This window comes from Streptomyces sp. NPDC047081, assembly GCF_040643775.1.
In the GTDB taxonomy this organism is placed as follows: domain Bacteria; phylum Actinomycetota; class Actinomycetes; order Streptomycetales; family Streptomycetaceae; genus Streptomyces.
In genome coordinates this window covers 456,095-512,525 of sequence record NZ_JBEYUY010000002.1, presented here as the reverse complement: position 1 = coordinate 512,525, position 56,431 = coordinate 456,095, and the positions used below count along the sequence as shown (strand labels likewise).

Below are 56,431 nucleotides of genomic sequence, written 5' to 3'. Positions count from 1 at the left end.
ATCGAGTTCTCGACACTCGCGCGCAGCGCCTCGGTGTTGGCGGTGATGCCGTCCACACAGCGCTCGGCCAGCGTCACGCACGCGGCCTGCAGATGCGTGATGGACTCCGACAGGGAGTGCAGGATGATCGGCTCGAAGGCGTTGAGCTGGAGCTGCCCCGCCTCGGCGGCCATGGTGATGGTGACGTCGTTCCCGATCACCTCGAAGGCGACCTGGTTCACGACCTCGGGGATCACCGGGTTGACCTTGCCGGGCATGATGCTCGAACCGGCCTGCACAGGAGGCAGGTTGATCTCGCCGAGGCCCGCGCGCGGCCCGGACGACAGCAGCCGCAGGTCGTTGCAGCTCTTGGACAGCTTGACGGCGATCCGCTTGAGCACGCCGGACATCTGGACGAACGCTCCGCAGTCCTGCGTGGCCTCGACGAGGTTGGCGGCGGTGACGAGCGGCAGCCCGGTGATCGCGGCGAGGTGACGGCGGACGGACTCGGCGTACCCGGCAGGAGCATTGAGCCCCGTACCGATGGCCGTGGCCCCCAGGTTGATCTCATGGACCAACTGGACGGCCTCGTCAAGACGGTTGCGATCCTCGTCAATCATGACGGCATACGCGGAGAACTCTTGACCGAGCGTCATCGGCACCGCGTCCTGCAACTGTGTACGGCCCATCTTGAGCACATTGCGGAACTCGACGGCCTTACGGGCGAACGAGTCCTGCAGTACAGCCATCGACCTGAGCAACCCACGCACCGCGAACACGGTCGCCACCTTGACGGCGGTGGGATAGACGTCATTGGTGGACTGCCCCAGATTGACGTCCTCATTGGGATGCAGGAACTGGTACTGCCCCTTCTCGTGCCCCATCAACTCCAACGCCCGGTTCGCGACGACCTCGTTGGCGTTCATGTTGGTCGAGGTACCGGCACCACCCTGGATGACGTCGACGACGAACTGGTCATGCAGCTTCCCGTCACGAATCTCACGGCAGGCCTCGACGATGGCGGCGGCCTTCGCGGGCTCCAGCAGCCCCAGCTCCTGGTTGGCCAGAGCAGCGGCCTCCTTGACGGCGGCCAGGGCGTCGATCAGATGCGGATAGGCGGAGATCGGAGTCCCGGTAATGGGAAAGTTCTCGGTGGCCCGCAGGGTGTGAACACCCCAGTAGGCGTCGACGGGAACATCCCGATCACCAAGCAGATCATGCTCACTACGGGTAACGGCAATGGTCATGAGGGTACGGATCCTCTTTCAAAAGGATGGACTGAAGCGCCCCTTCTCTTTTGGGGCGCGGGGCTGCATCAATATGCGGCTCCGCCGCGTGGGCGCGACCAGCCACAACGGACCGGCAGCCGCCGAACAATAAGTCGGCCCGCCCCACTAGGCGCAGGCCGAAACCACCACCGGCTCAAGCGAGCGAACGGGCCGCACACACCCAACCGCCCGCCCACCCCCGAGCAGCGCCTCCCCGGCGAACTCGGTGAGCAGCTCGGGATCAACCCCGGCCCGAGCCAACGCCGCCGCAGCCACAGGAATCCGCGCCCGATTGGCCCCGTCCGCGATCTTCACGGCAACGGCCCGCCCATCCGGCAGCGCAGCAACCTGAACACCCTCGAAGCCGTCCTTGGCCAGCAGCCCCGGCACAGCAGCCATCAGCGCGGCCACGTCCCGCCCCGCGCCGGAGGCCATCTCCGCGTGCGACCGCATCGCGTCGGCCACCCGCGCCTCCGGCGTACCGGGAACGGCGGCCGTGATCCGAGCACCCGCACGAGCGAGCCCGTGCAGCGAGACCGAGAACAGCGGCGCCCCGCATCCGTCGACGGTCACCTGGGCGATCCGCTGCCCGGTGAGGTCCTCGACGATCTCCGCGATGGCCTGCTGGAGCGGATGCCCCGGATCCAGATAGTCGTCCAGGGACCAGCCGTTGAGCACGCACGTGTACAGCATCGCCGCGTGCTTGCCGGAGCAGTTCTGGGCGAGCCGCGAGGGCGCACGCCCCTCCCGCACCCACGCGTCCCGCACGAGCGGGTCGAACGGCATGTCGGTCACGTTGCGCAGATGGTCCTCGCTCAGCCCGGCGAGTTCGAGGATCCGCCGGGTGCCGGCGAGGTGCCGTTCCTCGCCGGAGTGGCTCGCCGCGGTGAGCGAGAGCAGCTCGCCGTCGAGCGGCAGCCCCGCCCGGACCATGGCGACGGCCTGCACGGGCTTGAGGGCGGACCGGGGGTAGAAGGCCGCCTCGATGTCGCCGAGCTGGAACTGGACGCGTCCGTCGGGGCCGAGCACGACGACGGAGCCGTAGTGGATGCCCTCGACGACCCCGCCGCGTATCAGGTGGGCGACGGGGGCGTGGAGGGGCTCGCGGATCAGGGGTGCGTCCGCGACGGAACTGCTGAACATCACTGCCTCTTGTCTGGGAGCGGTGCGAGGGTCACGCGCCCGCTCCGGTGGTGGGTTCGTTCTCGGTGGACCGGCGGGCGACGCGGCCGCGGATGCCGAACCATCCGCCGACCAGCGCTCCGACGATCAGCGGCAGGCACAGCACGGTGGTGCGGCCGGCGCCTCCGTCGGCGTACATGAGGACCAGGACGGAGGCGAGGAAGGCCAGCGTCACGAGTTCGGTCCAGGGGGAGCCGGGCAGCCGGTAGCCCGGGCGGGTCAGCTCGCCCTGCTGGGTCTTCTGCCAGAAGAGGAGGTGACAGATCATGATCATGCCCCAGGTGGAGAGGATGCCGATCGCCGCGAAGTTCAGGACGATCTCGAAGGCGTCCGCCGGGACCACGAAGTTGAGGCCGACGCCCAGGACACAGATACCGCTGGTGAGCAGGATGCCGCCGTACGGGACCTGGCTGCGGCTCATCACCGAGGTGAACCTGGGGGCGGAACCGGACATCGCCATGGAGCGCAGGATGCGGCCGGTGGAGTACAGGCCGGAGTTGAGCGAGGACATGGCCGCGGTGAGGACGACGAGGTTCATCACGCCGCCGGCCGCCGGGATGCCGATGTTGGACAGCACGGTCACGAAGGGGCTCTCGCCGGAGCTGTACTTGTTCCAGGGCAGCAGCATCGAGAGCAGGACGACCGAGCCGACGTAGAAGATGCCGACGCGCCACATGATCGAGTTGATCGCCTTCGGCATGATCTTCTCGGGGTTCTCGGTCTCGCCCGCCGTGACGCCGACCAGCTCGACGGAGGCGTAGGCGAAGACGACGCCCTGGATGATCAGCAGCATGGGCAGCAGGCCGTTGGGGAAGATGCCGCCGTTGTCGGTGATCAGGGACGGGCCGGGGGCGGCACCGTCGACGGGGTGCTGGGTGACCAGCAGGAAGATGCCGATGCACATGAAGATCACCAGCGCGCTGACCTTGACGATCGCGAACCAGAACTCCAGCTCACCGAAGATCTTGACGGAGATCAGGTTGACGGTCAGCACGACCGCGAGGGCGATCAATGCGATCACCCATTGAGGGATGTCCGAGAACATGCCCCAGTAGTGGGTGTACGTGGCCACCGCGGTGATGTCGGCGATGCCGGTGGTCGCCCAGTTCAGGAAGTACATCCAGCCCGCGGTGTACGCGCCCTTCTCGCCGAGGAACTCGCGGGCGTACGACACGAAGGCGCCCGAGGAGGGCCGGTACAGCACGAGTTCGCCGAGGGCGCGTACGACGAGGAAGGCGAAGACGCCGCAGACCGCGTAGGCGACGAACAGGGAGGGGCCGGCGTCGGCGAGCCGGCCGCCCGCGCCGAGAAAGAGGCCGGTGCCGATGGCGCCGCCGATGGCGATCATGTTGACGTGCCGGGACTTCAGGGACTTGCTGTAGCCCGCGTCTCCGGCGTCGACATGGCCGGAACGTTTCTGCACGCCTTCGTGCAGGGACTGCTCGCTCACGCCTCGGGTCCGCCTTCCGTTGGGGTGTCCGTGCGCCCGGGGCGCACGATGTTGGTGAGGGTGGTCTCGACGCGGTCGAGGTGGTGCGCCATGGCGTCGGTCGCGTCGAGTTCGGAACCGTCCATCAGCGCCTCGACGATCGCCCGGTGCTCGCGGTTGGACTGCTCGCGGCGTCCGCCCAGCTCGTTGAGGAAGGCCGACTGACGCGCCAGTGCGTCCCGGATCTCCTCGATGACCCGGCGGAAGACCGGGTTCTGGGCGGCCTGGGCGACAGCGAGGTGGAACAGCGTGTCGAGGGCGACCCAGGAGGTGGTGTCGGTCTCCCGCTCCATGCGCTCCAGCAGGTGCGCCAGGTGGTCCAGGTCCTCGGACGTGCGGCGCACGGCCGCGTAACCCGCCACCGGGATCTCCACATGGCGGCGCACCTCCAGCAGGTCGCTGGCCGCGTAGTCGCCGAAGGTGGGGTCCTCGACGGCGTTCGCGACCACGAAGGTGCCCTTGCCGGTCTTGGAGACGGTCAGGCCCATCGTCTGCAGTGCCCTGAGGGCCTCGCGCAGCACGGGCCGGCTGACCTCCAGGGAGCGGCAGAGCTCCGCCTCGGAGGGCAGCTTGTCCCCCACCGCGTACTCGCCGTTCTCGATGGCGGCACGCAGATGCGCCAGGACCGCTTCCATCGCGCTGATGCGCCGCGGACCCTGACTGGCTGTCTTGCTGTCTGACAGGTTCACGGGAGCGATACTGCGGGTGACGGGCGGACACTGTCAAGGGGGTCCCCCGGCCGCCCGGGGGAGACTTGTGGGAAAGGCTGGGTAGACGGCTTCTTGGCCAGGACGTCCCGAGACACGGAGGCCGCTATGGACTGGGGTCGGTTCGCGCAGCAGATGGCGGCGATGGCCCGCGATCTCCTCGCCCAGGAGTCGGTCGATGCCACCCTGGAACGGATCACCCACTCGGCGACCGAGCTGGTGGAGGGCTGTGACGCGGCCGGCATTCTGATGCTGAGCGGCGAGAAGGTACGGACGCTGGCGCCCACCGAGAAGCTCGTCGTCGACAGTGACGAACTGCAGGGGCGGCTGGGCGAGGGGCCGTGCTTCGAGGCCGCCCGCACCGTGGACGGCGAGCGGGTCTTCCGTATCGCGGACTTCACCCGGGAGCAGCCGCGCTGGCCCGACTACGCCCCGCAGGCGCACGCCCTGGGGGTGGGCAGCATGATGGGCTTCCTGCTCTACACCGAGGACCAGGAGTTCGGGGCGCTGAACCTCTACTCCCGCAAGCCGGGCGCCTTCACCGAGGCCAGTGAGCTGGCCGGCTGGCTGCTGGCCTCGCACGCGGCGGTCGCGTTCTCCAGCGCCCGCACCTACGCCCAGATGGAAGAGGCCGTCGCCACCCGGCACGCCATCGGCGAGGCCATGGGCATCCTCATGGGCGCGCACAACCTCACCGAGGAACAGGCGTTCGAGGCCCTGCGCCGCTTCTCGCAGCAGCACAACATCAAGCTCCGCGAGGTCGCCCGCCGGGTCTGCGAGCGCGGCGGCGTGGACTGAGTACACGGGCGGCTCCCCCGGCTCGTCGTCTGAACCGGAGGAGCCTGGCCGGGCCAGCCCCCCAGGGGAGCGTCGCTGCACCCGGCCTCAACGCCAAGTCCCCAGCCCGGCTCCCTTCACGCATCCACCGTCAGCTGTTCAGCGCCCCGCCCGCCAGCAGCCCGAGCAGCAGCACGCCCACGACGATCCGGTAGATGACGAAGGCGTTGAAGGAGTGCTTGGCGACGTACTTCAGCAGCCAGGCGATGGAGGCGTAGGCGACGACGAAGGAGACGAGCGTGCCCACGGCGAGCGGGGCGGCGCCCACGCCCGTGCCGAGCGCGTCCTTGAGCTCGTACAGGCCGGCGCCGGTCAGGGCCGGGATGCCGAGGAAGAAGGAGAGGCGGGTGGCGGCGACGCGGTCCAGGTCGAGGATGAGGGCCGTGGACATGGTGGCGCCGGAGCGGGAGAAGCCGGGGAAGAGCAGGGCGAGGATCTGCGAGCCGCCGACCAGCATCGCGTCCTTGAAGGTGGTGTCGTCCTCACCGCGCTTGTGCCGGCCCATCTGGTCCGCCGCCCACATCACGCCACTGCCGACGATCAGCGAGGCCGCGACCACCCACAGGGAGGCGAGCGGACCCTCGATGAGCGGCTTGGCGGCCAGGCCCACGATCACGATCGGGATGGTGGCGTAGATGACCCACCAGGCGAACTTGTAGTCGTGGTGGTACCGCTCCTCCTTGTTGACCAGCCCTCTTCCCCAGGCGGAGACGATCCGCACGATGTCCTTGAAGAAGTACAGGAGCACGGCCGCGATCGCCCCGACCTGGATGACGGCCGAGAAGCCGACGACGGCGTCGTCGTCGACGGGGATGTTCATGAGCCCCTCGGTGATCTTCAGATGGCCGGTGGAGGAGACGGGCAGGAACTCGGTCAGTCCCTCGACGACTCCGAGGACGGCGGCCTGGCCGACGTTGATGACGCTCATGGGATCCAGTTCTGAAGGAGTTGGTCGACAGTGCTGTAGACAGTCTTACTACGCGCGGGCGTGGTCCGGGTAATCAGGTCCACAGGGCCTGCGCGACCGACACCCCGACGAATGCCGCGCCGAGGCCCGCCGTCACGCTCCCCACGACGTTGGCGGCAGCGTAGAGCCCCGCCCCCGTCTCGGTCAGCCGCAGGGTCTCGTACGAGAAGGTCGAGTACGTCGTCAGGGCCCCGCACAGGCCGGTGCCGAGGAGCAGTTGCAGGTGGGAACCGGCCGCTCCCTGTGCCGCGGCGCCGGTCAGGAGGCCGAGGATCAGACAGCCCGTGACGTTCACCGCGAAGGTGCCCCAGGGGAAGACCGTGTCGTGCCGCGACTGCACCGCGCGGTCGGTGAGGTAGCGCAGCGGGGCTCCGACCATGGCGCCCGCGATCACCAACAGCCAGTTCACAACGACCTCTTACCCTTCACGTCCGCTTTGGCGGGGTTGCCCTCACGGCCGACGTACCTGATGACCTCGCAGTCGTCGAGGATGACGAGTCCCTCGCCGACGAGTTCGTCGAGCTGCGGCAGGAAGGCCCGTACCCGCTCCTCGGTGTCGACGATGACGATCGCGACGGGCAGGTCCTCGCTGAGGGAGAGCAGCCGGGTGGTGTGGATCAGGGAGGAGGCGCCGAAGCCCTCGATGCCGCGGAAGACGCTGGCGCCGGCGAGTCCGGCCGCGTGGGCGCGGTGCACGATCTCGGAGTAGAGCGGCTTGTGGTGCCAGGTGTCGTTCTCGCCGATGAAGACGGTCACGCGCAGGGCGTTGCCGGTCAGCCTCGTCATGGCTGCCTCCACTTCAGGACGCGGCGGCACGCGGCGACCGCGAGCCAGACCGCCGTGAGGGCCGCGAGCAGGGTCGCGGCGAGGTAGGCCAGCCCCGTGCGGGGGTGACCGGAGTCGACGAGCCGCTGGATGTCGACGGCGTAGGTGGAGAAGGTGGTGAAGCCGCCGAGCACGCCGGTGCCGAAGAAGGGGCGGACGAGGCGGTGGGCGGCCCATACGTCGGTGATGACGACCATGAACACGCCGATCACGGCACAGCCGACGACGTTGGTCCAGAACGTCGCCCACGGGAATCCGCCGGACTGGGTGGGCCACCACAGGGCGAGCGCGTAGCGGGCGGTGGCACCGATGGCCCCGCCGAGCGCGACCACCGCGACGACGGGCGCCTGGGCGCGCCAGTCGGGCCGTCGCGGGGCGCTCGGGCGGGTACGGAGGCTCTCGGCTTCCGGGGCTGTCATGGTCGTACGTCTCCTACTCGCCGGGGCCCGGGCATGCGGGCGCCGCTCCTTCGCAAGTAGGGACCGTTGGCGGCACCACTGCCGCGGTTCGGGTACGGCGGGCCCCACCGCCGCGCCGCGACGAGGTGCTCGCGGCCGGGCTACAGGGTAGCGCCCGGCCCGGACCGGGGTCATTTCGGGGCGGGCCGCTCACAGACCGCGATCCCACGCTCCCACAGGCTGCCCAGCACCAGGTGGCCGGCGGCCTCGCAGACGCTGGTGACCATGCGGAAGCCGGAGCGGCGGCGGGTGAGGTGGTGGACGACATCGCCCTGGTCGTCGACCGCGAGGACGCCGATGGTCCCGGCGGGGCGGTAGGGGGCGTGTACGGCGATACGGGCGGCGGCGGCGCGGACGGCGGGCGGGGTGCGGTGCAGCAGGTCGAGCGGCTGGACGCGCGGGGAGGCCAGGGAGACCCAGATCGGCCCGTCCGGCGAGCCGCGCCAGATGTTGTCGGGCATGCCGGGCAGGTTCTCGGCGAAGGGCTCGCCGTGTCCGGCCTTCGGACCGGTGAGCCAGTAGCGGGTGAGCCTGCGGGCGCCGGTCTCGGCGACGACCAGGAACGATTCGTCGGCGGCGAGCGCGAGACCGTTGGCGAACTGCAGCCCCTCAAGGAGTACTTCGGGCATCTCGCTGCCGGGTTCGAGGCGCAGCAGACGCCCGGTGCCGGTGTGCTCGACGATGTCGCCGATCCAGTGATCGAGCGGGTGCACACGGCTGGAGACGGTGAAGCAGACGCTGCCGTCGGCCAGGGCGACGACATTGCTGCAGAACCGCAGCCGCTCCCCCGCCACCGAGTCGGCGAGGATACGGACGATGCCCTCGCGCAGGTCGACGCGGAGCAGTCCGAGCTCGGCGTCGCACACCAACAGGACGTCGTCCGGCAGGAGTTCGAGGCCGAGCGGCCGGCCGCCGGTCTCGGCGAGCACTTCGACGCGGGCCGGCGCCTCGCCGGTCAGGCCGTCGACGCGCAGGATGCGGCCGTCCTCCACGCCGGTGAGCACACGGCCCCGGGCGTCGGCGACGACGTCCTCGGGGCCACGGCCGCCGATGGCGACGTACCGGAGCGGAACGAGAGCGGCGGGTCGGTCCATGGAAACCTCCTCGTCGAGGTCGGGACAGTTCATGCTGGCACGTAGCAGGAGGTCCGCCGGGCGCGGGGTCACTCGATCAGGTTTACCTCGGCACTTTCCCGGCCACTCAGGACATCGCCGATAAGGAGTGGTCCCATGTCACGGTCGGCCCGCTGGTGGCACCGGTCGGGACTCGGTGAGCTGCACCGGCGGGGCCGGGAGCTGGAACTGCTGCACCGGGCCCTGGGATTCGCGACGCTCGCGCTGGTCACGCTGGCGCCGCTGCTGATCGTGGTCGCGGCGGCGGATCCGCTGGGGCACGGCGGTTTCGCGCTGTGGCTGGTGGACGGGATGGACCTGTCCGGGCGCTCCGCGAAGGCCCTGTCGGACGTCTTCGGGCCGCCCAGCAAGGTGGTCGGCACCGCGAGCGCGTGGAGCGTGGCGCTGCTCGCGCTGTTCGGGCTGTCGTTCGCGGCGAGCGTGCAGAACGGCTACGAGCGGATCTGGAAGCCGTCCCCCGGGCCGTGGCACCGGATCTGGCGGCAGGCGGTCTGGCTGGTCGTGCTCATGGCGTACGTGTACGCGCAGGTGGAGACCCGGAACGTGCTGCACGGGACCGCCCGCATCCCGCTGAGCATGGCGGTCGGGATCCTGTTCTTCTGGTGGGGCCCGCACTTCCTCCTCAATCGCCAGGTGCGCTGGCGGCACCTGCTGCCCGGGGCGCTCGCCACGATGGCGGGGCTGGTGGGCCTGCGCTGGTTCTCGTATCTGGTGTTCACCCCGCTGCTGGTCACCAACGCGGTCAGCTACGGCCCGGTCGGCACCATCCTGGTCGTGGAGTCCTGGCTGGTCGGAGTGGGCTTCGTGGTCTACGGCGGTGCGCTGATCGGGCGGCTGCTGTGCGAGCGGTTCGGCTACACGGACGAGGAGGACGCCGCCGATGAGGAGGCCCCGCCCGTCCAGGCGCCCGAGGGCAAGGTCTAGCCCCTGGCCGCGTCTACCAGCCCTTCTCGAACATCCGCGCCACCTCGGCGATCCGGATCTCGTCGCGCCGGTAGTAGGTGCGCGTCCCGATCCTGCACGCCGTCAACAGGCCCATGTCCGCGAGCAGTCCGAGATGGGTGCCGGCGACCGCGCTGGACACACCGAGCTTCGCGGCGACGGCGTCAACGGTCACGCCTCTTTCGACGCCGCTCCCGTGCGACTGGGGTGGGAAGTGGGCGGCCGGCTCCTTCAGCCACTCCAGGATGTCCAGACGTGTCCCGCTGACGGAAGCCCTCAACATCGCGTCCCCCTTTCCGGACGGACCACCGCGAACCGCGTCCTCCCACTGTCCCGCAGGACCCACAGTCGTGTCCGTGACTCGGCGGCGCTTGTCCGGTACCGAGCGGCCCGGTCTGTCCAGGCGCATGGGGCACGGCCCCTGTACGGAAAGGGCGAGGGCCCGGCCGCTCCCCTGCGACCGGGCCCTCTCCTCATGGTTCAGCGATGGCTGAACCAGCTCATGGCGGAAGTGGCCTTGTCGGAGTAGTCGAACAGGGCCTGGTTCTCCCAGCCGTTGCCGGAGGTGGAGTCGGTCGGGTCCCAGCCGTTGCCGGTGACCGCGGTCCAGGTCGCCTCCCAGTAGAAGACGCCGAGTCCCTTGTTGCCGGGGACGGCCTCGACGATGTTCGCCACGGCGTTCATCCACGCCAGCTGGCCCGCCTGGGTGGCCGGGTAGCCGGTGACCAGTTCGCCGCTGGTGTCGATCTGGTTCTCCAGCGAGTCGTCCTGGGACAGCGTGAACGGGTAGGCCGTCTCGGCGACGAAGACGGGCTTGCCGTAGCGGGAGACCACGTCGTCCAGCGTGGTCTGCGCGGCGGCCAGCGAACCGTGCCAGTAGCCGTAGTACGACAGCCCGATCACGTCGTAGTTGATGCCGTAGGTCTTGGCGTTGTCGAACCACCAGCGGACCGTCGCGTCGTCGCCCGCGTTGGCCAGGTGCAGGGCGACCTGCGTGCCGGAGGAGACCGCCTTGACCGCGCTGTAGCCGGAGTTGATCAGACCGGCGAGCTGCGACCAGTTGTCGGTGGAGCCCTCGGACCACAGCATGCCGCCATTGATCTCATTGCCGACCTGGACCATGTCGGCGGTGGTGCCCTGGGCCTTCAACGCGTTCAACACGTCGTACGTGTGGTTGTACACGTCCGTCTTCAGTTGACTGTATGTATGCGAGGACCAGGCGGCGGGCTTGGTCTGCTTGCCCGGGTCGGCCCAGGTGTCCGAGTAGTGGAAGTCGACCAGCAGCTTCATGCCGGCGGCCTTGATGCGCTTGGCCATGGCCAGCACGCGCGTCTTGTTGTTGTAGCCGTCGGCCGGGTTGACCCAGACCTTCAGGCGCGCGTAGTTCATGCCGGCGTTCTTCAGGATGGTGACCGCGTCGCCGGTGGTGCCGGAGCTGGTCTTGTAGACGCCGCCGAGGGCCTCGCTCTTGGCGAGGGAGGAGATGTCGGCACCCTTGATCGACAGGCCGGTGGAGCCGGACGCGAAGGTCAGGTCGTCAACATTGATCCAGTTGCCCGCGTTCGCATCACTGTTGATGCTGATGGTGCACTGGTTGTTGGTCACATTGATCGACGTGACAATGCGGACCCAGCTGCTGGTGGAGACCGGCAGATCGGTCTTCTGCTCCGAACTGCCGCAGTTCTTCAGGGATATGTACGCGGAGTTCTGGCCGCCGCTGGAGCGGACCCAGGCGGTGAGCGTGTAGTTGCCGTTGGTCAGTCCCGACAGGTACTGGTACGTCTCCACCTTGTAGGCGGCGGACGAGTAGTGGGACAGGCGGTAACTGCCGCTGTGACCGCCGGACTCGGTGTACGAGGCCGCGTTCTGACCGGCCGCCGAATACGTCGACCAGCCGGTCGGCGTCGCGGTGCCGGTGCCGTCGGACTCGAATCCGCCGTTGGTGAGCGTGCTGGCGGCCTGCGCGCTGGGGGCGGGCAGAGCGACGAGGGCGAGCCCGGCCACGAGCGGCAGCAGCAGGGCCCTTAGTGTGCGTCTGGGATGGAACATCTTCGTCCGTCGTCCCTTCGACGTGATGGGGATGGGGTGTCCCCTCCAGTGGGGGTTTCCCCGATGGGGTTCCTTCCGGTGGCACCCGGAGGGAGAGCCCCTCCGCCCGCGGCTCTCGTGGCACGCGCGGGCGGAGGGGAGTCGGCTCAGCCGTCGAGTCGTACGACCCGGACGGCTCCCGCGGGCAGCGCGAGGCGGCCCGCCGCGCGTTCACCGGTCAGCAGCTCGGTGCCGTGCGCGTCCAGCGGCACCTTCGCGTCCGAGGCGGTGTGGTTGATCGCGAACAGATAGCTGCCCGACTCGCCGGTGCGGCGCACGACCTCGACGTCACGGGGCAGGTCGGCGCGCGGGGCGACCCGGGCGTCCTCCAGGGCCCAGCCCAGCAGGGCGTCCAGGCCCTCGGCACCGAGGCGGGTGGAGACGTACCAGGCGGTGCCCTCGCCGAGGTGGTGGCGGGTGACGGCCGGCCCGCCCGCGGTCAGACCGTCGGCGTACGTCCACACGGTCTCGGCGCCGCGCGGCACCACGAACTCGCTCCACACGTCGCCGGCCAGCTCGGAGCCGTCCGGACCGGTGATGCGCACCGACCGGCCCTGCAGCAGCGGCGAGAACTCCTCGACGGTCAGGCCGAGCACGTCCCTGAGCGCGCCCGGGTAGGCGCCCTCGTGGACGGCGTCGTGCTCGTCGACGATGCCGGAGAAGTACGAGACGACGAGGGTGCCGCCGTTCTCGACGTACTCCTTGAGGTTGTTCCCGGCCGCCTCCGTCATCAGGTAGAGGGCGGGCACGACGACAAGGGGATACCTCGACAAGTCGGCTTCCGGGTGGGCGAAGTCGACCGTGAGGTGGCGGTCGTACAGGGCCTCGTAGAAGGCGTCAGCGCGCTCGCGCGGGTCGTGGTCCTCGCTGGGGCGCCACTCCAGGTTCTGCGCCCACCAGGAGTGCCAGTCCCACAGCACGGCCACGTCGGCCTCGGTACGGGTGCCGCGGACGGTGCTCAACGAGTCGAGGGACGCGCCGAGTTCGACCACCTCACGCCACACGCGCGTGTCGGTGCCGCCGTGCGGGAGCATCGCCGAGTGGAACTTCTCGGCGCCGCGCCGGGACTGGCGCCACTGGAAGAACATCGCGCCGTCGGAGCCACGGGCCACGTGTGCCAGGGAGTTGCGGGCCATCTGCCCCGGGGCCTTGGCGGGGTTGCGCGGCTGCCAGTTCACACCCGAGGTGGAGTGCTCCAGGAGCAGCCACGGAGCGCCACCGGCGACGGAGCGGGTGAGGTCGGCGGCCATCGCGAGGTTGACGTGGGTGCGGCGGCCGTCGGTGATCAGGTAGTGGTCGTTGGTGACGAGGTCGACCTCGCGGCCCCAGGCCCAGTAGTCGACGGAGTCGCACTGGCTGAGGGCGGTCATGAAGTTGGTGGTGACCGGGACGCCGGGCGCGAGTCCGTGCAGGATGTCCCGCTCCCTGCAGAAGTTCTCGCGCATGGTGGCGTCGGCGAAGCGCTTGTAGTCGAGTGCCTGGGCCGGGTTGACGGCCGTCGGGGTGGCGCGCGGCGGGTTGATCTGGTCGAAGCCGGTGTAGCGCTGGCCCCAGAAGGCCGTGCCCCAGGCCTCGTTGACGGCTTCGACGGTCCCGTACGTCGCCTCGAGCCAACAACGGAAGTGGGCGGCGCAGGAGTCGCAGTAGCAGGCGGAGACGGGGACGCCGTACTCGTTGTGCACGTGCCACAGCGCGAGCGCCGGGTGGTCGGCGTAGCGCTCGGCGAGCTTGGTGGTGATGGTCGCGGCGGCAACCCGGTAGTCGGCGTTGCTGTGACAGATCGCGGCGCGGGAGCCGAACTCGTAGCGCACGCCCTCGCGGCTGACCGGCAGCGCCTCGGGGTGCGCGCGGTAGAACCAGGCGGGCGGGCAGACGGTGGGCGTGCCCAGGTCGACGCGGATGCCGTTCTCGTGCAACAGGTCGACGATCCGGTCGAGCCAGCCGAAGTCGTACACCCCTGGTGAGGGCTCGAGGAGCGCCCAGGAGAAGATTCCGAGGCTCACCATCGTGACGCCGGCCTCGCGCATCAGCCGGACGTCCTCGTGCCAGACGCTTTCCGGCCACTGCTCGGGGTTGTAGTCCCCACCGAAGGCGAGCCTGGTGAGGCCCCTGGGGCTGGTCTCCGGCATGGATCTCTCCCGTTTTATCGATCATTTGGGAACGTGCACACACAGCGGCGGCGGTGCGAGCCCAACATAACCGCACAGCAACAACCATTGACAAGTGTCCGGGATGTTTCTCTACTGTGAACGCTCACAGAGCAGCATGACAGGTCCTCGCGACGGGCGGGGGCCCGGCTCATGTGATTCGCATGGCAGGTTCCCGCAGCAGGCGGGGGCCCAGGTCAGGGGAGAGATCCATGCCCAACACGAAGCGCAGTCGCCTCGTGGCTTGCACCATCGCCGTCGCCCTCGGCGCCACCGCACTCGCCGCGTGCGGTTCGTCCGACTCGGACAGCAAGGCCGAGTCCGGTCCGGTCTCGCTGACGTACTGGACCTGGACGCCCGGCATGGACAAGGTCGTGGACCTGTGGAACAAGGGTCCGGGCAAGAAGGACCAGATCACGGTCACGGTGAAGAAGCAGGCGTCCGGCGACACGCTGGTCACCAAGATCCTCACCGCGCACAAGGCGAAGACGGCCCCGGACCTGGTGCAGGCCGAGTACCAGGCGTTGCCGACGCTGGTCAGCAATGACGCGCTCGCCGACATATCGAAGGAGGTCGGCGACGCCAAGAGCAAGTTCGCCGACGGTGTCTGGCAGCAGACCACGCTGGGCACGGACGCGGTGTACGCGGTGCCGCAGGACATCGGGCCGATGATGTTCTACTACCGCGCGGACCTCTTCAAGAAGTACGGCCTGACGGTCCCGACGACCTGGGACGAGTTCGCCGAGACCGCCCGTGCGCTGAAGAAGAAGGCCCCGGACAAGGACCTCACCACCTTCTCCGCCAACGACTCCGGCCTCTTCGCGGGCCTCGCCCAGCAGGCCGGCGCCAAGTGGTGGACGACCTCCGGCGACAAGTGGAAGGTCGGCATCAACGACACGGCCACCAAGAAGGTCGCCGACTTCTGGGGCGGCCTGGTCAAGGAGGGCGCCATCGACAACCAGCCGATGTACACGCCGTCCTGGAACAAGGCGCTGAACACCGGCAAGCAGATCGCCTGGGTGTCCGCCGTGTGGGCGCCGGGCACGCTGACCACGGCCGCGCCGGACACCAAGGGCAAGTGGGCCATGGCCCCGCTCCCCCAGTGGTCCGCCGGTGAGAACGTCACGGGCAGCTGGGGCGGCTCCTCGACCGCCGTTACCTCGGACTCGTCGCACAAGGAGGCCGCCGCCAAGTTCGCCGCGTGGCTGAACACGGACGGCACGGCCCTGCAGGCACTCGCCAAGGAGAGCGGCATCTACCCGGCCGCCACCAACGCCCAGACCAGCGGCGCCTTCACCACTCCCCCGGCGTACTTCTCGAACCAGTCGGACTTCTACGCCAAGGCCGCCGAGATCGCGAAGACCACGGCGCCCTCGGCCTGGGGCCCGAACGTGAACGTCGCCTACACCACGTTCAACGACGCGTTCGGCGCCGCCGCGAAGAACAAGTCGGACTTCACCGCCGCCCTGGACAAGATGCAGGACGCCACGGTCGCCGACCTGAAGAAGCAGGGCTTCGAGGTCGCTCAGTGAGCAGCACCACCCGCCGGAGGTCGTACGGGGTCAAGGGGGCCCCGTACGCCCACCCGTCTCCCACCACCACCCTCAAACGAGCGCGAAGCGCCCCCTACTTTTTCCTCGTCCCCGCCACTGTCCTCTTCGCACTGTTCTTCGCGCTGCCCATCGGCTACGCGGCCTACCTGAGCTTCCGCAAGGTGCACGTCTCCGGGCTGGGCCTGGGTTCGGGTGCCCGCAAGGAGGTCTGGGCCGGCCTGGAGAACTACACCGACGCCCTCACCGACAGCGAACTGCTGCACGGGGCGCTGCGCGTGCTGGGCTACGGCTGCATCGTCGTCCCGGTGATGCTCGGCCTCGCCCTCCTGTTCGCGCTGATGCTCGACTCGGAGAAGGTGCGGCTCGCGCCCTTCACCCGGCTCGCGATCTTCCTGCCGTACGCCATTCCCGGTGTGGTGGCGGCCCTGATGTGGGGCTTCCTGTACCTGCCGGACGTCAGCCCCTTCTACTACGTGCTCGAGAAGCTGCACATGCCGCAGCCGAACCTCCTCGACGGGGGTCCGCTGTACCTCGCGATGGCCAACATCGCGGTCTGGGGCGGTACCGGCTTCAACATGATCGTCATCTACACCTCGCTGCAGGCGATCCCGGCGGAGGTGTACGAGGCGGCGAAGCTGGACGGCGCCACCCCGCTGCAGATCGCGCTGCGGATCAAGATCCCGATGGTGGCGCCCTCGCTGGTGCTGACCTTCTTCTTCTCGATCATCGCGACGCTCCAGGTGTTCAACGAGCCGACCACCCTCAAGCCGCTCACCAACTCCCTGCCGCTGACCTGGAGTCCGCTGATGACCGTCTACCAGGACGCGTTCCGCAAGGGCGACATCTACCAGGCGGCCGCCGAGGCCGTGATCATCGCCGTCGCGACGCTCGTCCTGTCCTTCGGCTTCCTGCGGGCCGCGAACCGCCGGCAGAAGCAGGAGGCAGCACGATGAGTTCCCTCGCCGTCCAGAAAGTCCCCTCCGCGGCCGGCACCACCGGCACCGCCCAGGACCGTCCGCCGCTGCGCCGCCGGATCTCACTGGTTCCCACGGTCACGTTGCTGATCGGCGCGATCTACACGCTGCTGCCGGTGGCGTGGGTCGTCATCGCGTCCACCAAGTCCGGGCGTGAGCTGTTCTCCACGTTCACGTTCCTGCCCGGCAGCGGCTTCGCCGACAACATCAAGCAGCTGAACGCCTACCGCGACGGCGTGTACTGGAAGTGGATGGGCAACTCCGCCCTCTACGCCGGCCTGGGCGCCCTGCTGTCGACGTGCGTGTCGGCGTTCAGCGGCTACGCGCTGGCGACCTACCGCTTCCGCGGCCGCGAGACGATCTTCAACGTCCTGCTCGCGGGCGTGCTGATGCCGCCGATCATCCTCGCCATCCCGCAGTACCTGCTGCTGGCGAAGGCGGACCTCTCGGACTCCTACCTGTCCGTGCTGCTTCCGCAGATCCTTTCCCCGTACGGCGTCTACCTCGCGCGGATCTACGCCTCCGCGGCCGTGCCGGCCGACGTGGTCGAGGCCGGGCGGATGGACGGGGCGAGCGAGTGGCGGATCTTCACCCGGGTCGCGCTGCCGATGATGGTGCCGGGTCTGGTGACGGTGTTCCTGTTCCAGTTCGTGGCCGTGTGGAACAACTTCCTGCTGCCGTACATCATGCTCAGCGACGACGAGAAGTTCCCGATCACGCTGGGTCTGTACACGCTGCTCGAACAGGGTGCCAACACGCCTGCGCTCTACACCCTGGTGATCACCGGCGCGTTCCTGGCGGTGCTTCCGCTGATCGCGCTCTTCCTGGTCATCCAGCGGTTCTGGAGCCTCGATCTGCTCTCCGGAGCCGTAAAGTCATGACCATGAGCAACACGGGGGGCCGACGCAGACCGCCGACGATCCACGACGTGGCCCGCGAGGCGGGTGTCTCGCGGGGCACCGTCTCGCGGGTGCTCAACGGCGGGCACTACGTCAGCCCGGCCGCGGCCGAGGCGGTCAACGCGGCGATCCGCAAGACGGGTTACGTCGTCAACCGGCACGCCCGCTCACTGATCACCGGCCGTTCGGACTCCGTCGGCTTCCTGCTGACGGAGCCTCAGGAACGGTTCTTCGAGGATCCCAACTTCAATGTGCTGCTGAGCGCCTGCACCCAGGCGCTGGCGGCGCACGACATTCCGCTGCTGCTGATGCTGGCGGGCACCAAGGACGAACGGCGGCGCATAACGCGCTACATCACAGCCGGCCATGTCGACGGGGTGCTGCTGGTCTCCAGCCACTCCGGGGACCCGGTCGCGGAGGAGCTGCACAAGGCGGGCGTGCCGCTCGTCCAGTGCGGCAAGCCCATGGGCCTCGGCTCCAAGGTCAGTTACGTGGCCGCGGACGACCGGGACGGCGCCCGGGACATGGTGCGCCACCTGCTGTCGCTGGGCCGCCGCCGCATCGGCATGGTGAGCGGACCGCTGGACACGCCCGGCGGTGTCGACCGTCTCGCCGGCTACAAGGAGGTGCTCGCCGACGCGGGCATCGGGATCGACGAGGACCTCATCGTCTCCGGCGACTACAGCCGGGCCAGCGGTGAGGCCGGTGCCGAACGGCTGCTGGCCCAGGCCCCGGACATGGACGCCGTGTTCGTCGCCTCCGACCTGATGGCGCAGGGCGCCCTGACGGCGCTGCACCGGGCGGGCCGCCGGGTCCCGGAGGACGTGTCGGTGGGCGGCTTCGACGACTCCGTCGCGGCGATCGAGGCGACCCCGCCCCTCACCACGATCCGCCAGCCCTACGACCGCATCAGCGCCGAGATGGTACGGGTGCTGCTCGCGCAGATCGGCGGCGAGGACCCGGCGGCGGTGATCCTGCCGACGGAGCTGGTGAAGCGGGACTCCACGTGAGTTCCCGGGGCCGGGGCCAAGGGCTCCCGGCCCCGGTCCGTTGTTCCATCCCCCGGCACGGCGGTCCCTTCGCATACTGAGGGACATGGCCATCTACGACACGCTCGGCACGACGTACGGCCTCACCCGGCGACCGGATCCGCGGATCGCCGCGCGGATCCACGCCGCGCTCGGGGACGCCGCCGACGTGATCAACGTCGGCGCGGGCACCGGCTCCTACGAGCCGCCCTCCACGGTTCTCGCCGTCGAGCCGAGCCAGGTCATGATCAGCCAGCGCCCGCCGGGATCCGCGCCCGCGGTGTGCGCCGTCGCCGAGCGGCTTCCGTTGCGCACCGGCGCCGCCGACGCCGTGATGGCGCTGCTGACCGTGCACCACTGGACGGACCTGGCGGCGGGTCTCGCCGAGCTGCGCCGGGTCGCCCGCCGCCGGATCGTCGTCCTGACCTGGGACCAGGCGGTCTTCCGCGAGCGGTTCTGGCTCGTGCGCGACTACCTCCCGAGCGCCGCCGCCTTCGACGACACCCGCGCCGTACCGATCGAACGGCTGGCCGGGCTGCTCGGCGGGGCGTGCATCGAGCCCGTCCCCGTCCCGCACGACTGCACCGACGGGTTCGGCGCCGCGTTCTGGCGCCGGCCCGAGGCCTACCTCGATCCACGCGTGCGTGCCGGGATCTCCCTGTTCGCGCAGACCGGGGAGGACGCCCTCGCCCCGGGTCTCACGGCGCTCCGCGACGACCTGGCGACGGGCCGCTGGCACGACCGGCACGCCGATCTGCTCACGCTGGACAGCATGGACGTCGGCTACCGGCTGCTCGTCGCGGACAGCCGATCCCCCGGATGAGGGACCGCCGGCGCGAAGCGGTCAGGATCCGAGAAGCCGTCCACCGCTCCCCCGCCCTAGCGTGAAACCACCGACGAAAACCGTCGGGCCACCCGATGCGGAGGAGCACACCATGACCGCCGGCCTCAACACCGTCATCTACCCCGTCAAGGACATCGCCGCGGCGAAGGCCCTGTTCAGCGCGCTGCTGGAGGTGGAGCCGTACGCGGACGAGCCCTACTACGTCGGCTTCAAGGACGCCGGACAGGACATCGGCCTCGACCCCAACGGCCACGCCAAGGGCATGACCGGACCGGTGCCCTACTGGCACGTCTCCGACATCCGGGGCCGGCTCGCGGCGCTGCGCGAGGCGGGCGCCGAGGTGCTGCAGGACGCCCAGGACGTCGGCAACGGCAGGCTGATCGCCTTCGTGAAGGACGCCGACGGCAACCACATCGGGCTGCTCCAGGACCCGACCTCCTGACCCCTCCACTGCATGCACCCGCACTAATTGCACACTCAACGAATGGCCGATTCGGTGTTACCGTGCGGGTATGGCAGCGAAGACGGCCGAGGCCCGGCTCGAGGACAAGTGGCGGGACATCCTGTCCACGCACGCTCGCACGATGTGCGAGATCGACCGGGTGCTGCACCCGCACGGCCTGGGCGCGAGCGACTTCGAGGTGCTGGACATCCTCGCCTCCGAGTCGCCCCGCGAAGGGGACCAGTGCCGGGTGCAGAACCTGGTCGGCCGGGTCCATCTCAGCCAGAGCGCGCTGTCCCGGCTGATCGGCCGGCTGGAGAAGGAGGGCCTCCTGGAGCGCTCCGTCTGCGTGGAGGACCGGCGCGGCGTGTGGGTCGCCCTGACCACCAAGGGCCGGGACCTGCACACCGAGGTGCTGCCGCTGCAACGCGCCGCGCTGGAGCGGATGTTGGGCCAGAGAAGCCCCGGCGCCTAGTCCGGCGCCGAACCCCGCAGCATGAAGGCGATCACGTCGCTCAGCGCGTGCTCGCCGGTCTCCGGGGGCAGCATGCCGCTCGCCGCGAGGTTGGCGTACCCGTGCAGGGTCGCGAAGACCGGCACCGCCACCGACTCCATCGGCCCCGCGCGCAGTTCACCCCGTTTCTGCCCGTCGACGATCAGCGCCACCAGCTGGTCGGACCAGCGTTCGGTGGCCGCGACCAACGCCTCCGACGCCTCCGGATCGTGCTTGATCGAATACATCAGGTCCAGCAGTACGGCATTGCCGAGCGCGAATCCCACATAGGCGCGGATCATGGCGTCGAGGCGCTCCGCGAACGACTCCCCGACCCCCTCCTGCGACGCCTTCAGGGCCGTCGCCAGCCGGTCGAACCCGGTCAGCGCCAGGGCGTCGAGCAGCGCCTGCTTGTCCTTGAAGTGGCGGCTCGGCGCGGCATGACTGACGCCGAGATCACGGGCGAGCTCGCGCAGCGACAGCGCGGCCGGCCCCTTCTCCCGGAGCGTCTCCTCGGCGCGGGTCAGCAGCGCGGCGCGCAGGTCTCCGTGGTGGTAGCTGCGAGGGCGGGTGTACATACGCGCCAGTGTATCGGGCATGTGTTCCGTGCCTACATTGTTGGCACCGCCATCTTTGTTGTCATTGACAGCATTGTTGGCGGCGCCTACATTAGCTGCCATGACTACTGCACCCAGCAAGTGGACCGTGTCCGACATCCCCGACCAGAGCGGCCGCACCGTCGTCGTCACCGGCGCCAACAGCGGGCTCGGCATCGCGACCGTGGAGGCGCTGGCCGGCGCGGGCGCGCACGTCGTGCTCGCGGTCCGGGACCCGAAGCGCGGCGAGGCCGCGGCGGCCGGGGTCGACGGCAGCGTGGAGGTACGCCGCCTCGACCTCGCCGATCTCTCCTCCGTGCGCGAGTTCGCCTGGAACTGGCGGGGCGGCCTGGACGTGCTCATCAACAACGCCGGCGTCATGAACATCCCGGAGTCCACCACCAAGGACGGCTTCGAGACCCAGATCGGCACCAATCACCTGGGCCACTTCGCCCTGACGAACCTGCTGCTGCCGCGCATCACCGACCGGGTGGTGACCGTGTCGTCCGGCGCGCACAGGATCGGCGGCCCCTATATCCACTTCGACAACCTCAACCTCACCGGCGAGTACACGCCCATGAAGGCGTACGGCCAGTCCAAGCTGGCCAACCTGCTGTTCACGCTGGAACTGCAGCGCCGGCTGACGGAGTCGGGCTCGTCCGTGCGGGCCACGGCCGCGCACCCCGGCTATGCCGTGACGAATCTGCAGAGCCATGACGCCAGTGCTGTGCGGCGTCTCCTCATGCGGGTCGGCAACCGCGTCATGGCCCAGGACAACAAGGCCGGCGCCCTGCCCACCCTGTTCGCCGCCGTCCAGGACCTGCCCGGCGCGAGCTACGTCGGCCCCGACGGCCTCGGCGAGATGCGCGGCGCCCCGACCCTGGTCGGCCGTTCGCCCGCGGCCAGCGACCCGGCCGCCGCCCGCCATCTGTGGACCCTCTCCGAGGAGCTGACCGGCGTCACCTACCCCCAGCCCGCCACCGTCGACGCGGCGTGAGGGACCGAGGCCCCACGCCGCACGCTCAACTCCGGGCGTGCAGGCGGAAGACCGGATGGTCGGCGGGGTCCGGCAGCGCGGTCAGCACCGCGGAGACGGTCGGCATGGAGCCGTACTTGTCGCGGTACGCCGCCATGATGGGCGGGCGCTCGACCTCGGGGACCTCCTCCGCCATGAGGTCCTCGGTGCGGCCGTGGGCGGTGATCCGGCATTCGGGCGAGGCCTGGAGGTTGAGCGCCCAGTCGCTGAGGCCGCGGTAGGAGACGAGGTAGCGCGCGCCCTCGTACTCCAGTACGGCGATGGGCACCGTGCGCCACTGTCCGCTGGTGCGGCCGCGCACCGAGAGCCGGGACACGACCGACCGCCCGAACAGGGGCGCGAGCCGGTTGCCGACGTTCCGCTGCATCCAGGGCGGCTTGAGATAGGTGCGGTCCTTCATGCCGTGCCTCCTCGTCGGTTCCTCCGTTGCGGGGCGCCGCAGTCGTGCACATGTGGATCCTCCACCGTGAACCCACGGTTCACCAGGCCCCTGCGGAAGCGCTACGCGAGGCCGCCGAAGTCGGGAATGGTGACCGAGCCGTCCTCGGCGAGCGGGAAGCCGGGGTTGTGGGCGACCTCCCAGGCGTGGCCGTCGGGGTCGGTGAAGGCGCTGGAGTAGAAGCCGATGGCGTTGACGGCCGCTGGCTTGGTGACGGTCCCGCCGGCCCGTTCCACGGCCGCCAGCAGCGCGTCGACCTCGGCCTCCGAGCGGACGTTGTGCGCGAGGGCGATGCCGCCGAAACCCCTTGCGGGCGTGGGCTCCAGACCGCAGTCCCGGGCGAGTTCGTCCCGGCCCCACAGCACGAACCCGAGGCCGCCGGCCTGGAAGAAGACGGTCTCCGCGACCTCCTGTCCGCGCCAGCCCAGCGCCTCGTAGAAGGCCTTGGAGCGGACGAGATCGGAAACTCCCAGCGTGATCAGGGTGATGCGCTGTTCCATGAGATCACCGTACCCGCGTGGCAAGATCCCGTCTCCCGCGTGGCCGCCGCCTGGCGGTGCCATGCTGAAAGCAGACGCCGAGCCCGAGACCGGGAGACATCGCCTTGGCCGTGGAAGAGGACGGGGCCGCCGAGTTCAGTACGTACGTGACGCGTTCCGTGGAGGAGTCCCGGGCCGCGATCGCGGTGCACTACTACGATCTGCGCCTCGAAGTGGCTGGTGCGGCCGCGGACTTCTCCACCACCCTCAGTGTCGTCGACCTCGGCGCACTCACCGTCGGCGAGGTGAGCTTCGGCACCGAGATCCGGATGGGCTTCGGCGAACCCGGCTTCTACCACGTGGGCGTCCCGCTGGACGGCTACTGCACCGTCCAACAGGGCCACGGCGAGCCCGTGTTGGGCACCACCCGGCGAGGCCTCTTCTTCGATCCGGAGCAGCAGATACGCGTCGACACCTGGTCGGCGGACGCCCGCGTGGTCACCGTGAAGATCGACAAGGCGGCGCTGCTGCACCAGTTGGAGGTGCTGCTGGGCAGACCGGTGCGGCGGACGCCGTCGTTCGCGCCGGACTTCGACATCACCCGTGGCCCCGGCCGCAGTTGGGCGCAGCTCGCGCTGTGGAGCCTGCTGGAGCGGGACGCCTCGCACGGACTGCTGCGCTCCCCGCTGATCTGCGGCCGCCTCGAACAGACCCTTCTGGAAGGGGTGTTGCTGGCGGCCGACCACTCCTACCGCGAGCAACTGACCGCCCCGGCACCGCCGATGCGGCCGGCCGCCGTGAAGCGGGTCATGGACGTCGTACGAGAAAGGCCCGCCGAGCCCTACGACGCCGCGCATCTCGCGGCCATCGCCCAGGTCAGTCTGCGGAGCCTGCAGGAGGCGTTCCGCAAGCACGTCGGCATGTCGCCGATGGCGTACGTCAACGAGGTCCGGCTGCAGCGGGTGCGCGGGCAGCTGCGGGCGTCGGTGCCCGGGTCGACGACGGTCGCGCACGTGGCCTACCAGTGGGGTTTCGCCCACCTGGGCCGTTTCGCGCGGCGCTACCGGGAGCGCTTCGGGGAGTCACCCTCGCAGACCCTGCGCGCCGCGTGAATGCCTCGATCCGCCGCGTTTTGCGGACAGTCTCCGCGCATCAGGGAGCGACGCGGGCGCCCTCACGGACGTATCGTCTGCCACGGCGACCGCGGGCGTCCGAGGATGAACGGGGTCGGCGCCGTTCGTCCTCGTGCCGTGCGAGAGCCCGGGTGCGGGAGCGGGAGACCGCCCGCACCCTGCCCGGGCCCGGCCGCTCCCCTTCCGTGTTCGGTGGCCGGGCCGGGCCCCCTCGACCGCCTGCTACGGGCGCGCCAGCAGGGTGCGTACCCCTTCCGAGGTCAGCGTCAGCGGGTGGTCGGACCCGGCGTCGATGGTGAGCGACAGATCGTCCGCCGGCCACTGGGAGGCGAGCGCGCCCAGCGGCACCAGGCGGTAGCTGGAGATGTACGGCAGCAGTTCCGCCATCTCCACCTCGGAGGTGAAGACCGGAACGACCGGGTCACCGCCGGGCTGTTCCAGGACGGGCAGCGCCACGGCGGCGGGATCGGCCCCGTCACCCTGGCTCGCGTCGTCGGGCACGGGAACGAGCACATCGCTGCCGGCGAGCGTGTCCAGCGCCGCGGTGTCCTCGGTGTTTACGGCCAGCGCGTCCAGCGCCTGCCGGGCCGGTGTGACGTTGTTGCGGTGGGCAGGTGTGTCCATGGCAGATCCCCTGGTAGCGACGGTGGTACGCCCCACCCGAGGGCAAGATCGCTTCCGGGCGCGGCCCTGCTCGCGTACCCGATCGCAGGCGGGGCATACCTGCGATCGCACAAAAGTCGCCCCCGGGCGCTACGGGATCAGGGCGATGTGGTCCGAGGGCAGGCCGAGGCGGTCGCAGCCGACCCGTCGGGTCAGCGGCTCGGCCATGCTGGGGCCGACATGCGTCCAGTACGTGGCCGCGTCCCGGAAGTAGCGCTGCATCCGCTCGCCGTCTCGGGCGTGCCGGGAGCCGGCCGTGCGGAACAGGGTGCCCTGCAGTACGTCCCAGGCGATACGCCCGGCGTTCAGGAACATCAGCGCGAGCCGGTTGTCCTCGACGGTGGTGAAGGGGGCCTCACCGCTCACATTGCGCCTGCACGCCTCCATCCAGTCCTCGGCGGTCTGCCGCAGCGCCGCCTCGGCCATGTCGATCGCCCCGAGCGCCTCGCCGAGGTGGCGCTGGTAGTCGTGCAGGTCGGCACGGGTGCGGTCGGGCTCCATGGCGAGGGGGCGGGCGGCGATGATCCGGGCGTACTCGTCGGCGGCGGCGTACGCGGTGCCGATCATGATGGCGGCCAGCTCCCCGTGGAAGAAGCTGGGGGCGCGTCCCGCGTACATCGGGTTGCCGTGCAGCTCGGAGCCGGTGCTGCCGCCCTCCACCGGCAGGTCGAGCAGGAAAGCGTCGCGAGTGAAGTGTGCCGGGATACGCGCCTGCTCCATGTGCACGCTGTTCGAGCCGCTCCCGCGCAGTCCGAGGACCCCGTGCCAGTCGTCCAGCACCGTCCAGACCGACCGCGGCGCGACGAAGAGCACCGGCGGGCCGGGCGGGTCGCCTGGGGTGGCGGGCGCGCGGAGGGTCTGGCCGACGTAGTGGGTCGAGTACGGCGCGCCGGAGGAGTACGGCCAGGTGCCGTCGAGCACGACATGCCCGTCCCCGTCCGGCGTCGCGACCCCGACCGGCACGACGGTCGACGCGGCCCGGAACTCCCCGTCGGCACCGAAGATCTCGTCCTGCGCCCGCTCCTCGAAGAGCGTGGCCACCTGGAGCACATGGGCGGCGGTGAGCGAGAGGGCCCACCCGGTGGACGGGCACCCGCGGGCGATCTCGGTCACGACCCGGTAGAACACGGGCAGCCCGAACTCGTACCCGCCGTACCGCCGCGGCTGCAGGATCCGGTAGAACCCCGCCCGCAGAAAGTCCTCGTGGGTCTCCTTCGGGTAGTGCGTCAACTGCTCGGTCTCCGGCTGCCGTTCGAGCAGGGCGGGCCTGAGTGCCACGGCGCGCCGGATGATCTCGGCTTCGGTGAGGGCGGGTTCGGGAGGGGCGAGCACGGTGCCTCCTGACGTGTGGGGCCGTCCGGTTCGTGACGCGACACGAGTGATTGAACACGCCGAGGGCCCCGGGGTACCGACCCGAAATCGCCAACCGTCAGCCGAATTCAAGCGTCAGCTCGAAGTGGTCGGGGTCGAGCAGGCTGACGACGTGCTCGACGAAGCTGCCGTCCGCCGCACGGCTGGTGCGCCGCGTGTCGAGGAACCAGTCGCCCGGCGTCCGCCGCAGCAGCTCCGCCTCCCGCGCGTCGATCCGCCGCCCCGCCAGCCGCTGCTCGCCGTGGTCGGGCCGCAGCCCGGCCCGCAGCATCACATCGGCGAGGGACTCCCCCGCGAGCCCGCGCCCCGGCAGCTCCCGGATGCCGGGCACAGGCGGCAGAAAGCTTCGTTCGTACGTCACCACCGTGCCGTCGGCGACCAGCTCGCGGGTCCGCTCCACGCACACGAACTCACCGCCGTCCAGGGCGAGTTGCTCGGCCAGCTCCGCCTCGCGGACTTCCCGTACGGCCAGCGTCCGCACCTCCGCGTCGGTGCCATGGGTGGCGAGGGCGCGGGCCCAGCCGAGGCTGTCCTCCAGGGGGCGGCCATCGAAGAGGACGTACGAGCCCTTGCCGGTGCGGGTGGCGATCAGACCGGCCTCGCACAGTTCGGCGAGGGCCGCGCGGACCGTCGTACGGCTGACTCCGAACCGCTGGGCCAGGGCGTGCTCGCCGGGCAGCCGCTCCCCCGCGGGGCGGCTGCCGCTGCGGATCTCCTTCGCGAGCACCTCCGTGATCCGCTGGTGCTTGAGCCGGACTCCGCTCACCCGGCCTCCCCGAGAATCTCGGCGACGGTCGTCACGCGGATCAGCGGCCGGTACAGGTCCATGATCTGGAGGGCCTTGCTGTGCGAGTCGTCGTCGGCGCCCGCGCAGGCGTCCGCGGCGACCATCACCTCGACACCGGCGTCAGCGGCGGCGAGGGCGGTGGACAGGACGCAGCAGTCGGTGCTGACGCCCGCGAGCACCAGGCGGCCCTCGGGGCCGACGTGCCGCGCGAGTTCCGGGGTCCACTTGCCGAAGGTGGCGGCGTCGACGACGTGACCCTTGTGGTCGGTGAACTCGTCGGTGAGTTCCCAGAGTTGGGCGCCGGGCGGTTGGAGGGCGAAGGGCCACTGGTCGTAGTAGGCGCGCCAGGCGCCCTCCGGTTTCGCGGGGGCCAGGAAGCGGGTGAAGGCGACCCGTTCGCCGAAGGCCGGCAGCAGACGTCGTACTCCTGCCGCGGCTTCGGCGTAACGGGGCGTGGCCCAGGGGCTGTCGGGGTCGGCGAAGACGCGTTGCATGTCGATGACCGCGAGCAGACCGGTGGTCATACGGCCGCCTCCGCGTCCAGCGGGCTCGGGGCCTGCGCCTCCTGGGCGTGGACGCGGCCGCGGCTCAGGACGAGGGTGCCGAGGAAGCCGAGCGCGAGGGCGGCCAGGACCCCGAGGTTGGCGTACGCCCAGGCGCCGGACTTGCCGCCGAGGCCGAAGGGGTCGAGCAGATAGCCCTGCCAAGTCAGCCAGCTCGCGGCCGAGTTGGTGACCAGGCCCCAGCCGAGTGCGGTGGCGGCGACGGTGAGCAGGAGCGGGGTGAGCGGGACGTCGCCGTAGCGGCCGGCGGGGCGGTAGAGGTCGCCCTCGTCGTAGTCGCGGCGGCGCAGGGCGAGGTCGGCGAGCATGATGCCGCACCAGGCGGCGATGGGGACGCCCAGCGTGGTGAGGAAGCCCATGAACTGGCCGAGGAAGTCGTCGGCGAAGAACACGATGTAGATCGAACCCGCGATCATCAGGACGCCGTCCACGAAGGCGGCCAGGTAGCGGGGGATTCTCAGGCCCGCCGAGAGCAGGGCGAGGCCCGAGGAGTAGATGTCGAGGACCGCGCCGCCGACCAGTCCGAGCACCGCGACCACGGCGAACGGGACCAGGAACCAGGTCGGCAGGATGGTCGTGAGGGCGCCGATGGGGTCGGCGGCGACGGCCGTGTTGAGCTTGGTGGAGGAGCCGGCCAGCAGCAGGCCGAAGACCAGCAGCAGGAGCGGGGCGACCGATGCGCCGAAGGTGGTCCAGCCGATCACTCCCCTGCTGGACGAACTCCGCGGCAGATAGCGGGAGTAGTCGGCGGCGGCGTTGACCCAGCCGAGGCCGAAGCCGGTCATCATGAAGACCAGCGCGCCGATGAACTCCTGGGCGGAGCCCGCCGGTAGAGCGCTGACAGTGCTCCAGTGGATGTGGTCGGCGACCAGCCCGATGTAGACGACGGTGAGCACGCCCGTGACGACCGTGATCACGGTCTGCAGCCGCATGATCAGGTCGAAGCCCATCACGCCGCCGACGACGGTGAGCGCGCCGACCAGGACGAGGGCGACGACCTTGGTCTCGGTGCCGCCGCCCCAGCCGAGCCGTCCGAAGACGGTCGCGGTGGCCATGGTGGCGAGGGCGCACAGCACGGTCTCCCAACCGACGGTGAGCACCCAGGAGATCACCGACGGCAGCCGGTTGCCGCGTACGCCGTACGCGGCCCGGCTGAGGACCATCGTCGGCGCGGAGCCGCGCTTTCCGGCCACCGCGATGAAGCCGCACAGCAGGAAGGAGAAGACGATGCCGATGACGCCTGCGACGAGCGCCTGCCAGAAGGAGATCCCGAAGCCGAGCGCGAAGGCGCCGTAACTCAGGCCGAGGATCGAGACGTTGGCCCCGAACCAGGGCCAGAACAGGGTCCGCGGGGTGCCCTTGCGCTCGCTGTCGCCGATGACGTCGAGGCCGTGTGTCTCCACCTGAAGCGATTCCGCCATCGTCGACCTACCTGTCCAGACGTGTTTGAACGAGGCTAGGCAGGGCTTCATGAGCGCGTCAACAGCAGAGCCGACCGGCGGACAGGAGCCCGGTCTCCCCGATGCTCAGCGCGCCCAGAACGGCAGCGGCGCGCAGACGTTCGCGCAGGTGTAGCCGCCGGGCATCAGCAGGCCCGCGTCGTCCTCGTTGTTGTCGCCGCCCGCGAAGTAGACGTCGGGGACCCAGCCCCAGCGGCCGTTGTCCGCCATGGTGGAGCCCCACCAGTAGTTCTCGGCGGAGCCGTCCCGGAAGGTCTCGCCCTTCATCTCGGTGACGAACCAGTTGGCGGCGCCGCCCTGTTCGAGGTAGCCGACGACGGGGGCGCCGGGCGAGCGGGTGGCGTAGACGGGGACGTGGCCGCGGGTGAGGTTGCAGTACTTCACCTCCGTCCCCGGCCACACGTGTCCGGTGCCGGGGTCGGTCAGGTCCTTCTTGGTGGGGCTGTGACAGGGGACGTTGTCGGTGGCGTGGGCGACGGGAGCGGTCAGGGCCGCCAGGGCGGCGAGCGCCGCGGCGGCCGTGGTGAGTCCGCGCTTGATGTGGATCATGCCCTCGGGAACGACCGGTTCCGGTGGATGGTCACGCCCGGTGTGGTTCAGGCGGGGGTCTCCGGGCGGTCGGGCGCGGCCCAGTGGGTGTGGAAGGCGCCGGGCCGGTCGGTGCGGCGGTAGGTGTGGGCGCCGAAGTAGTCGCGCTGGCCCTGCAGGAGGGCAGCGGGCAGGCGCCCGGCGCGCAGGGTGTCGTAGTGCGCGAGCGCGGCGGAGAAGGCCGGGACCGGGATGCCGCGCCGGGCGGCGGAGGCGACCGTCTCCCGCCACGGCACCTGCGCGTCCGTGATCTCCATGGCGAACTCCATCTCGCCCAGCAGGCTGACCAGTTCGCGGTCGGCGGCGTACGCGGCGCGGATGCGGTCGAGGAAGGAGGCCCGGATGATGCAGCCGCCGCGCCAGATCCCGGCGACGGTGCCGAGGTCGATCTTCCAGCCGTACTCGGCGGCCGCGTCCTGGATCATCTTCAGGCCCTGGTCGTAGGCGATGACCTTGGACGCGTACAGGGCGTGCTCGACCTGGGAGGCGAAGCGTTCGGCCTCGGTACGGCTGAGCAGCGGGCGGGTGCCGCCGGGCAGGCCCGCGTAGGCGGCGCGCAGCTCGTTCTGGCCGGAGGCGGCGCGGGCGAAGGTGGCCTGGGCGATGGCGGTGACCGGCGAGGCGAGGTCCAGCGCGGTCTGCACGGTCCAGCGGCCGGTGCCCTTCTGGCCGGCGGCGTCCTGGACGATGTCGACGAAGGGGACGCCGGTCTCCGGGTCGGTGTGGGCCAGCACCTCGGCGGTGATCTCGACGAGGTAGGAGCCGAGCCGCCCCTCGTTCCAGCGCCGGAAGACGTCCGCGATCTCGGCCGGGGTGTACCCGCCGACCTGGCGCAGCAGGTCGTAGGCCTCCGCGATGAGCTGCATGTCGGCGTACTCGATGCCGTTGTGCACCATCTTCACGAAGTGCCCGGCGCCGTCGCCGGCGATATGGGCGGCGCAGGGCTCGCCGTCGACCTTGGCGCTGATGGTCTCGAACATCGGGCCTAGGGTCTCGTACGCCTCCACGGAGCCGCCGACCATGATCGACGGCCCCTCCAGCGCGCCCTCCTCGCCGCCGGAGACGCCGGCGCCGACGAAGTGGATGCCGCGCTCGCGCAGGGCGGCCTCGCGGCGGCGGGTGTCGGCGAAGTGGGCGTTGCCGCCGTCGATGATCATGTCGCCGGGCTCCAGGAGCGCGGCGAACTCGTCGATGACTGCGTCGGTGGCCGGGCCCGCCTGCACCATGACCATCAGACGTCGGGGGCGCTCCAGGGCGGCCACGAACTCCTCGGCCGTCTCCGCGGCGACGAACGTGCCCTCGTCGCCGTAGACCTCCATGAGCGCGCGCGTGCGGCCCACCGTGCGGTTGTGGACGGCGACGGTGTAGCCGCGGCGGGCGAAGTTCCGCGCCAGGTTGCGGCCCATCACGCCCAGGCCGGTCACGCCGATGGCTGCGGTTGCGTTCATGGTGTACGTCCCTCGATCGGGTGCGGTGACGGTCACGGGGCGGGCGACCCCGTGACCCTCAGGTACGCAGCGGCGGCCGGATCGTCTCGATTCCGGGTGGGACGGGTGTGACGAACCCCGCTCAAACGATCGATCAAAAGGGGATTAACATATGAGCGCCGCCTAGCTCGAAAGATGGTTCCGTGACTGTCAACGACGACTCGTTCACCGACTGGATGACCCGCGAGGAAACCGCGGAGTCGATGATCCCGATCATCGGGAAGCTGCACCGCGAGCGGGACGTCACCGTCCTGCTGCACAGCCGCTCCCTGGTGAACAAGTCGGTGGTGAGCATCCTCAAGACCCACCGTTTCGCCCGGCAGATAGCCGGCGAGGAGCTCTCGGTCACCGAGACCCTGCCGTTCCTGCAGGCCCTGACCGCGCTCGACCTGGGCCCGTCCCAGATCGACATCGGCATGCTCGCCGCGACCTACAAGAGCGACGACCGCGGTCTGACCGTGGAGGCCTTCACCGCCGAGGCCGTCGCGGGTGCCACCGGCGCCAACAAGATCGAGCGCGGCGAGGGCCGTGACGTCGTCCTGTACGGCTTCGGCCGCATCGGCCGCCTCGTCGCCCGGCTGCTGGTCGAGAAGGCCGGCTCCGGCAACGGTCTGCGGCTGCGCGCCATCGTCGTCCGCGGCGGCGGCGGCCGGTCCGCCGAAGATCTCGTCAAGCGCGCCTCGCTGCTGCGCCGCGACTCCATCCACGGCCAGTTCCAGGGCACGATCACCGTGGACGAGGCGAGCAGCACGATCTTCGCCAACGGCAACGCGATCAAGGTGATCTACGCCAACGACCCGTCCGAGGTCGACTACACGGCGTACGGCATCAGCAACGCCATCCTGATCGACAACACCGGCAAGTGGCGCGACCGTGAGGGCCTCTCGCAGCACCTGCGCCCCGGCATCGACAAGGTGGTGCTGACCGCGCCGGGCAAGGGCGACGTCCCGAACATCGTGCACGGCGTCAACCACGACACGATCAAGCCGGACGAGCAGATCCTGTCCTGCGCCTCCTGCACCACCAACGCGATCGTGCCGCCGCTGAAGGCGATGGACGACGAGTTCGGCGTGGAGCGCGGTCACGTGGAGACGGTCCACTCGTTCACCAACGACCAGAACCTGCTGGACAACTACCACAAGGCCGACCGCCGCGGCCGCTCCGCGCCGCTCAACATGGTCATCACCGAGACCGGTGCCGCCTCCGCCGTGGCCAAGGCGATGCCCGACTTCAAGGCGCGCATCACCGGCAGCTCGATCCGGGTGCCGGTGCCGGACGTCTCGATCGCGATCCTCAACCTCCAGCTGTCCCGGGAGACCTCCCGCGAGGAGGTCCTGGACTACCTGCGGGACGTGTCGCTGACCTCGCCGCTCAAGCGCCAGATCGACTTCACCACGGCCCCCGACGCGGTCTCCAGCGACTTCATCGGCTCCCGCCACGCCTCGATCGTCGACGCGGGCGCCACCAAGGTCGAGGGCGACAACGCGATCCTCTACCTCTGGTACGACAACGAGTTCGGCTACTCCTGCCAGGTCATCCGGGTCGTCCAGCACGTCTCCGGGGTCGAGTACCCGACCTTCCCGAGCCCGGCGGTCTGACCAGGTCGGATTGTCTGGTCAAGGGTCGGCAATATGACCTTTGGCCAGACAATTCCAGGGAATGAATCCGGCCAGTGGGGTGGATCAACACTCTGGAGGCGCCGTGACCACATCGTCACAACCGCGGGTGCAGGGCCTGGAGATCCGCTCCATCGACTACGTCCCCCTGGACGAGCGCCACGGCAAGCTGTGGCACCTCGGCCCGCTGTGGTTCATGTCGAACGCCCAGATCGCCACCCTCGCGGTGGGCCTGATCAGCATCACCGAGGGCGGCAACCTCATCTGGTCGCTCATCGCGATCGTCGCGGGCACCGTCCTCGGCACCTTCTTCATGGCCTTCCACTCGGCCCAGGGACCGCAGCTGGGCCTGCCGCAGATGATCCAGTCCCGGCCGCAGTTCGGCTACGTCGGAGCCCTGCTGGTCTGGCTGTTCGCCTACGTCCAGTACGCGGGCTTCAACGTCTTCAACACGATCCTCGCCGGCGAGGCCCTGCACACCACCGTGCACGGGGGCGCCAAGCTGTGGGTGGTCGTGGTCACGGTGGTCGCCCTGGTCATCGCCCTCGTCGGGTACGACGTGATCCACAAGGCCGAGCAGTTCCTGACGTACACCTTCCTGGTCGTCTTCGGTGTCTTCACCGTCGGCGTCCTGGTCACCCTGCACTACCCGGCGGGCTCCTTCGACCTCGGCGCCTTCAAGTGGACGCCGTTCCTGGCCCAGTTCGGCGTGGTCGCCGGCTACCAGATCAGCTGGGCGATCTACGTGTCCGACTACTCCCGCTACCTCCCGCCCGGCGTGACGGTCCGCAAGACCTTCTACTGGACCTACTTCGGCTCCGCCCTCGGTGGCATCTGGCTGATGGTCCTCGGCTCGCTCCTCGCCGCCTGGGCGGGCAAGGACTTCGACACGATCGAGTCGATCAACGCGGCGGGCGACAAGGTGTTCAGCGGCTTCGGCGCGATCGTGCTCCTCTTCGCCGTCCTGGGCCTGGTCTCCGTGACGGCGCTCAACATGTACGGCGGTTCGCTCACGTTGATCAGTGCCGTCGACTCGATCAAGAGGGTGCGCCCGACGCTGTCGGTACGCCTGGTGACGATCGGCCTCACGGCGGCGCTCTCCCTGGTCGGCGCCCTCGCCGCGACCTCCAACTTCCTGGAGAACTTCAACAACTTCCTGCTGCTGGTCCTCTACCTCTTCATCCCGTGGACCGCCGTCAACCTCATGGACTACTACGTGGTGCGCCGCGGCCACTACGCCATCGCCGAGATCTTCAACCCGCGCGGGATCTACGGCCGTTGGGGCTGGCACGGCATCATCTCGTACCTGGTCGGCTTCGCCGTCATGATCCCGTTCTTCTCCGTCGGCACCCTCTACACGGGGCCCATCGCCGACGCCCTGGACGGCGCCGACATCTCCCTGTTCATCGGCCTGCCGGTCTCCGCGGCGCTCTACTGGTGGCTGACCCGGTCGATCGACGTGGAGGCCGAGGCACGGGTGGCCGCGGCGGAGGCGGAAGCACTGGAGCAGGCGGCGCACGAGCACCGGGAGCCGTGAGGCACCTCGTTGTCACAGCCGGACTAACAGCGGTTCCACAGGACTCAACTCCCGCAAAGAGAACGCCGAACCACTCAATCCGTCTCTCAACCACTGCCATATTCGAAAGCCATTTCGGAGGTGGTTGTGACGCGAGAGGCGACGACATCCCGTCCCGAGAGGACGGTCGCACAGGTACCCGACCGCACCGCCGAGCGCCTCGCCCAGCTGGCGGAGCGCCGGGCTCGCGCCGCGGCTCCGGGCGGCACGAGACGGCGTGGACAGTTCGGCGCACGGGAGCGGATCGAACGGCTGCTGGATCCGGGCTCCTTCACGGAGACCGGTCTGTTCGTGCGGGCCCGGCCCGTCGGGGACGGCGCCCGGCGCCCGTACGGGGACGGGGTGATCACCGGGCACGGCACGGTCGACGGCCGTACCGTCTGCGTCTTCGCGCAGGACTCCACGGTGTTCGGCGGCAGCATGGGCGAGGCCTTCGGGGAGAAGACGGTCGCCCTGATGGACCTCGCCCTGAAGATCGGCTGCCCGGTCGTCGGGCTCAACGACGGCGGCGGAGCCCGCATCCAGGAAGGCGTCGCATCGCTCGCCCTCTACGCCGAGCTGGTACGCCGCAACGTCAAGGCGTCCGGGGTGATCCCACAGATCTCGGTCGTCCTCGGCCCCTGCGCGGGCGGCGCCGCCTACTCGCCCGCCATCACCGACCTCACCGTGATGGTCGACGGCGCCTCGCACATGTTCGTTACCGGGCCCGACGTCATCGAGGCGGTCACCGGCGAGCACACCAGCGCCGAGGACCTGGGCGGCGCCCGCACCAGCAACGCCCTGAGCGGCAACGCGCACTTCCTCGCCACCGACGAGGAGGACGCCCTGGACACCGTACGGGACCTGCTGTCCTATCTGCCCGGCAACAACCTCGAACGGCCACCGGAGTACGCCCCGGCCCCTGCCCGCGACGGCGCCTGGCTGGACGAGGCCGTGCCGGACCGGCTCCAGCAGGCCTACGACATGCGGGACATCCTGCACACGGTCGTCGACGACGGTGAACTCCTGCAGATCCAGGAGCTGTTCGCACCGAACATCATCTGTGCGCTGGCCCGAGTCGAGGGCCGGTCGGTGGGGGTCGTGGCCAATCAACCCCTCTGCTCAGCGGGGGTGTTGGACATCGACGCCTCCGAGAAGGCCGCGCGTTTCGTACGGTTCTGCGACGCGTTCGGCATCCCGCTGCTGACCTTCGCGGACGTACCGGGCTATCTGTCCGGGGTCCGCCAGGAGCAGGCCGGGATCATCCGGCGCGGCGCCAAACTGCTGTACGCGTACGCCGAGGCGACCGTCCCGAAGGTCACCGTCGTCATCCGCAAGGCGTACGGCGGCGGATACGCGGTGATGGGCTCCAAGCACCTCGGCGCCGACGTCAACCTCGCCTGGCCCACCGCCCGAATCGCCGTGATGGGCGCCGAGGGTGCCGTGGGCATCCTGCACCGGCGTGAACTCGCCGCCGCCACCGACCCGGAGGCGCTGCGCACCCGGCTCGTCGCCGCGTACGAGAGCACCCACGGCACGCCCTACCTCGCCGCCGAGCGCGGCTACGTCGACGCCGTCATCGCCCCTCGCGAGACCCGCGAGCAGGTGTGCCGCGCGCTGCGGACGCTGCGCGGCAAGCGCGCCCCGATGCCGGAGCGCCGGCACGGCAACATCCCCCTGTGATCCCACCGACCGCTCCAACCACCGCGCCACGCAAGCCCGTTACGTGACCTGAGGAGCCAAACCGTGGAGAGCCGCCGCCCCCCGCTCGCGCCCGCCCACCGGACTCTGCCGGAGTTCGTACGGCACTGGGCCGAGGCCGCCCCCGACCGCAGGGCGTTCACCTTCGTCGACCATCCCGCGCCGGGTTCCCGGGGCGTCCACCGCACACTGACCTGGCGCCGCCTGGACCTGCGCGTCCGCGCGCTGGCCGCCCGGCTAGCCGAGGACACCGAGCCCGGGGCGCGGGTCGCGCTGCTGTGCCCGCAGGGCCTGGAGTACGTCACCGCCTTCCTCGCGGCGCTCGCGGCCGGACTGGTCGCCGTACCGCTGTATCCACCGGGTCTGCCCGGGCAGGACGACCGGCTCTCGGCGGTGCTCGCCGACGCGGACCCGGCGGTCGTGGTGACGACACGTCAAACTGCCGACGGAGTACGCGATTTCTGCGCGGACACGTCGGCACAGGTCGTCGTGGCCGACGAGGTGCCCGACTCGGCCGCGAGCGGCGGGCAGCCGGTGGCCGCCGACGCCGTCGCCTATCTCCAGTACACCTCCGGCTCGACCCGTACCCCGGCGGGCGTGGAGATCACCCACGCCAACGTCGTCGCCAACGCCCGCCAGGCGCTGGCCGCTTACGGTGCAGACGCCCACCCGGTCACCTGCGTGGGCTGGTTGCCGCTCTACCACGACATGGGGCTGGTGCTGAGCGTCGCCGCCCCGGTGGTGCGCGGGCTGCCGTCGGTGCTGATGGATCCGGTGGCGTTCCTGCACGAACCGGCGCGCTGGCTGCGGCTGTTGGGAACGCATCCGCGCACGCTGAGCGCGGCGCCCAACTTCGCCTACGACTACTGCGCCTCCGCCGTCACCGACGTACAGAAGGCGGACCTGCGGCTGGGCGACGTCGTCGCGCTGATCAACGGCAGCGAGCCGGTCCGTCCCGGCACGGTGGACCGCTTCCACACCGCCTTCGCCGGTCAGGGGCTGGCGCCGGAGGTGCATTGTCCGTCGTACGGGCTCGCCGAGGCCACCGTCTTCGTCAGCGCGGCCCGACCCGGCGAGCCGCTGCACCGCGTCGCCCTCGACCGGGACGCCCTCGCCGCCGGGAAGGCGCTGCCCGCACGGCCCGACGATCCCAGAGCCGTCCTGCTGGCGGGCTGTGGAAGACCTGCGGGCCAGCGGGTCCGTATCGCTGACCCGGTGTCGGGTGCCGAGCTCTCCGACGGGGAGGTCGGCGAGATACAGGTGCAGGGCCCCAACATCGGCCGCGGCTACCGCAACCAGGAGGAGCTCACCCGGCGCGTCTTCGGCCGCGGCGGGTGGCTGCGCACGGGTGACCTCGGGACCGTGCTGGAAGGGCACTTGATCGTCACCGGCCGGCTGAAGGACCTCATCGTCGTGGACGGCCGCAACCACTATCCGCAGGACGTGGAGGCCACCGCCCAGGAAGCACATCCGGCGATCCGGCCCGACCGGCTCGCCGCCTTCGGCACACCGGGCGGCTCGGGCGAGCGGGTGGTCGTGGTCGCCGAACACGCCCGCGGCACCTCGCTCGCCGACATCGACGTACCGGCGCTGGTCCGTGCCGTGCGTGCCGCCGTCTCCGCCCGGCACGGGCTGCGGCTGGCCGACGTCGTGCTGGTGGCGCCCGGCAGCGTGCCCCGAACCTCCAGCGGCAAGGTCTCTCGGGCCTGGACGCGGGAGCGGTATCTGGCGGGCGACTACGCGGCGGAGCGTGCCCAGTGAGAGGCACCGACGAGCAGGCGGTGCGCCGGCTGATCACGGAACGGGTGGCCGCCTGGAGCGGCACGTCCGGGCAACTCGCGCCGATGGACCGGCCGTTGGCGGACCTGGGCATGTCCTCGCGGGACGCCGTGGTGCTCGCCGGGGAGCTGTCCCAACTGGTGGGCCGGGAGCTGCCGGCGACGCTGGTCTGGGAGGCGCCCACCGGGGAGGCGCTGGTCACGCGTGTCTGCGGTGCGCGGGAACCCGCCCTCACGCCGGTGACCATGCAGGTGATCTCCGGCGAGCCCGTCGCGGTCATCGGGGTCGGCTGCCGGCTGCCGGGCGGTGTGCACGGGCCCGACGACTACTGGCGGCTGCTGGGCGACGGCGTCGACGCGATCCGGCGCGTCCCGGAGGACCGCTGGCGCGACTTCACCGCCTTCCCGCCCTCCGACGCGCTGCCGTACGGGGGTTACCTCGACGACATCGCCGGGTTCGACGCGGACTTCTTCCGGATCACCCCGCGCGAGGCCGCCGTGATGGACCCGCAGCAGCGGATCCTCCTCGAAGTCGTCCACGAGACGCTCGACCACGCTGCCGTCCCGGCGGCCTCCCTGGCGGGCAGCAACACCGGTGTCTTCGTCGGCGTCTCGGCTGCCGAGTATGGTCAACTCACCGGCGCCGACGCCGAGTCGGTCGACCCCTGGGCTCCGGCGGGAGCGGCGCTCAGCGTCGCCGCGGGCCGGCTGGCGTACTTCCTGGACACCCGCGGGCCGAGCATGACCGTCGACACGGCGTGCTCCTCGTCGCTGGTCGCCGTGCACCACGCGTGTGTCTCCCTGCGCACGGGCGAGAGCGACCTGGCGATCGCCGCCGGGGTCAACCTGCTCCTGTCCCCCACCGTCACGGTCGCGTTCCGACGCGCGGGCGCCCTCGCCCCGGACGGCCGCTGCAAGCCGTTCTCCACAGCCGCCGACGGCATCGGGCGCGGCGAGGGCTGCGCCGCCGTCCTCCTGAAACGGCTGTCCGACGCCGAACGGGACGGCGACCGGGTGCTGGCCGTCGTCCGCGCCACGGCGGTCAACTCCGACGGCCGCTCCAATGGCCTTCTCGCACCCAACCCCGCAGCTCAGCAAGCCCTGTTGTCGACCGCGTACGCGCGAGCCGGTGCCGACCCGGCGCACGTCGACTACGTCGAGGCGCACGGCACCGGCACTCCGCTCGGCGACCCGATCGAGGCGGGCGCGCTGAGTGCGGTCCTGGGCGCGGACCGCGACCCCGACCAGCCGCTGCTGCTCGGCTCGGTCAAGGGCAACCTGGGCCATCTGGAGTCGGCGGCGGGCGTCGCCGGTCTGGTCAAGACGGTTCTCGCCCTGCACCACGACGTCATCCCGCCGTCCCTGCACTGCGCGGACGGCAGCGCGCTCGACGACGTACGGCTGCGGGTGGCGACGGAGCCCGAGCCGTGGCCGCGCTACGGCGGCACGGCGATGGCGGGCGTCTCCGGTTTCGGCTTCGGCGGCACCAACGCCCATGCGGTACTGGAGGAATGGCGGCCCGCCCTGCTCCCGCCACCACAGGAGCCGACAGCCCGGCTGCACCTGCTGTCCGACGTCGGCGGAGAACGGCTGCGGGACACCGCGTCCCGGCTCGCCGACTGGCTCCGGACGCCCGAGGGCACCCGCGCGCCTCTGGCCGACGTGGCGCGCACGCTCGCCGGACGGACCGGCCGCGGGCCCGTTCGGGCCGCCGTGGTGGCCCGCGATCATCACGAACTCGCCGACGGTCTGGGCTCGTTGGCGGCAGGCCACCCCCATCCGAAGGTGGTGACCGACGACCGGGACCGAGTCGGGCGCGGACCTGTGTGGGTGTTCTCCGGGTACGGCAGTCAGTGGGTCGGCATGGGACGGCGCCTGCTGGCCGAGGAGCCCGCCTTCGCGGCCGCGGTGGAGAAGACCAACGCCCAACTCGCCGCGGAGTGCGGGTTCTCTCTCTACGACCGCCTCGCCTCCGGCGGTGACCTGGACCGACTGGAGATCGCCCAACCCGTCCTGTTCGGGCTCCAGGTGGCACTGGCCGAACTGTGGCGTTCGTACGGCGTCGAGCCCGCCGCCGTGATCGGCCACTCCATGGGCGAGGTGGCCGCAGCGGTGTGTGCGGGTGCCCTGGACCTGTCGGACGCGGCGAGGATCGTGGCCGTACGGGCGCGGCTGCTGAGCCGGTTACGGGGTGGCGCGATGGCGGTCGTGGACCTGGAGGACGCTGAACTTCCCTCTCTGGAACAGGACTTCCCCGGCGTGCAGGTCGCCGTGCACTCCTCTCCGGGCCAGAAGGTCGTCACCGGGGAGGGGGAATCGGTCTCCGCGCTGGTGCGAAAGCTGGAGCGGGCCGGACGGGCGGCTCGGGCCATGCGGGTCGTCGGGGCCGGTCACTCACCCCAAGTCGATCCGCTACTGCCCGAGTTGGCCGATGCGCTGGCCGACGTCCGGGGCAGACCGCCCCGCGTCCCCGTGTACTCCACCGTGCTGGACGACCCGCGCGGCGACTGCCTCTTCGACGCCGACCACTGGGTCGCGAACCTCCGTCGGCCCGTGCGTCTGGACCGGGCCGTCGCGGCGGCCTCGGCGGACGGACACACCGCGTTCGTCGAGATCTCGCCCCACCCGGTCCTCCTCCGGGCCATCACGGACAGCGCGCCGGGGGCTCTCGCCGTGGGCACCCTGCGTCGCGACGGCGACGGCTCCGCCGCGTTCCTGGGCCAGTTGGGCAGCCTGTACACGGCGGGTCAGCGGCTGCCGCTGCCGGCCGGGCGGGTCATGGATCTGCCCGCGCCGCGCTGGCGGCATGTGCGGCACTGGTGGACGGATGGAAGAGCCGCCACTTCACCGATGCCGAAGACCGCGGTTCCAGAGGACGACTCTGTTGCCGCTCGCCTTTGCCACCACATCGCCGCAGTAACCGGCCACCCGCCCACGCGTCTCACCCCCGCCACCGCCCTCACCGACCTCGACCTGGACTCCCTGATGGCCGTCCGTATCCGGACCGCGCTGGAGCGCGAGTTCCGGATCGAGCTGCCGCTGCGCGACTTGCTCGGCGCCGCGAGCATCGGCACCGTGGCCAACCGTGTACAACAGGCGCTCTCCGCAACGGAGTTCCGACCACTGCGGACCTTGCGCCCGGGCGGCTCCCGGCCACCGCTCTTCCTCGTCCATGCGGCCGGCGGCACGACCGACGTGTACCGGGCCCTCGCCGAACGACTCGGCGACGACCGGCCCGTGTACGGACTGGAGCGGGTGGACGAGGCCGACTCGGTCACCGAGAAGGCACGCCTATACGCCGAGGCAATCACCGGAGTCCACCCCAACGGGCCCTGCTTGCTGGGCGGTTGGTCCTTCGGTGGCTTCGTCGCCCAGGAGACCGCACGGCAACTCGCGGCTGCCGGGCGGGAGGTGGAACTGGTGGTGCTCCTCGACTCCGTACGGCCGCTCGACGACCGCGCCCCGGCCGACCGCGTCCGCGCCCACCTCACCGGGTTCGCCGCGCACGTCGCCGACGCCTACGGGGTCCGGCTGCAGCTGCCGTACGACGAACTCGTCTCGATGGAGGACGACGGCGAGCGTATCGACACCGTGCTGCGCGCCCTGCGCGAGGTCGCCGAGGTGCCGGTCTCGGCGCTGGAGCACCAGCGGTCCTCCTATCTCGACCTGCGGATCGGCGAGGCGCACCGGCCGCGGCCGTACGACGGGCGGGTGGTGCTGTTCCGGGCCGGCGAGCCCGCACCGCACACCGTGCGCGACCCGGCGTACGAGCGGGACGACGAGGCGCTCGGCTGGGACGAGGTGTGCCCGCGGCTGACCGTCGTGCCCGCGCCGGGGCATCACCTCTCGCTTCTCGACCCTCCGCAGGTCGACGAGCTCGCCGCGCTGCTGCGGCGGGAGTTCGACCGCGCCGAGCAGACCCGCTGAACCGGAACCCGAGGAGCCGCCATGCGCCACCGCCCACGCACCGCCGGAGTCTCCCGACGTACCGTCACCAAGGCCGCGGCGACGGCCGGTCTGGCCGCGCTCTTCGGGGCCGCGGCCGGCACCGCACGGGCTGCCACGCAGATCAGCGCCCGTACCTTCGACGTGTCCCTGTCCTCAGTCGCCCTGGGGCGCAGCGCGACCGTGCGGCTGATCCTGCCCTCGGACTTCGACACCCAGCCGACGAAGACCTATCCCGTGCTGTATCTCCTGCACGGCGCGCACGACGACTACACGTCCTGGACCCGGGAGACGGACATCGAGGCCTTCACCGCGGGCCGGGACCTGATCGTGGCGATGCCGGACGCGGGTCCGACCGGCATTCCCACGGCCTGGGCCAGTGGGCCGGACTACGAGACCTTCCAGGTCACGGAGGTCCCGGCGCTGCTCGCCGGCAGCTACCGCGCCTCCGGCGTGCGGGTCGTCGCGGGGGTGTCCACCGGCGGCTACGGTGCCTTGGCGCACGCGGCCCGGCATCCGGGCGCGTTCGCGGCCGCCGCCTCGTACAGCGGCATCCTGGACACCACGTTCCTGGGTGTGCCGACGATCGTCGACGCCATCGTGGCCCGGGAGGGCCTCGCTCCTCTGTCGTTGTGGGGCAATCCGGTGCTGAACCTGCTCACTTGGAGGAGCTTCAACCCTCGGGCCCGTGCGGCCGGACTGCGGGGCACTCCGCTGTACGTGTCGAGCGGCAGCGGTGTGGCGGGGGGCACCGGCGACTGGCTGCCGGAAGCGCTGGAGAGCGCGCTGTGGCCGCAGGCGCACAGTTTCACCGACGCCCTCGACCGGCTCGGCATCGCGGTCACGAAGCACTTCTACTCGGGCGGGGGGCACAGCTGGGCGTACTGGAAGCAGGAGTTCACCACGTCCTGGCCGATGCTCGCCGGTGCGCTGGGAGTGCCGGAGTGATGTCGGTGCCGTCGGGGCACGGAACGGAGCGCGGGGGGCGAGCGTCCAACACGGGACTTGCCTCTCGCCCCACGGGCAACGGTCCGCGGGTGAGCCCGTTCCGGGTGAAAGGAGTGTCCTCGATGGCCGTCCCCACCCCCCACAGCGGAGCGGCCGGTCCGGCGCCCTCGGTGCCTCCGGACCTGGCCGACTTACTGCGCGCGCAGCTCGGAGCGGTCGCCGACGTGGTGGCGGAGGAGGTGCGCCGGCAGGTCCCCGAGTACGCGGGCCCGCCCGACGGGGCGTACGCCAGGAATCTGCGGGCCGGCGTGGAGCAGGCGCTGACCCTGTTCGTCGACCACATCGCCGACCCGCGCGGCCGGGGCGACGCGATCGCGGCGACGTACCACGCGCTCGGGCGGGCCGTGGCCCTGGAGGGCCGCAGCCTGGAGGTGCTGCAGTCGGCGCTGCGGATCGGCGGGATGCAGGCCTGGCGGCTGATGGGGCGGACGGCCGAGGAGCTCGGCCTGGACTCGGCGGTGGTGGCGGCGCTGGGCGAACTGGCGTTCAGGACGGTGCACGAGGTCGCCGAGGCGGCCGCCGAAGGGTACGCGCAGGCGCGGCCGCACAGCACGGAGCAGTTGGAGCGGCGGCGCCGGCGGCTGCTCGACCTGCTGCTCGGCGAGGGGCCCGTGTCGCCGGACGCGGTGCACGACCTGGCGCACGGTGCGCGCTGGTCGGTGCCGCGCCAGGTCGCCGTCGTCGTGCTCGCCGCCGGGGCCGAACAGCGCGAGGAGGAACGGCCGTTGGCCGGTGCCGGGGCGCTGGTGGACATGGAGTCGCGGCCGCCGCGGATGCTGGTGCCCGATCCGGAGGGCTCGGGCCGTTTCGCCGGGCGGGCCTTCGCGCTGGCGCTGCGCGGCCGTCCGGCGGCGATCGGGCCGACGGTGCCGCTCGTCGAGGCCGCGCAGTCGCTGCGCTGGGCCTCGCTGGCGCTGGGGCTGATGGGGCGCGGAGTCCTGCCCCGGCACGGCGTCGTACGGTGCGACCAGCACCTGTCGACCCTGCTGCTGCACGGAGACGAGCCCCTGCTCGCCCAGTTGGAGGCACGCGCCCTGGCTCCCCTCGACGGGGTCTCCGAGGGCCAGCGCGTCCGTCTCGCGGAAACCCTCCTCGCCTGGCTGCTCAGCGGCAGCAACGTGCCCGACGTCGCCGTCCGCCTCCACATCCACCCGCAGACGGTCCGGTACCGGCTGCGCCAACTGGAGAAGCTCTTCGGCGACGCCCTGCACGACCCCGCCACCCGCCTGGATCTGATTCTGGCGCTGCGCGCGGAAGAACTACGCACGGACGCAACAAAATCCGTGGAGTTTCTGAATTCCCGTCCATAACACCCTTTCACACAACGCGAATACGTTCGGGACGTCCTTTTCCCCAGGCGCGCACACGCGCCCCACCCGCAAAGGATCCCCATGCGCATCCGCTTGTGCCTCGCCGCGCTCTCACTCGCCGGCGGGGCCGGACTCACCACCTTCTCGGCACCCGCCGCAACGGCCGCGACCTGCTCGGACATCGACGTCGTCGCGGCGCGCGGCACCTTCGAACCGGGCACGCTGGGCGCGATCGTCGGCGACCCGGTGTATTCCGCGCTGCAGCAGAAACTCACCGGCCGGAATCTCTCCAGCTACAAGGTGAACTACCCGGCCGACCTCTCGCTCACGTCGGCCGCGCAGGGAAACTCGGACCTGGTGAACCACGTCAACAGCCAGGCGGCCGCGTGTCCGAACCAGCGTTTCATTCTCGTCGGCTATTCGCAGGGGGCGAATGTCGTCGACAATTCCATCGGAATCAGCAGTGACGGCGCGGTGGTCGGCAGCCCGATCGTGGCCACCATTCCCGCCGCGCTCGCGCCGCGGGTCGCCGCGGTGCTCCTGTTCGGCAACCCGATCCGGGCGCTGGGCAAGAGCGTCACCGGCACCTACCAGAGCCGCACCATCGACTTCTGCGCCCAGGGCGACCCGATCTGCCAGAACGGCGGCGGCGACGTCCTGGCCCACCTGAGCTACACCTCGGACGCCGGCGCGGCGGCCGATTTCGCCGCGACCAAGGTCTGACGGCCGACGCCGAGGGCCCGGGAGCGATCCTCCCGGGCCCTCGGCGCGTCCGCCCGCGGTGACTACTGAGGGGCGCGGGCGAAGCGCGCGAGGTTGGTCGAGACGGGCTCGGATTGCCCGTTGTTCTGCACGGGAGCGGCGGTGAGAACGTCCAGGTGCTGGTAACCGTCGGCGACCACGGGATGCCGCTCGGCGGGAATGCGCCCGGCCAGCAGCCCGTCGCCCGCGAGGACGGTGAGCGTCGGGTTCGCTGTCAACCCGTCCGGATGCACGACGAGTTGCTTCACCTGCGGCGAGGTGGCCAGCTCGATGTCGGTGACCAGCTTCGTCGGGAAGTACTGCTCGGTGAAGTCCAGCGGCTGCCGCGCGAGGCTGCGGGCCAACTCCTGGATGTCGGTGACCTCTTCACCGGCGTTGGTGAAGGGAGTGCCGTCGGAGGAACGGTGGTTGGGATCGTCCGCGGCGCCGACACGGTCGTAATTGCGCCATGTGTAGAGCGGGCCGTGGGGCTCGGCGGGTATGGCCTTGTACTGGGTGCCGAACAGCGCGGGCTGCGACGAACTGCCGTTGGCGGCGGGGAAGTTCTTGTCGGCGATCGGTCCGCCGTCGAAGAATCCGACACTGCTCTGCAGGAAGGCGAGCGGTACGGAGTTGTCGTCCAGCAGGGCGCCGAGGACCGCCGCGTTGGTGAGCCGGAAGTCCTTCACCGCCGGTGTGCCGGTGAGGAAGGTGGCGGTGTCCTTGGAGAACAGGAAGCGGTTGGTGGCCTCGATGTTGGTGTTCGCGGGCAGATAACTCGGCAGATCGGACTCGCCGCCCGGATTCTGTACGGCGCCCACCCCGGCGATCGCCAGGAGGGTCATGGTCTCGGGGTTGAGCAGGACCGGCGCGGACAGCGAGCGCGGGAGCACTCCGCTGTCGAGACCGGCCTGGACGACGCCGTAACCGAGGCCGACGTCGGGCAGGTTGGTGTCGTCGGGAATGCTGCCGCTGAGGTCGGCGAGCGAGGTGGAGACGGTGGTGTCCAGGGCGAAGTAGCCGGCGCACTGATTGTGTCCGGCGTCGGCGGTGGTGGCCGGGTCGCCGTCGAAGTCGGCGGTGGCGAAGTAGCCGGTGACGACACCGCCGAGGGAGTGCCCGCCGCACAGCACCTTCCGCTTGCGCAGGCCCTGGTCGGGCAGTTCGGCCGTGAGCAGGTCGTACTGGTCGCGCACGGTCTGCCGGATGCCGAGCTTCGCCATCCAGCCCAGCCGGTCGTTGCCGACGAAACCGGCGAAGGTGCGGCCGGCCACCTGCTTGCCGCGGTAGTAGTAGTCGACGGCCGTGTGCTGGTCGCCGGAGTCGACGCCCGTGTGGTCCTCCAGGCAGTTGGAGCGCCGGTCCAGGGCCCAGAACTCGATGTGCTGACCCTGTTCGGCGGCGCGGGCCACGGTGTTGCGGGCGACGCTGTCGAAGGCTCCGGCGCCCTCCAGGATGCCGGGCTGGGCGACCAGGATGCGATCGGCGTCGGCGGAGGTGGCCGGGCCGTCGGAGGAGCGGTAGCGCAGATACGACAGCCAGTCGCACGCGGCCGGGCGCGCCCCGAAGGACGCCGGCAGCGGCACCTTCACGCGCACGACCGACTCGGTGACTTTGCCGACCGCGCCCGCCGGGGCCTCGGTCCGCGCGTTCTCTCCCTGGGCCTGAGGGACGGCCACGGTGAGCGTCCCGGCGGTCAGCAGCACCGCCAGCACGGCGGTACGCAGGGCTTTCGGGGTTCGTCCTCTGCTGCGGCTCGTGTTCATGGTCGGACGGTAGGGCCGGGTGGGCCGCGCGATCGGACGGTGCTCACAAAGACTCAGCACCTGGTGAAGCGATTGTCACCAGCAGTGGACACCCACGGAGCAAGAGTGGGCGGGGAACGCACAGTGCGCCCTCGAACTATGTAGTCCCGCCACATGTGCGCCCGACCTGGCCGTTCCTACGGTGTGCCGAAACGTACCCGTCCCCACCGCACACGAGGAAGTGGCGCACATGGCCTCCGCAGCAGCATCCGCTCCGCCGTCCCCCGCAAGCCTCAAGCGCATCGTCGCCGCCAGCCTCATCGGCACCACGATCGAGTGGTACGACTTCTTCCTCTACGGTTCCGCCGCGGCCCTCGTCTTCAACAAGCTGTTCTTCCCGGACTCCGACCCGCTGGTCGGCACCCTGCTGTCCTTCCTGACGTATGCCGTCGGATTCGCGGCCCGCCCGCTCGGCGCCCTGGTGTTCGGGCACTTCGGCGACCGGCTCGGGCGCAAGAAGCTGCTGGTGCTGAGCCTGCTGCTGATGGGCGGGGCGACGTTCGCGATCGGGCTGCTGCCCACGCACGCGACCGTCGGTACCGCCGCTCCGGTGCTGCTGACGACCCTGCGGCTGGTCCAGGGCTTCGCGCTCGGCGGCGAGTGGGGCGGCGCCGTCCTGCTGGTGTCCGAGCACGGGGACGCGCGGCGGCGCGGTTTCTGGGCGTCCTGGCCGCAGACGGGGGCGCCGGCGGGGCAGTTGCTCGCGACCGGTGTGCTGTCCCTGCTGACGGCCGTGCTGTCGGACAGCGCCTTCGGCTCGTGGGGCTGGCGGATCCCGTTCCTGCTCTCGGGCGTGCTGGTGGTCGTCGGTCTGTGGATCCGTCTGTCCGTCGACGAGTCGCCGGTCTTCCAGCAGGCGCGGGCGCAGGCCGAGGCCCGCAAGGCGGCCCGCAGCGCCGAGGCGGAGAAGCTGCCGCTGGTCTCCGTGCTGCGCCACCACTGGCGGGACGTCCTGGTCGCGATGGGCGCCCGCATGGCGGAGAACATCAGCTACTACGTCATCACCGCGTTCATCCTCGTCTACGCCACCACCTCGGCCGGGGTCTCCAAGCAGACCGCGCTCAACGCCGTGCTCATCGCCTCGGCCGTGCACTTCGCGGTCATCCCCGCCTGGGGCGCCCTCTCGGACCGGGTCGGACGGCGTCCGGTCTATCTGCTGGGCGCGGTCGGCGTGGGCCTGTGGATGTTCCCGTTCTTCTCCCTCATCGACACCGGCGGCTTCGGCAACCTGGTCCTCGCGGTGACCGTCGGCCTGGTGCTGCACGGGGCCATGTACGCGCCCCAGGCCGCCTTCTTCTCCGAGATGTTCGCGACCCGGATGCGCTACTCCGGTGCCTCGATCGGCGCCCAGTTCGCCTCGGTCGCCGCGGGCGCGCCGGCCCCGCTGATCGCCACCGCGCTGCTGGCCGACTACGACAGCTCGACGCCGATCGCCCTGTACGTCATCGCCGCCGCAGTCCTGACAGTGATCGCCGTCGGCGCGGCCAAGGAGACGCGCCACCGGGACCTGGCCGACGTCGAGGCCACCGCCGGCGAGGAGACCGCGCCGGCCCGCACGGCGGACGCCCGTACCGTCTGACGGCGCACCGCACCGGCCCCCGTACGCGCGCGTGCGGGGGTCAGCGCCGTGCCGTCAACTTGTGCAGGCGCAGGGCGAGTTGGATCTCCAGGGTGCGGGCGGGGCTCTGCCAGTCGTCACCGAGGAGGCGGCCGACGCGCTCCAGGCGCTGGGCGACCGTGTTGACGTGCACGTGCAGCGCGTCCTTGGTACGCGCCGGGCTCATGCCGCAGGTGAAGTACGCGTCGAGGGTGTGCACGAGGTCGGTGCCGCGTCGTTCGTCGTAGGCCACGACCTCGCCGATCGTCCGGTCGACGAAGCCGGCGATGTCCCGGTCTCCTGCCAGCAACAGGCCGAGGAAGCCGAAGTCCTCGGCGGCGGCGCCGTCGCCGGAGCGGCCGAGCAGTCGCAGGGCGTCCAGGCAGCGCCGGCCCTCCGCGTAGGCGGCGGCCACGCTGTCGGGGCGGGCGGCGAGGTCACGGACAGGGGCGGAGGCGCCGACCGTGACCGCTTCGTGGACGGCCGTGCCCAGGTCGCGGGCGGTACGGCGGGCCAGCTCGGTGGCGGTGTCGCCGTCGGGCAGCGGCAGCAGCAGGACCGTGCCGCCGTCGCGCGCGGCGGCGAGGCCGTGCCGGGTCGCGGCGAGGTGGGAGGCGGCCGACCACAGGCGCCGCCGGGCGCCCGCCTCCTGGTCGGCGGCGGTGGCGCCGTCGACATGCGTGGCGTGAACGGTGGCGCCGTCGACACGCGCAGGGGCGCCGGTGACGCCGTCGAGGCCGGTAGTGGCACCTCCATGGCGGGCGGCATCGGCGATGCCACGGTCCAAGCGGGCGGCGAGCACGACATGGGTGGCGTCGAGGTCGGCGTGCAGCCGGGCCGCGCGCTCCCGCAGCAGGCGCGGGTCTCGGTCGCGGGCGTCGAGGAGGTCGTCGAGCAGCTCGCCGCGCACGCGCTGTTCGGCCTCGGCGGCGGAGCGTCTGGCCAGGAGCAGCAGCGAGGTGACCATCGCGGCCCGCTCCAGGGTGCGCTGGTCGACTGGGTCGAGGCCGGGGTGGCCGCGCAGGACGAGCGCGCCGAGCAGTTCGCCGCCGGCGGTCACGGCGGCGATCCAGTCGTCCGCGTGGCGTACCGCGTGTCCTTCGCCCCGGGAGGCCTCCAGGGCCGCGGCCGGTACGGTGGCGGGCTCGGTGAACTCGACCGTGCCGTCGAGGACTTCGGAGACGGCGGCCGCCACGTCGTGCACCCCGCCGCCGCGCAGGACGAGTTCGGCGAGCCGGTCGTGCACGTCGGAGGCGCGCTCGATGACTCCGCTGCGGTCCCGGATGATCTCGTTGGCCCGCTCCAGGTCGGCGAGGGCGGAGCGGGTCTCGGTGAGGAGGTTCGCGGTGTCGATGGCGGCCGCGGCGAGCGCGGCGAACGACCCCAGCAGTGCGATCTGCTCCCGCTCGAAGACGCGGGCCCGTCGATCGGCGGCGAAGAGGACCCCGATCACATGGTGGCCCAGCATCAGCGGGACGCCGAGGATGGCGACCAGCCCCTCGTCGTGCACGCCCGCGTCGATGGCGTTCGTGTGCTGGAAGCGGGCGTCCTTGAAGTAGTCGTCGGTGACATAGGGGCGCGCCGTCTGGGCCACGAGACCGCCGAGCCCCTCCCCCATGCCGAGCCGCAGCTGCTGGAAGCGGGCGGCGACCGAGCCCTCCGTCACCCGCATGTAGGTGTCGCCGCGCTCCGGGTCGTTCAGGCTGAGGTAGGCGACGTCGGTGCCCAGCAGGGACCGGGCGCGCTGCACGATCGCCTGCAGTACGGCGTCCAGGTCCCGCAGGCCGGCCAGGTCGTGGGCGGTCTCGAAGAGCGCCGACAGCTCGGCCTCCCGCCTGCGCCGCCCCTCCAGCTCGGCACGCACGCGCAGCGCGAGCAGCTTGGCGTGCTCGAGCGCCTTGACCACCGCGGCGGGCCGCCCCTCGGCGCGGGCCAGCAGCACCGGCTGCTCGTAGGCGTCGGCGGACGCTCCCCTGGCCAGCAGCTCCAGGAACGGCGCCTCCGGACCGGAGAGCGGCACTCCGGCCTCGGCGCGCTCGGCGGGCTGCACGTGATCGCGAGACATGCTCACAGGATTCCCCATCGCGCGTCCGCCCCGTCAGCCCTGTGGAAAACTCCACGGCGCACGGCTGCCGCCCTGCTCAGTGGGCGGTCCAGCCGCCGTCGAGGAGGAGCGAGGCACCGGTCACGAACGAGGCCTGCGGGCCGCACAGGTACGCGACGGCCTCGGCGACCTCCTCCGGTTCGATCAGGCGCTTGACGGCGCTGTCCTGCAGCAGCACCTCGGTCAGGACGCGCTCCTCGGGGATGCCGTGGGCCCTGGCCTGGTCGGCGATCTGCCGCTCGACCAGGGGGGTGCGCACATAGCCGGGGTTCACGCAGTTCGAGGTGACGCCGTGGGCCGCGCCTTCGAGGGCGGCGGTCTTGGACAGTCCCTCCAGGCCGTGCTTGGCGGCCACGTAGGCGGACTTGTAGGCGGAGGCGCGCAGTCCGTGGACGGAGGAGACGTTGACGATACGGCCCCACTGCTGGCCGTACATGTGCGGCAGGGCCCCGCGCACGAGCCGGAAGGGCGCCTCCAGCATCACCGTGAGCACCGTGTGGAACACCTCGGGCGGGAACTCCTCGATGGGGCGCACCAGTTGCAGCCCGGCGTTGTTCACGAGGACGTCGGTGCCCGCGGCGGCGAGTTCGGCGGCGTCGAGGTCGGTGAGGTCGAGCACGTGCGGTTCGACGGCGCCCGCGAGGCCGCCGGCGTGCTCGGCGAGGTCCTCCAGGCCGCGGGCGTCCCGGTCGACCGCTCTCACCTTGGCCCCGGCGGCCGCGAGCCGCAGCGCACAGACGCGGCCGATGCCACCGGCGGCGCCGGTGACGAGGGCGGTGCGGCCGCCGAGGTCGAGGGAGGAGGCGTGGGGGGCCGGAGCGGGGCTGGGCGCGGTCATGGCTTGACCCTAGGCAGCGCCCCCGCCTCCCCACATGTGGTCAACACCCATACTTCATCCGGCACTCACGGGCTCGAACCATGTGGGTTCATCGGTGAGCGCCTGCTTGATCCGGAAGTGATGGTAGTCGGTCATCTCGGGCAGCGCGTCGAGCGCGAACCAGCCGACGGCCAGGGACTCGTCGTCGTTGACCCGGGCCTCGCCGCCGACGGCGCGGCAGCGGAAGCAGAGGTCCATGAACTGGCAGACGTCGCCGTTGGGGTAGGTGACCGACTTCCCGGACCGCACGGCGACCATCCGCTCGACTACGACGTCGACCCCCGTCTCCTCCTGGACCTCCCGCACGAGGGCCGCCGCGGGCTGCTCGCCCGGGTCGGGGATGCCGGAGATCAGCGCCCACCGGTGGTTGTCCGCGCGCTGGCCCAGCAGCACTCTGCCCTGGTCGTCGAAGACGACGGCGCTGACACCGGGGAGCCAGAGCAGCTGGTGGCCCGCGGAGGCCCGGATCTCACGGATGAAGTCAGGAGTTGGCATGGCACCGACCCTAAGGGGCCGGTGCCATGGATCCGGCGCACTTCACGGGGCGTGCGCCCGGTGTACGGCTACACGTTCCGGGCGCGCCGCCCGCGCACGCCGGCGCCGATCGCCCAGCCGAGGCCGCCCGCGGCGACCAGCACCAGGGCCATCTCCGGCAGGATGCCGAGCCTGGTGGCCGGCGTCTCGGAGGATCGCAGCGGCACCTTCTGGACCAGGTGGGCGGCGACGAACATGCCGGTCCTCTGGGTGATCTTCCCGTCGGGCATGATGATCGCGCTGACGCCGCTGGTGACCGGCACGGTGACGGTCCGGCTGTGTTCGACGGCGCGGACCCGGGACATGGCGAGCTGCTGGTAGGTCATCTCGCTGCGGTCGAAGGTCGCGTTGTTACTCGGCACCGAGATCATCTGGGCGCCGTCGGTGACCTCGGAGCGCACGGCCCAGTCGAAGGCGGCCTCGTAGCAGGTGACCAGGCCGACCTTGGCCTTGTCCATGGTGAACACGCCCGGCTTGGTGCCCCGGCTGAAGTCCTGGCGGACCATCGCCGTCCAGTTGCTGTTGATCGCGCCGATCAGGCCGCGCAGCGGCAGGTACTCGCCGAAGGGCTGGATCTGCCGCTTGTCGTAGGTGTCGGTGGGGCCCTTCTTGGGGTCCCACAGGATCTGCTCGTTCCAGAGCTTGCCGTCCCGCTCGACGACCCCGCCGACCGAGATGGGCACGCCGATCGCCTTGGCCGCGCTGTCGATGACGGCGTAGGCGTCGGCGTTGGCGAAGGGGTCGACGTCGGAGGAGTTCTCCGGCCACAGCACGAAGTCCGGCTTGGCGATCTTGCCGGCCTTGACCTCGGCGGCCAGCCGCTTCGTCTCGCGCGCGTGGTAGTCGAGCACGGCCCGCCGCTGCGCGTTGAACTCCAGCCCGGAGCGGGGCACATTGCCCTGGATCACGGCGACGGTGGCGTAGCCGTCCTCGGCCTTGTCGCTCACCAGCGCGCGTGCGGCCACCGCGCCCACCACAGGCACAGCCACGCTGAGCAGGGCGACGGCCGCCGCCGACCGCTGGACGGCCCGCGTCCGGCGGCCCTCGACGAGGAGGCGTACAACCTCGTACAGGCCGAAACCGCACAGGGCGACCGCGAAGCCGAGCACCGGGGTGCCGCCCACCGCGGCGAGCGGCAGGAAGACGCCGTCCGCCTGGCCGAAGGCGATCTTGCCCCAGGGGAAGCCGTGGAACGGCACGCGCGCGCGTGCCGCCTCGCCCGCGATCCACACCGCGGCCGCCCAGACCGGCCAACCGGGCAGTCTCGACACCGCGGCGACACCGGCGCCGACCAGCGCGACGAAGATCGCCTCGATCGCCGCCAGCGCGAGCCAGGGTCCGGCGCCGACCTCCACGCCGGTCCATACCAGCAGGGGCAGCAGGAAGCCGAGGCCGAACAGGTAGCCGAGGCCGAGGCCCGCCTTCCAGCTGCGGCCGCGCACCACCCAGCCGAAGACGGCGAAGGCCGGCAGGGCCAGCCACCACAGGGTGCGTGGCGGGAAGCTGACGTAGAGCAGGACTCCGGAGAGCGCGGCGGCGAGGGCCGGAACGAGGCGTACCAGACGCGCGGCGCGCGACGCGGGCGCGTTCTGCGGCTGCAACTGGTCCGACTCGTCCACGGAAGTTGCGGTGACGGTCACTCCGGGAGTGTACGGCGGGTGACCTTGGCGCCGACAGCTCGGTCCGGATGGCAGCACGGGGCCGCCGCAGGGCCCAGCCGGCACATCATTCCTGCGTAACTGGACACAACTCATCCACAAAACGTCCCTCAACCGTTACGGTGTGCCCAGCCACAGTCGTCCGGCCGGTTTCCGGCTCTGACGACCGGGTCGTGCGAGGTCGGGGGGCTTCGGTCGGGTTCGGGGGGCGGGGTGGGTTCCACGCGGATGACGTCTGACGCCGGTCCTGGGGAGGACTGCGAGAGACGAAACGTTTCGGACATCACGGGTGTGGTGGTGCTGGGCGCCTGCGCCACCTGGTCTCTCATCACGGCGACGGTGCACGAGGGCCGTCCGGAGGGCGTGCTGCTCGCGGTGCTGGCCGTGGCGGCCGGCTATGCCGCCGGGCGGATCTGCGGCGCGCTCCTGCCGGTCGCCGCACCCTGCGCCGGGGCGCTGGCCGGGCTCGGGCTGATGGTGGCGGTGCCGCATCTCGCGCCGGGACCGCAGATCGTGGCGCCGCTGGGGCACGCCGGTGCCACGGCCGCCCTGCTGACCCTGTGCGTCGGCGCCGCGGGCTGCGCGGCCTGGGCCGCGGAGCGGGCTGTCCTGCGGTTCGGCCTTGGCGCGCTGGCCGTCGCGATCACGGTGAGCGCGGCCCTGCTCGGCTCTACCAGCGGCTTCGTCAGCTGCACCGCCGTGCTGCTGTGCTCGCTCGCCGCAGGCCGGATGGACCGCCGCGGCCTGGGTCTGGCCGGCCTGGCCGTCGCCGCGGCCGTGATGGCGGGCCTCACGTGGGCGATCGCGGCCGACCGCCTGCCCGCCGGGCTCACCGCCTCATTGGAGGGCCCGTTCACCCAGCACCGCATCGACCTGTGGCAGGACGCGCTGCATCTCGCTCACCACAACGCCGCCCTGGGCGTCGGTCCGGAGCGCTTCGGGGAGCTGAGCACGACGGCGACCCGCACGCTCCTCTCGGACGGCAAGCCGCATTCGGCGCTCCTGCAGCAGGCGGCGGAACAAGGGATCGTCGGTGTGGTCCTGCTGGGGGCGGCCTTCTGCTGGCTGCTGTACACGCTGTGGCGCTCACCGCGGCCCACGCCGGTCGTGCTCACGGCGGGGGCGGCCCTCACGGCGCTGGCGGGGATCGCGGCGGTTGGCAACGCGCTGAGCTTCACCGCCGTGTCGGTCGGCGCGGGACTCCTGGCGGGCATGGCCACCGCCCGGCCGTTCGCCGACGACACACCGCACCAGAAAGCGGACGTACGCGCGCGTGGTGACCGCTTGACTCCCTGAGGGCGTCGGTCAGAGCGCCGCGCCGGGCGAGCCCGGCCGCAGCCGGTCCCGGATGACCCGTACCGCGGCCTCCGCGTTGTCCACGGTGATCGTGAACGTGTGGCCGTCCCACAGCCGCAGGACCACACCCTCACCACGGCGTACGACGACCGCGGTGCCCTTCTCGGGCCGCCAGCGGTAGCCCCAGCCGCCCCACTGCCGGGGTGTGACGTGCGGGGCGAACTCGGCGCCGGCGACATGGTCGAGGGGGATACGGCGGCGCGGCACGCCGATGTGGCCGCAGCGCACCTCGACGGAGTCCCGGTCGAGCTTCAGATCGACGTGCACGAAGGCCAGCGTGCCGAACAGGACCAGCAGCCCGGCCGCGATGCAGCCCACGACGGACATGACGAGCGGGGCGACCCCGGAGCCCCACGCCGAGTCGACGGCGAGCTCGATGCCGAGCGCCATGAAGGCGGCCCCGCCGAGCGCCAGCAGCCACTGGGCCCGGTTCGTCGCGCGGCCGGTCCAGATCTCGGGGTGCTTGGCGTTGTCGCCGTGGGGGTGGTCCCTCATACCCTTGAGGTTACTCAGGTTTCGCTGCGGAGGGACCGGGTCGCGCAGAGTGACTCCGCCGACCGGGGAACCGGCGGAGCCGTGACGTCCGTTTTGTGGCCTTCGATCACCGGGCGGGGCTGACCGCCCGCAGAAGCCTGCCTTCCTCGTACGCCAGCGCAGCCGCCGGGAGTCCCCCCTCGCGTCCGCTCAGCAGCACGGTCAGCGTGCCGGTGGCCGGAGCGTCGGAGGCGGGCTGTGCGCCGAGCCGGCGCAGGGCCTGGGCGGCCACCGCGCCCGCGGACCCGTGCAGGACGAGCGGCGACGCGCCGGGCTGCTGCACGGCGGTGCGGATGCGCTCGGCGACGAGCTCGTAATGGGTGCAGCCCAGGACGACGGTCGTTACATCGTCGGGCGTCAGCGCGGCGGCCGCGGCGACGGCGGCGTCGATGGCGGCCTCGTCGGCGTGCTCCACGGCCTCGGCGAGTCCGTGACAGGGCACCTCGGTGACCGTCACTCCGTCGGCGAACTCCGCGATCAGGTTGCGCTGGTAGGCGCTGCCGGTGGTGGCGGGAGTGGCCCAGATCGCCAGGGGGCCGCCGCCCGCCGCGGCGGGCTTGATCGCCGGGACCGTGCCGATGACGGGCAGCTCCGGCTCCAGGCGGGCGCGCAGGGTGGGCAGGGCGTGCACGGTGGCGGTGTTGCAGCCGACGATCAGCGCCTGGGGGCCGTGCGCGGCGGCGGCCTCGGCGACGGCCAGGGCGCGCGCGGTGAGGTCCTCGGGAGTCCTGGGTCCCCAGGGCATGCCGTCCGGGTCCAGGGAGAGTACGAGATCTGCGTCGGGCCGCAGCCGCCGTACCGCGGCCGTGGCCGCCAGCAAGCCGATTCCCGAGTCCATGAGCGCGATCTTCACCCGGCCACGATAGACGATGGGCCCTTGCGGGCCGGTCCCGTGGGGGACACTGCGCGAGTGAGCGCCATCGTGTGGACCGCCGCCGTATCTCTCGCCGCCTGGCTGTGGCTGCTGCTGTGTCAGGGCTACTTCTGGCGCACGGACGTGAGACTTCCGGGGCGCGTGGATCCCGGCGACTGGCCCCCGGTGTGCGTCGTCGTGCCCGCGCGTGACGAAGCCGCCGTACTGCCCTCGAGCCTGCCGTCCCTCCTCGCGCAGGACTACCCGGGGCGGGCGGAGATCTTCCTGGTCGACGACGGCAGCTCGGACGGCACCGGGGAGCTGGCCCGTGAACTGCGCCGCGAGCGGGGCGGGCTGCCGCTCACCGTCGTCTCCCCCGGCGAACCGCCCGCCGGCTGGACCGGCAAGCTGTGGGCCGTACGGCACGGGATCGGTCTGGCACGCGCGCGTGGGCCGGAGTATCTGCTGCTGACGGACGCGGACATCGCGCACGAGCCGGACAGCCTGCGGGAGTTGGTCGCGGCGGCGCGCGCCGGGGGCTTCGACGTCGTCTCGCAGATGGCCCGGCTGCGGGTGGAGAGCCTGTGGGAGCGGCTCGTCGT

Annotated in this window: 51 protein-coding genes (2 of these 51 cut by a window edge); 22 read left to right on the top strand and 29 right to left on the bottom strand. The window is 71.1% G+C overall.

Features of this window, described 5'->3' with window-relative positions; translation table 11 throughout:
• The 4 genes from aspA to ABZ848_RS05385 form a co-directional block, all read right to left on the bottom strand.
• Nucleotides 1-1,226 carry the 5' portion of an aspartate ammonia-lyase gene (gene aspA, locus ABZ848_RS05400; RefSeq protein WP_360825628.1) on the bottom strand. Its footprint begins 187 nt before the window's first position, so the window shows 1,226 of its 1,413 coding nt (coding positions 1-1,226); its start codon is at nt 1,224-1,226; its stop codon lies beyond the left edge, outside the window.
• A 147-nt stretch (nt 1,227-1,373) separates the two neighbouring features.
• Nucleotides 1,374-2,390 (bottom strand): asparaginase, encoded by a 1,017-nt coding sequence (locus ABZ848_RS05395; protein WP_360825625.1) that lies wholly within the window; start codon nt 2,388-2,390, stop codon nt 1,374-1,376.
• A gap of 31 nt (nt 2,391-2,421) precedes the next feature.
• On the bottom strand, nt 2,422-3,879 hold the full coding sequence (locus ABZ848_RS05390; protein WP_360825622.1) for an amino acid permease: 1,458 nt from the start codon (nt 3,877-3,879) through the stop codon (nt 2,422-2,424).
• Complete coding sequence (locus ABZ848_RS05385) at nt 3,876-4,553, bottom strand: FadR/GntR family transcriptional regulator (protein ID WP_360825834.1); 678 nt, start codon at nt 4,551-4,553, stop codon at nt 3,876-3,878. Before ABZ848_RS05385 ends, ABZ848_RS05390 begins: the two co-directional genes overlap by 4 nt.
• A 180-nt stretch (nt 4,554-4,733) precedes the next feature.
• Between ABZ848_RS05385 and ABZ848_RS05380 the strand changes: the two genes are divergently transcribed.
• The gene (locus ABZ848_RS05380) at nt 4,734-5,423 is read left to right on the top strand and encodes a GAF and ANTAR domain-containing protein (protein ID WP_360825620.1); all 690 of its coding nucleotides are present in this window, start codon (nt 4,734-4,736) and stop codon (nt 5,421-5,423) included.
• Between the two features lie 130 nt (nt 5,424-5,553).
• Here ABZ848_RS05380 and ABZ848_RS05375 read toward each other — a convergent pair whose 3' ends face one another.
• From ABZ848_RS05375 to ABZ848_RS05355, 5 genes are all read right to left on the bottom strand, one after another.
• Nucleotides 5,554-6,390, bottom strand: coding sequence for an undecaprenyl-diphosphate phosphatase (locus tag ABZ848_RS05375; RefSeq protein ID WP_360825617.1), 837 nt, complete (start codon nt 6,388-6,390; stop codon nt 5,554-5,556).
• A gap of 73 nt (nt 6,391-6,463) precedes the next feature.
• Nucleotides 6,464-6,838: a fluoride efflux transporter CrcB gene (gene crcB, locus ABZ848_RS05370; RefSeq protein ID WP_360825614.1), complete on the bottom strand. Its 375-nt coding sequence runs from the start codon at nt 6,836-6,838 to the stop codon at nt 6,464-6,466.
• Nucleotides 6,835-7,215, bottom strand: coding sequence for a DUF190 domain-containing protein (locus ABZ848_RS05365; protein ID WP_360825611.1), 381 nt, complete (start codon nt 7,213-7,215; stop codon nt 6,835-6,837). Before ABZ848_RS05365 ends, crcB (ABZ848_RS05370) begins: the two co-directional genes overlap by 4 nt.
• On the bottom strand, nt 7,212-7,673 hold the full coding sequence (gene crcB / locus ABZ848_RS05360) for a fluoride efflux transporter CrcB (RefSeq protein WP_360825608.1): 462 nt from the start codon (nt 7,671-7,673) through the stop codon (nt 7,212-7,214). Before crcB (ABZ848_RS05360) ends, ABZ848_RS05365 begins: the two co-directional genes overlap by 4 nt.
• Nucleotides 7,674-7,843: 170 nt before the next feature.
• Nucleotides 7,844-8,806: an SMP-30/gluconolactonase/LRE family protein gene (locus ABZ848_RS05355; RefSeq protein ID WP_360825605.1), complete on the bottom strand. Its 963-nt coding sequence runs from the start codon at nt 8,804-8,806 to the stop codon at nt 7,844-7,846.
• 135 nt (nt 8,807-8,941) lie between these two features.
• Between ABZ848_RS05355 and ABZ848_RS05350 the strand changes: the two genes are divergently transcribed.
• Nucleotides 8,942-9,769, top strand: coding sequence for a ribonuclease BN (locus ABZ848_RS05350; protein ID WP_360825602.1), 828 nt, complete (start codon nt 8,942-8,944; stop codon nt 9,767-9,769).
• A 13-nt stretch (nt 9,770-9,782) separates the two neighbouring features.
• On the opposite strand, the gene ABZ848_RS05345 is transcribed toward ABZ848_RS05350, so the two are convergent.
• The 3 genes from ABZ848_RS05345 to ABZ848_RS05335 all read right to left on the bottom strand — a co-directional run bounded on the left by ABZ848_RS05345 (nt 9,783) and on the right by ABZ848_RS05335 (nt 14,004).
• Complete coding sequence (locus tag ABZ848_RS05345) at nt 9,783-10,070, bottom strand: winged helix-turn-helix domain-containing protein (RefSeq protein WP_360825599.1); 288 nt, start codon at nt 10,068-10,070, stop codon at nt 9,783-9,785.
• A 197-nt stretch (nt 10,071-10,267) separates the two neighbouring features.
• Nucleotides 10,268-11,836: a glycosyl hydrolase 53 family protein gene (locus ABZ848_RS05340; protein ID WP_360825596.1), complete on the bottom strand. Its 1,569-nt coding sequence runs from the start codon at nt 11,834-11,836 to the stop codon at nt 10,268-10,270.
• Between the two features lie 146 nt (nt 11,837-11,982).
• The gene (locus ABZ848_RS05335; RefSeq protein WP_360825593.1) at nt 11,983-14,004 is read right to left on the bottom strand and encodes a beta-galactosidase; all 2,022 of its coding nucleotides are present in this window, start codon (nt 14,002-14,004) and stop codon (nt 11,983-11,985) included.
• A 230-nt stretch (nt 14,005-14,234) separates the two neighbouring features.
• On the opposite strand from ABZ848_RS05335, the gene ABZ848_RS05330 reads away from it, so the two are divergent.
• The 7 genes from ABZ848_RS05330 to ABZ848_RS05300 all read left to right on the top strand — a co-directional run bounded on the left by ABZ848_RS05330 (nt 14,235) and on the right by ABZ848_RS05300 (nt 20,237).
• Nucleotides 14,235-15,554 carry an extracellular solute-binding protein gene (locus ABZ848_RS05330; protein ID WP_360825590.1) on the top strand — a complete coding sequence of 440 codons (1,320 nt, stop codon included), beginning with the start codon at nt 14,235-14,237 and terminating at the stop codon, nt 15,552-15,554.
• Nucleotides 15,551-16,528 (top strand): sugar ABC transporter permease, encoded by a 978-nt coding sequence (locus ABZ848_RS05325; protein WP_360825587.1) that lies wholly within the window; start codon nt 15,551-15,553, stop codon nt 16,526-16,528. The genes ABZ848_RS05330 and ABZ848_RS05325 overlap by 4 nt, the downstream gene beginning before the upstream one ends.
• Nucleotides 16,525-17,430, top strand: coding sequence for a carbohydrate ABC transporter permease (locus ABZ848_RS05320; RefSeq protein ID WP_360825584.1), 906 nt, complete (start codon nt 16,525-16,527; stop codon nt 17,428-17,430). Before ABZ848_RS05325 ends, ABZ848_RS05320 begins: the two co-directional genes overlap by 4 nt.
• Nucleotides 17,427-18,458, top strand: a complete 1,032-nt coding sequence (locus ABZ848_RS05315) for a LacI family DNA-binding transcriptional regulator (RefSeq protein WP_360825581.1) — start codon at nt 17,427-17,429, stop codon at nt 18,456-18,458. Before ABZ848_RS05320 ends, ABZ848_RS05315 begins: the two co-directional genes overlap by 4 nt.
• 85 nt (nt 18,459-18,543) lie before the next feature.
• The gene (locus tag ABZ848_RS05310; protein WP_360825578.1) at nt 18,544-19,299 is read left to right on the top strand and encodes a methyltransferase domain-containing protein; all 756 of its coding nucleotides are present in this window, start codon (nt 18,544-18,546) and stop codon (nt 19,297-19,299) included.
• Nucleotides 19,300-19,411: 112 nt separating this feature from the next.
• Nucleotides 19,412-19,762, top strand: a complete 351-nt coding sequence (locus ABZ848_RS05305) for a VOC family protein (RefSeq protein ID WP_242769228.1) — start codon at nt 19,412-19,414, stop codon at nt 19,760-19,762.
• Nucleotides 19,763-19,832: 70 nt separating this feature from the next.
• A complete protein-coding gene (locus ABZ848_RS05300) occupies nt 19,833-20,237 on the top strand; it encodes a MarR family transcriptional regulator (RefSeq protein WP_360825574.1) in 405 nt (134 codons plus the stop codon).
• On the opposite strand, the gene ABZ848_RS05295 is transcribed toward ABZ848_RS05300, so the two are convergent.
• A complete protein-coding gene (locus ABZ848_RS05295) occupies nt 20,234-20,833 on the bottom strand; it encodes a TetR/AcrR family transcriptional regulator (protein WP_360825571.1) in 600 nt (199 codons plus the stop codon). The two genes, ABZ848_RS05300 and ABZ848_RS05295, sit on opposite strands and share 4 nt — an antisense overlap.
• Before the next feature lie 100 nt (nt 20,834-20,933).
• Between ABZ848_RS05295 and ABZ848_RS05290 the strand changes: the two genes are divergently transcribed.
• On the top strand, nt 20,934-21,848 hold the full coding sequence (locus ABZ848_RS05290) for an oxidoreductase (RefSeq protein WP_360825569.1): 915 nt from the start codon (nt 20,934-20,936) through the stop codon (nt 21,846-21,848).
• Between the two features lie 25 nt (nt 21,849-21,873).
• On the opposite strand, the gene ABZ848_RS05285 is transcribed toward ABZ848_RS05290, so the two are convergent.
• Together ABZ848_RS05285 and ABZ848_RS05280 are read right to left on the bottom strand one after the other, a co-directional pair.
• Complete coding sequence (locus tag ABZ848_RS05285; RefSeq protein ID WP_360825566.1) at nt 21,874-22,287, bottom strand: nitroreductase/quinone reductase family protein; 414 nt, start codon at nt 22,285-22,287, stop codon at nt 21,874-21,876.
• A gap of 101 nt (nt 22,288-22,388) precedes the next feature.
• Nucleotides 22,389-22,826 (bottom strand): VOC family protein, encoded by a 438-nt coding sequence (locus tag ABZ848_RS05280; RefSeq protein WP_360825564.1) that lies wholly within the window; start codon nt 22,824-22,826, stop codon nt 22,389-22,391.
• Nucleotides 22,827-22,936: 110 nt separating this feature from the next.
• On the opposite strand from ABZ848_RS05280, the gene ABZ848_RS05275 reads away from it, so the two are divergent.
• A complete protein-coding gene (locus ABZ848_RS05275) occupies nt 22,937-23,917 on the top strand; it encodes an AraC family transcriptional regulator (protein WP_360825831.1) in 981 nt (326 codons plus the stop codon).
• A 243-nt stretch (nt 23,918-24,160) separates the two neighbouring features.
• Here ABZ848_RS05275 and ABZ848_RS05270 read toward each other — a convergent pair whose 3' ends face one another.
• The 7 genes from ABZ848_RS05270 to gndA form a co-directional block, all read right to left on the bottom strand.
• Nucleotides 24,161-24,562: an SseB family protein gene (locus tag ABZ848_RS05270; protein ID WP_360825561.1), complete on the bottom strand. Its 402-nt coding sequence runs from the start codon at nt 24,560-24,562 to the stop codon at nt 24,161-24,163.
• Nucleotides 24,563-24,691: 129 nt separating this feature from the next.
• Complete coding sequence (locus ABZ848_RS05265; RefSeq protein ID WP_360825558.1) at nt 24,692-25,933, bottom strand: acyl-CoA dehydrogenase family protein; 1,242 nt, start codon at nt 25,931-25,933, stop codon at nt 24,692-24,694.
• A gap of 97 nt (nt 25,934-26,030) precedes the next feature.
• Entirely contained in the window at nt 26,031-26,738 is a 708-nt protein-coding gene (locus tag ABZ848_RS05260) for a GntR family transcriptional regulator (protein WP_360825555.1), read from the bottom strand.
• The gene (locus ABZ848_RS05255) at nt 26,735-27,283 is read right to left on the bottom strand and encodes an isochorismatase family protein (RefSeq protein ID WP_360825552.1); all 549 of its coding nucleotides are present in this window, start codon (nt 27,281-27,283) and stop codon (nt 26,735-26,737) included. The genes ABZ848_RS05260 and ABZ848_RS05255 overlap by 4 nt, the downstream gene beginning before the upstream one ends.
• On the bottom strand, nt 27,280-28,743 hold the full coding sequence (locus ABZ848_RS05250) for a cytosine permease (RefSeq protein ID WP_360825549.1): 1,464 nt from the start codon (nt 28,741-28,743) through the stop codon (nt 27,280-27,282). Before ABZ848_RS05250 ends, ABZ848_RS05255 begins: the two co-directional genes overlap by 4 nt.
• A 105-nt stretch (nt 28,744-28,848) precedes the next feature.
• Complete coding sequence (locus ABZ848_RS05245; RefSeq protein WP_360825546.1) at nt 28,849-29,331, bottom strand: hypothetical protein; 483 nt, start codon at nt 29,329-29,331, stop codon at nt 28,849-28,851.
• A gap of 47 nt (nt 29,332-29,378) precedes the next feature.
• The gene (gndA, locus tag ABZ848_RS05240) at nt 29,379-30,818 is read right to left on the bottom strand and encodes an NADP-dependent phosphogluconate dehydrogenase (RefSeq protein WP_360825543.1); all 1,440 of its coding nucleotides are present in this window, start codon (nt 30,816-30,818) and stop codon (nt 29,379-29,381) included.
• A 182-nt stretch (nt 30,819-31,000) separates the two neighbouring features.
• On the opposite strand from gndA, the gene ABZ848_RS05235 reads away from it, so the two are divergent.
• The 8 genes from ABZ848_RS05235 (at nt 31,001) to ABZ848_RS05200 (ending at nt 44,493) form a co-directional block, all read left to right on the top strand.
• Entirely contained in the window at nt 31,001-32,455 is a 1,455-nt protein-coding gene (locus ABZ848_RS05235; RefSeq protein ID WP_360825541.1) for a glyceraldehyde-3-phosphate dehydrogenase, read from the top strand.
• 103 nt (nt 32,456-32,558) lie between these two features.
• Entirely contained in the window at nt 32,559-34,010 is a 1,452-nt protein-coding gene (locus ABZ848_RS05230) for a cytosine permease (RefSeq protein WP_360825538.1), read from the top strand.
• A 126-nt stretch (nt 34,011-34,136) separates the two neighbouring features.
• Entirely contained in the window at nt 34,137-35,711 is a 1,575-nt protein-coding gene (locus tag ABZ848_RS05225) for an acyl-CoA carboxylase subunit beta (protein WP_360825535.1), read from the top strand.
• A 63-nt stretch (nt 35,712-35,774) separates the two neighbouring features.
• Nucleotides 35,775-37,490, top strand: a complete 1,716-nt coding sequence (locus ABZ848_RS05220; RefSeq protein WP_360825532.1) for a fatty acyl-AMP ligase — start codon at nt 35,775-35,777, stop codon at nt 37,488-37,490.
• Nucleotides 37,487-41,434 carry a type I polyketide synthase gene (locus tag ABZ848_RS05215; protein ID WP_360825529.1) on the top strand — a complete coding sequence of 1,316 codons (3,948 nt, stop codon included), beginning with the start codon at nt 37,487-37,489 and terminating at the stop codon, nt 41,432-41,434. The genes ABZ848_RS05220 and ABZ848_RS05215 overlap by 4 nt, the downstream gene beginning before the upstream one ends.
• A 21-nt stretch (nt 41,435-41,455) precedes the next feature.
• The gene (locus ABZ848_RS05210) at nt 41,456-42,400 is read left to right on the top strand and encodes an alpha/beta hydrolase family protein (protein ID WP_360825526.1); all 945 of its coding nucleotides are present in this window, start codon (nt 41,456-41,458) and stop codon (nt 42,398-42,400) included.
• Nucleotides 42,401-42,522: 122 nt separating this feature from the next.
• Entirely contained in the window at nt 42,523-43,770 is a 1,248-nt protein-coding gene (locus ABZ848_RS05205) for a helix-turn-helix domain-containing protein (RefSeq protein WP_360825524.1), read from the top strand.
• 81 nt (nt 43,771-43,851) lie between these two features.
• Nucleotides 43,852-44,493: a cutinase family protein gene (locus ABZ848_RS05200; protein WP_360825521.1), complete on the top strand. Its 642-nt coding sequence runs from the start codon at nt 43,852-43,854 to the stop codon at nt 44,491-44,493.
• Nucleotides 44,494-44,555: 62 nt separating this feature from the next.
• Here the strand turns inward: ABZ848_RS05200 and ABZ848_RS05195 are convergent, their stop codons facing one another.
• Nucleotides 44,556-46,277: a hypothetical protein gene (locus tag ABZ848_RS05195; RefSeq protein ID WP_360825519.1), complete on the bottom strand. Its 1,722-nt coding sequence runs from the start codon at nt 46,275-46,277 to the stop codon at nt 44,556-44,558.
• A gap of 229 nt (nt 46,278-46,506) precedes the next feature.
• Here ABZ848_RS05195 and ABZ848_RS05190 point away from each other — a divergent pair, with 229 nt between their 5' ends.
• Nucleotides 46,507-47,895, top strand: coding sequence for an MFS transporter (locus tag ABZ848_RS05190; protein ID WP_360825516.1), 1,389 nt, complete (start codon nt 46,507-46,509; stop codon nt 47,893-47,895).
• A gap of 40 nt (nt 47,896-47,935) precedes the next feature.
• Here the strand turns inward: ABZ848_RS05190 and ABZ848_RS05185 are convergent, their stop codons facing one another.
• The 4 genes from ABZ848_RS05185 to lnt form a co-directional block, all read right to left on the bottom strand.
• Nucleotides 47,936-49,978, bottom strand: a complete 2,043-nt coding sequence (locus ABZ848_RS05185; protein WP_360825513.1) for a GAF domain-containing protein — start codon at nt 49,976-49,978, stop codon at nt 47,936-47,938.
• A 76-nt stretch (nt 49,979-50,054) separates the two neighbouring features.
• Nucleotides 50,055-50,855 (bottom strand): 3-hydroxybutyrate dehydrogenase, encoded by an 801-nt coding sequence (locus ABZ848_RS05180; RefSeq protein ID WP_360825510.1) that lies wholly within the window; start codon nt 50,853-50,855, stop codon nt 50,055-50,057.
• A gap of 54 nt (nt 50,856-50,909) precedes the next feature.
• Nucleotides 50,910-51,389, bottom strand: a complete 480-nt coding sequence (locus tag ABZ848_RS05175) for an NUDIX domain-containing protein (protein ID WP_360825507.1) — start codon at nt 51,387-51,389, stop codon at nt 50,910-50,912.
• Nucleotides 51,390-51,457: 68 nt separating this feature from the next.
• A complete protein-coding gene (gene lnt, locus ABZ848_RS05170; protein ID WP_360825504.1) occupies nt 51,458-53,068 on the bottom strand; it encodes an apolipoprotein N-acyltransferase in 1,611 nt (536 codons plus the stop codon).
• Nucleotides 53,069-53,314: 246 nt separating this feature from the next.
• Between lnt and ABZ848_RS05165 the strand changes: the two genes are divergently transcribed.
• Nucleotides 53,315-54,382 carry an O-antigen ligase family protein gene (locus tag ABZ848_RS05165; RefSeq protein WP_360825501.1) on the top strand — a complete coding sequence of 356 codons (1,068 nt, stop codon included), beginning with the start codon at nt 53,315-53,317 and terminating at the stop codon, nt 54,380-54,382.
• A gap of 9 nt (nt 54,383-54,391) precedes the next feature.
• On the opposite strand, the gene ABZ848_RS05160 is transcribed toward ABZ848_RS05165, so the two are convergent.
• Both ABZ848_RS05160 and ABZ848_RS05155 read right to left on the bottom strand, forming a co-directional pair.
• The gene (locus ABZ848_RS05160; RefSeq protein ID WP_360825498.1) at nt 54,392-54,937 is read right to left on the bottom strand and encodes a hypothetical protein; all 546 of its coding nucleotides are present in this window, start codon (nt 54,935-54,937) and stop codon (nt 54,392-54,394) included.
• Between the two features lie 106 nt (nt 54,938-55,043).
• Nucleotides 55,044-55,829, bottom strand: a complete 786-nt coding sequence (locus ABZ848_RS05155) for an aspartate/glutamate racemase family protein (protein ID WP_360825495.1) — start codon at nt 55,827-55,829, stop codon at nt 55,044-55,046.
• A gap of 39 nt (nt 55,830-55,868) precedes the next feature.
• Between ABZ848_RS05155 and ABZ848_RS05150 the strand changes: the two genes are divergently transcribed.
• Nucleotides 55,869-56,431, top strand: partial view of a glycosyltransferase gene (locus ABZ848_RS05150; protein ID WP_360825828.1) — the beginning only. Its footprint extends 631 nt past the window's final position; only the first 563 of its 1,194 coding nucleotides appear in the window; it begins with the start codon at nt 55,869-55,871; its stop codon lies off the right edge, out of view.

Bases quoted from the DNA above. Each gene is read 5' to 3' on its own strand.
- ABZ848_RS05195 (WP_360825519.1), bottom strand. From the start codon at position 46,277: ATGAACACGAGCCGCAGCAGAGGACGAACCCCGAAAGCCCTGCGTACC.
- ABZ848_RS05175 (WP_360825507.1), bottom strand. From the start codon at position 51,389: ATGCCAACTCCTGACTTCATCCGTGAGATCCGGGCCTCCGCGGGCCAC.
- ABZ848_RS05375 (WP_360825617.1), bottom strand. From the start codon at position 6,390: ATGAGCGTCATCAACGTCGGCCAGGCCGCCGTCCTCGGAGTCGTCGAG.
- ABZ848_RS05330 (WP_360825590.1), top strand. From the start codon at position 14,235: ATGCCCAACACGAAGCGCAGTCGCCTCGTGGCTTGCACCATCGCCGTC.
- ABZ848_RS05340 (WP_360825596.1), bottom strand. From the start codon at position 11,836: ATGTTCCATCCCAGACGCACACTAAGGGCCCTGCTGCTGCCGCTCGTG.
- ABZ848_RS05250 (WP_360825549.1), bottom strand. From the start codon at position 28,743: ATGGCGGAATCGCTTCAGGTGGAGACACACGGCCTCGACGTCATCGGC.
- ABZ848_RS05345 (WP_360825599.1), bottom strand. From the start codon at position 10,070: ATGTTGAGGGCTTCCGTCAGCGGGACACGTCTGGACATCCTGGAGTGG.
- ABZ848_RS05365 (WP_360825611.1), bottom strand. From the start codon at position 7,215: ATGACGAGGCTGACCGGCAACGCCCTGCGCGTGACCGTCTTCATCGGC.
- ABZ848_RS05180 (WP_360825510.1), bottom strand. From the start codon at position 50,855: ATGACCGCGCCCAGCCCCGCTCCGGCCCCCCACGCCTCCTCCCTCGAC.
- ABZ848_RS05160 (WP_360825498.1), bottom strand. From the start codon at position 54,937: ATGAGGGACCACCCCCACGGCGACAACGCCAAGCACCCCGAGATCTGG.
- ABZ848_RS05380 (WP_360825620.1), top strand. From the start codon at position 4,734: ATGGACTGGGGTCGGTTCGCGCAGCAGATGGCGGCGATGGCCCGCGAT.
- ABZ848_RS05305 (WP_242769228.1), top strand. From the start codon at position 19,412: ATGACCGCCGGCCTCAACACCGTCATCTACCCCGTCAAGGACATCGCC.
- ABZ848_RS05245 (WP_360825546.1), bottom strand. From the start codon at position 29,331: ATGATCCACATCAAGCGCGGACTCACCACGGCCGCCGCGGCGCTCGCC.
- ABZ848_RS05190 (WP_360825516.1), top strand. From the start codon at position 46,507: ATGGCCTCCGCAGCAGCATCCGCTCCGCCGTCCCCCGCAAGCCTCAAG.
- ABZ848_RS05285 (WP_360825566.1), bottom strand. From the start codon at position 22,287: ATGAAGGACCGCACCTATCTCAAGCCGCCCTGGATGCAGCGGAACGTC.
- ABZ848_RS05210 (WP_360825526.1), top strand. From the start codon at position 41,456: ATGCGCCACCGCCCACGCACCGCCGGAGTCTCCCGACGTACCGTCACC.
- ABZ848_RS05320 (WP_360825584.1), top strand. From the start codon at position 16,525: ATGAGTTCCCTCGCCGTCCAGAAAGTCCCCTCCGCGGCCGGCACCACC.
- ABZ848_RS05300 (WP_360825574.1), top strand. From the start codon at position 19,833: ATGGCAGCGAAGACGGCCGAGGCCCGGCTCGAGGACAAGTGGCGGGAC.
- gndA (WP_360825543.1), bottom strand. From the start codon at position 30,818: ATGAACGCAACCGCAGCCATCGGCGTGACCGGCCTGGGCGTGATGGGC.
- ABZ848_RS05200 (WP_360825521.1), top strand. From the start codon at position 43,852: ATGCGCATCCGCTTGTGCCTCGCCGCGCTCTCACTCGCCGGCGGGGCC.
- ABZ848_RS05385 (WP_360825834.1), bottom strand. From the start codon at position 4,553: ATGGAAGCGGTCCTGGCGCATCTGCGTGCCGCCATCGAGAACGGCGAG.
- ABZ848_RS05185 (WP_360825513.1), bottom strand. From the start codon at position 49,978: ATGTCTCGCGATCACGTGCAGCCCGCCGAGCGCGCCGAGGCCGGAGTG.
- ABZ848_RS05255 (WP_360825552.1), bottom strand. From the start codon at position 27,283: ATGACCACCGGTCTGCTCGCGGTCATCGACATGCAACGCGTCTTCGCC.
- ABZ848_RS05315 (WP_360825581.1), top strand. From the start codon at position 17,427: ATGACCATGAGCAACACGGGGGGCCGACGCAGACCGCCGACGATCCAC.
- ABZ848_RS05270 (WP_360825561.1), bottom strand. From the start codon at position 24,562: ATGGACACACCTGCCCACCGCAACAACGTCACACCGGCCCGGCAGGCG.
- ABZ848_RS05165 (WP_360825501.1), top strand. From the start codon at position 53,315: ATGACGTCTGACGCCGGTCCTGGGGAGGACTGCGAGAGACGAAACGTT.
- ABZ848_RS05350 (WP_360825602.1), top strand. From the start codon at position 8,942: ATGTCACGGTCGGCCCGCTGGTGGCACCGGTCGGGACTCGGTGAGCTG.
- ABZ848_RS05310 (WP_360825578.1), top strand. From the start codon at position 18,544: ATGGCCATCTACGACACGCTCGGCACGACGTACGGCCTCACCCGGCGA.
- ABZ848_RS05205 (WP_360825524.1), top strand. From the start codon at position 42,523: ATGGCCGTCCCCACCCCCCACAGCGGAGCGGCCGGTCCGGCGCCCTCG.
- ABZ848_RS05395 (WP_360825625.1), bottom strand. From the start codon at position 2,390: ATGTTCAGCAGTTCCGTCGCGGACGCACCCCTGATCCGCGAGCCCCTC.
- ABZ848_RS05355 (WP_360825605.1), bottom strand. From the start codon at position 8,806: ATGGACCGACCCGCCGCTCTCGTTCCGCTCCGGTACGTCGCCATCGGC.
- ABZ848_RS05335 (WP_360825593.1), bottom strand. From the start codon at position 14,004: ATGCCGGAGACCAGCCCCAGGGGCCTCACCAGGCTCGCCTTCGGTGGG.
- crcB (WP_360825608.1), bottom strand. From the start codon at position 7,673: ATGACAGCCCCGGAAGCCGAGAGCCTCCGTACCCGCCCGAGCGCCCCG.
- ABZ848_RS05295 (WP_360825571.1), bottom strand. From the start codon at position 20,833: ATGTACACCCGCCCTCGCAGCTACCACCACGGAGACCTGCGCGCCGCG.
- ABZ848_RS05290 (WP_360825569.1), top strand. From the start codon at position 20,934: ATGACTACTGCACCCAGCAAGTGGACCGTGTCCGACATCCCCGACCAG.
- ABZ848_RS05280 (WP_360825564.1), bottom strand. From the start codon at position 22,826: ATGGAACAGCGCATCACCCTGATCACGCTGGGAGTTTCCGATCTCGTC.